The sequence below is a fragment of the Tepidibacillus infernus genome, from assembly GCF_048898065.1.
In the GTDB taxonomy this organism is placed as follows: domain Bacteria; phylum Bacillota; class Bacilli; order Tepidibacillales; family Tepidibacillaceae; genus Tepidibacillus_B; species Tepidibacillus_B infernus.
Map to the genome: position 1 here is coordinate 2,218,078 of NZ_JBLWFI010000001.1, position 57,671 is coordinate 2,275,748.

Sequence of the window (57,671 nt, forward strand, 5' to 3'; positions counted from 1 at the left end):
ATTTTTTAAAACTTTTTTTATTAAAGAAACGTTGTTAATAGTAACCTTTGTGAGCGTCTGTTGAATTAATGGTGAATTTTTTGGGAAATATACACCATGCTTAAGATCGTAAAGACGTAAGCTTGGATCGCACCAACAAAGACACTAAATCCTTGCCATATCACCAAAGGAACAACTCCAGCAAAACCCATCATGAGAATAACCCCAATTAGAACTTCACCAGCAAAAATGTTTCCAAATAGACGGAAACCTAAGGTTAGTGTTTTTGCAAACTCTTCAATGATATGAAGTGGGAAAAATAAAAAATGGGGCTCAAAATAATGTTTGATGTAATTTTTGATTCCAACAAATTTTACACTGATAATGTGAGTTAAAATAATGATAGAGAGTGACATCGCTAAGGTGACACTTGCATCCGCAGTAGGGGATTTCCACCATGCTAGTTCAACCTCGTGATGCGCTGATTCTTTGATCATCTCTTCAGTTACGATATCCATACCAAAGAGACTAAATGGTTGATCATGAATTGTAATGAAATTTAGCGGCAAACCTAGCAAGTTTCCTATAAAAATAAATAGGATTAGTGTAAGCCCTAAATAAATAAAGCCAGCACCTTTTTTCAGGTCCATCGTACTTCCAATGATGCCATGTACAAAGTCTACGATCCATTCAAGAACATTTTGTAGTCCTGAAGGCGTATCAGACGTTAAACGTCTTGTCCCTGCAATGGCAAGTACCAGAACAATAATAAAGGTCACAATGGTCATCAATGATGTCGATAGATTAAATGTTAACCAAGGTAGCGACTCAGGCGCCCACAATGGTTGTTCATGACCCATATTCTCACCCCTTTCCTGTGGATATTTTGTTTTTCTCTCTTATGCTATTTATTATTCCATCCACGATAGTGACGATTTGTATAAGGAACAAACCGATGACCGTGGAAACTAGATGCAACTGTTCAGGATATTGAAAAACTAGCATGATCGCTAAAATCGAGGTTGCAAATCTTGTAAACATCCCTACAAACATTGGTCTTTTTCTTGTTTGTGCTTTTACTTTAATTGCAATTTCGCCAATTCGATTCACTTTCCAAGCAGTATGTAACAGATTTAATAAGCCTACTGCTAATCCTAGCGCTAATCCTAAGAAAATAGCTGAATAAGGCGTAATCACACCAATCATAAATAAACTTAGTAGAATGAGAGTATAGCGAACAATTCTAATGATTCTTGCCTTAAAATCACTCATAGAAGGATGTCCCATTGCTAGTCTCCTAAAAAGGGCTTAATTAAACCAATGACAGACCAGATTCCAAATATGATCCCCACAATCATACCAATGATTAAAAAAACCGGAGATGTATGTAAATATAGGTCAACTTTTTTACCAATCCATAGTCCGACAAGAAGAAATATGGCAGCGTTAACACCAATCACACTAACAACGGCTAATGCCCGCCAAGGATTTTGATTTTTTGGATCTTGGTTCTGTGTCATTGTGCTACCACTCACAAACCTTTCAAAAAAAAAGAGATTTTTGTATGTATCCATTGTTAAAATCATTCGCCTTAAACAGTATACCAAAGACTTTTTTAAATGTTCAAGAAATTTTTACAATGAATAATAATCTCTAAATTTTGTGAAGTTTTATTTAAAGATCTAAATGGATATTAACAAGGTTATCGTACAATATGGCCCTTTCTTTGTCAATCATAACAATGATAGGGAAATCTTGGATCGATGTATATTTGTTGGAATGGGATGGGACGGTCTTTTTGTTGACCAAAATGGTATAGAATCGCTTCAGCTATCCTTTCTGAAGCTTGTCCATCACCATATGGATTTGCTGCCCTTGACATTTGCTCATATGCCTCTTTATTAGATAATAGCTGATGGGCTTGAGCATAAATCTCCTCTTCTTCTGTCCCTACTAATTTTAACGTTCCTGCTTCAATTCCTTCAGGCCGTTCTGTGGTATCACGCAAAACCAATACGGGTACACCGAAAGAGGGTGCCTCTTCTTGAACTCCCCCTGAATCTGAAAGGATGAGGTGTGCTCGCGCCTCAAAATTATGAAAGTCGATGACATCAAGTGGATCGATTAAATGAATTCGATCGTGATGCCCTAATATCTTGATTGCCAACTCTTTTACAACAGGATTAAGGTGTACAGGGTAAACAACCGCTATCTCTGGATGGGTATCAACCAAGCGACGAATTGCTCTAAAAATTCGTTCCATCGGTTCTCCAAGGTTTTCTCGACGATGCGCTGTTATGAGTACCATTTTTTTACTGCCTATTTTCTCTAAAACAGGATGTTGATATTCTTTTTGAACCGTTGTTTTAAAGGCATCAATAACGGTATTTCCTGTGATATAGATGTTATTCTCTATTTTATTTTCTCTTCGCAAATTCTCTGCAGACCAATCTGTTGGTGCAAAATGGAGATCTGCCAATACCCCTGTAAGTTGTCGATTCATTTCTTCTGGGAATGGAGAGTATTTATTCCCTGTCCTTAAACCTGCCTCCACATGGCCAACAGGTATTTGTTGGTAGAAAGCAGCCAAACTGCCAACAAAGGTCGTGCTTGTATCCCCATGTACTAAAACGAGATCTGGCTTTTCTTTCATCATCACTTCTTCCAAACCTTGTAATGCCCTTACTGTAATGCCTGTCAAGGTTTGCCTTTGTTGCATGATGTTCAAGTCGTAATCAGGAGCGATTTGGAAAACGTCTAATACCTGATCTAACATTTGTCGATGTTGGGCTGTTACAGTGACAATACATTCGAATTGCTCGTTTTTTTGTTGCAATGTTTTGACTAAAGGCGCCATTTTAATCGCCTCTGGCCTTGTCCCAAATATGGTCATTACTTTTACTTTTTTCACGATTGAAATCCCCTTTTACTTTGCAAAGCTTCTACTTTGTTCCAAAAAGTCGATCCCCTGCATCTCCTAATCCTGGAACGATATAGCCATGGTCATTTAATTTCTCATCAACGGCTGCTACATAGATATCTACATCATCATGGTCTTGTTGAACCTGATTAATTCCTTCTGGAGCAGCAATTAAGCACATCAATTTAATATTTTGTGCACCTTTTTCTTTAAGCAATTGAATGGCTGCTGATGCAGAACCACCAGTTGCCAACATGGGGTCGATCACAATAAGGTCGCGTTCAGCAATATCTGAAGGTAATTTTAAATAATATTCCACAGGCTTTAATGTTTCTGGATCACGATAAAGGCCAACATGACCTACTTTTGCAGCAGGGATAATTTTTAAGATGCCATCTACCATTCCTAATCCAGCACGCAAGATAGGTACAAGCCCAATTTTTTTCCCTGCAACTACCTTTGTTTTTGCAAGGCTTACAGGCGTTTCGATCGTAACTTCTTCTAATGGTAGATTACGGGTAATTTCGTAAGCCATCAGTGTGGCCACTTCATCTACTAACTCCCTAAATTCCTTTGTTCCAGTATTTTTATCACGTATGTAAGTCAATTTATGTTGAATTAAGGGATGATCAAAAACATATAATTTGGACATGTTACTACTCCTTTGATTTTCTTCTTTTTTATAGATCTTTGTATAGAGGGAATCGTTTCACTAATTCGACAACTTTCTCTTTTGCTTGTTGATGGACTGCTTCATCTGTTGGATTCTTTAATGTCATGCTGATAATCTCAGCGATTTCCTCCATTGCTGCTTTATCCATTCCCCTAGTCGTGACAGCAGCTGTGCCAATGCGAATTCCACTGGTAATAAATGGACTGGTAGGATCGAAAGGAATGGCATTTTTATTACATGTAATTCCAATCTCATCAAGAAGATGTTCTGCTTCTTTTCCAGTAATATCCATTTCGGTTAGATTGACAAGGATCAGATGGTTGTCAGTTCCGCCAGATACTAATTTAAATCCTCGATCAATTAAACTTTGGGCTAAATGTTTGCTGTTTTCGACTACTTTTGTTGCATACTCTTTAAATTCAGGTTGTAAAGCTTCACCTAATGCAACAGCCTTTGCCGCAATCACGTGCATCAAAGGACCACCTTGCATACCTGGGAAGACCGTTTTATCTAAAACTTTTGCATATTCTGCTTTACATAAAACCATTCCACCCCTTGGGCCTCTTAAGGTTTTATGTGTCGTTGTCGTTACAAAATCAGCATATGGTACAGGATTTGGATGCAAACCCGTTGCTACCAATCCAGCGATATGCGCCATATCTACCATCAAAAGCGCTCCTACCTCATCTGCAATCTCCCTCATTTTGGCAAAATCGATGATCCTTGGGTAGGCACTAGCACCAGCAACAATCAATTTAGGTTGATGTTCCTTAGCCAGCTTACGCACTTCTTCATAATCGATTTGTTCTGTTTCAGGATCGACACCATAGGAAACAAAATGATAAAGGATTCCAGAAAAATTAACAGGACTACCATGTGTTAAATGACCACCATGGCTTAAATTCATTCCTAAAACAGTATCTCCAGGATTTAAAACAGAAAAATAAACAGCCATATTCGCTTGAGCACCAGAATGGGGTTGGACGTTAGCATGTTCTGCTGCAAACAATTGCTTTGCTCGCTCTCTAGCTAAATCCTCAACAATATCTACATATTCACAACCGCCATAATAGCGTTTGTTAGGATATCCTTCAGCATACTTGTTAGTCATGACAGAACCTAACGCCTCTAAAACTGCCTCACTTACGAAGTTTTCCGACGCAATCAATTCTATTTTAGACCTTTGACGATTGATTTCTAATTGTATAGCTTCTGCTATTTGTGGATCTTGCACTTTTAACCTTTCCATAACTGTCTCCCCTCTTTCAATTCTCACTTCTCACATCTCATATCTATATTGTATTGTGCCCTTGCCCCACCGATTAGTTTTGGTCTTGTTTTGGCCATATTCACATGTGCTTCACCAATTTTCTTTACTTTGGAACGGACAGGGACAGCGACATGTTTTAGATGCATACCAATCAAAGTATCACCAATATCTATCCCTGCATCTGCTTTTATAAATTCTACTACAACAGGATCCTTCATTTGCTGAAAGGCATAGGTTGCCATTGCGCCTCCTGCTTTTCGCACTGGAACTACTGTAACGACTTCTAAGCCAAACTGTTCAGCTGTTTCTTTTTCAACGACTAATGCCCGATTGATATGTTCGCATCCTTGGAAAGCTAGATGAAAACCATGTTGTTCTTTTGCTTTGGCTACTTCTGTATAAATAGCCTTTGCTACTTCTTCACTACCTGCTGAACCAATATGCTGACCCAATACCTCACTTGTACTAACACCTAACACTAGAATTTGTTTGTGGTTTAAAGGGAAAGATTGGATCAAATCCTCTAAAACTGCTCTAACTTGGGATTGAAGCTCAATGGTATCCATCCAAAATCAGTCCTTTAAGCGATTCTCAATTTGCATGATCTTCTGCACTCTTCTCTCGTGGCGACCGCCTTCAAATTGTTCTTGTAACCAAATTCGTGCAATATCTTCTGCAACATTGAAACCAGTGGTTCGGCCTCCTAAACACAATATGTTTGAATCATTATGTTGCCTTGTAACTCTTGCTGAATAGCAATCATGAACTAAAGCTGCACGAATGCCTTCTACTTTGTTTGCGGCGATCGACATGCCAATCCCTGTTCCGCAAATTAAAATACCCCGATCTACTTCTCCTTTCGCCACTTTGTGGGCTACTGGCAATGCATAGTCTGGATAATCTACAGATTCAACACTGTCTGTACCCAGATCTTCATACTCAATACCCATATCATCCATGATCATTTTGATATGTTCTTTTAATTCGTACCCACCATGGTCTGATGCGATTGCCACCTTCATTTCTTTTCCCTCCATCTTCATCATTCTCCATATTATTACCCAAACAATTTTAACATATTGCAGAAGAAGACTCCATCTTCTCCATTAAAAAAAGGTTTGTATATTCCAACGGAATATACAATCCCTTAAATGAAAAGTGGAAGAAAGTTATACTTTCTTATTTTAAAAAAGAGTGGGTTTAAACCCCTCTCTTAGACACGAAACTTTTCTATTAATTCTTTTAAATGATATGCGGAATCTCTTAATTGTTGAACTGTTGCAGCGATTTCTTCCATTGCCGCCGTTTGCTCTTCGGTTGTCGCTGCCACTTGCTGTGCTCCTGCCGAAGTTTCTTCAGCAACCGCTGCCATATTTTGAGCCTCTGACAATGTTTCCTGAATATGTTGGAATTGTTTTTCGATCAGTTTAGTAATCTCTTCAATAGAGAACACTACTTGGTTCACAGATTCACCAATGCTAGCAAGAGATTGTTTTGTTTTTTCTCCCCGATTCGATTCTGAGGTTGCTAGCTCTACTTGTTCAGAGATTTTCCTTACCACGTTATGTACTTCTTGTTGCATTTGTCCAATAATAGAACTAATATTTTGAACTGCTTTTGTACTTTGGTCTGCTAGTTTCCTTACCTCATTGGCTACAACAGCAAATCCCCGTCCATGTTCACCGGCTCTTGCCGCTTCTATGGAGGCATTTAAGGCTAACAGATTGGTTTGCTCCGCTATATTTCCTACCACTTCGGTAATGGTACTAATTTCTCCAGCGTTTTTTTCTAGCCTTTTTACTAAATCAATCGATTCTTGGTTGGCGTTTGCAATATGATGTAGTCCTTCTACTAATGAATGGACGACTTCAATGCTTTCTTTGATGACTTGTTCCATGTAGTGGGAATGGTTTTTAGTTTGGTTGGCTTTTTGCTTGACTTCTTCTGATAAGCGATTGATTTGAGTCAATGATTCTACTGTCGCATTGGTTGCAATTGCTTGCCGCTCTGCTCCTTTAGCAATCTCTTCAATCGTTCGAGAAATATTTTCTGCTGAGTTGGCCGATTGTTCAGATGCAAGGATTAATTCATCTACATTATTATTGGTAAGTTCAAAATTTCCATTGATATCACGTACCATCATTCGTAGATTTGTTAACATTTGGTTAAAGGCAATTCCCAATGCTCTTAATTCATCATCAGATTTAACGACCTTCACATCTCTACTTAAATCACCTGTTGCTGCAATTCTTGCTGATTGTTCCAGTTCGATCAACGGTTTCGTTAGAATTCTAGAAGCGACATAGCCAAAAAAGATTGTCCATACTACACCTAAAATCAAAGTAAGAATAACAAAAAGTTCAAATGTTAAAAAAGGCATTCGATTAAGAATCGCGTCTTTTAAAACAATGATGAAAAATGCACTTGTCCCATATGTAATGAAAGATAGCATCGAAATGCCTGTAACAAATTTTTTGGTTAAACTAAATTTAAACTTATTTTCCCCTTTTTCCATTTCCTCACCAACCTTTTGATTAAAAGTCTTTTTTATTGCCAAATTCCACTAGCTAAGTAAGTATTCGCTAAGAAGGTGGCTACTCCTTCATATTCCCTAATTTTTTTTGTGATTATAGGATTTTTCTTCTATCCAAAAATGTTCGAATGGCTGCTTCAATCTCTTTGGCTGTTTCTCGGTAAACTTCCAAATCGTTCCCAAATGGATCGGAAATATCTCCGGATTCTTTAAGCATTTTTATTTTTTCGATAAACTCAGGGTATTGCTCTACTAATACCTGTTTATGTCCTTCTGTCATGGTAAACACAAGGTCTGCCCATTTTAATAATTTCCTTGTTACTTTTTTTGCACTGTGGTCGTCTTCTACACCATATTCCTGCATGACGGTTCTTGCATGCTCAGATGCAGGGAGATCTTCAATCGCCAAAATTCCAGCTGATTTTACAGCTAGTTCCAACCCTTCATCTGTAGCTATTTTTTTTAAAATTTTCTCTGCCATTGGGCTTCGACATGTGTTGCCTGTACATACAAATAATACATTCATGACTAAAACCATCCTTCTCTTCAATGATTTAATTGATAGACAATATACATAATGAGAATCCCGATCCCCATTCCAAATTGCCCCAATAAACGATGTAACTTCATGCTTTCTGGTCCTATATCTTTAACGACTAAATACCCCATTGCACCAGCAGCCACACTAAGTCCAATAGAAATCCAATAGGGTACCATCTCGCCGATGAGGATACTGATCCATGTACCTAAAGGAATAAATAAACCTGTTGAAAGTGGAATTAAAAAAATAGTCAATGAGCGAAGTTTACTTAACATCAGGGTTGAAGCTACTCCTAACCCTTCGGGAATATTGTGCAAAGCGATGACTAGGGCGACGCGAATGCCTAACTTTTCTTGTGTTTCAAATCCCGCCCCAATTGCTACACCTTCAGGTAAATTATGCAAAGCAATCGCAAGGGTGAAAAAAATGGCCAGCTGTCGATAATATCGTTCTTCTGCTATTTGATTTAGATGATTGGACAAGGGTAGAAATTTGGCAATAAACCAATCAACTAAAGACATAATAAGAATGCCAATCAAAAGACCAATCCAGGTATATTTTATGTTCCCATAAGTGAATGAGGCTGGAAGTAAATCAACAAAAACAACCATTCCCATCATGCCGGTAGAAATACCTAGATAAAATCCCAACACTCTTGAATCAGGACGTCCAAACCAAAGAACTATTAAACCACCTATTCCGGTGGCAAGACCTGACAATAGGCTAATCAAAATGATTTGTTCCATGGCTACACCAAAAATTTAATGCCAAAGACGAGCAGAATGATACCACCAAGTGCTTCTCCATAATCCCCGAGCCAATCGCCAATCTTATCCCCTAATGTTAAGCCTAAGGCAGTCATTGCTCCACCTATGATACCAAACAATAAAACAACAAATAAAAAATCTGCAGAAAAAAGCCCTAAGGATAGACCGACAGATAAAGCATCAATACTAACACTAAAAGCGAGTAAAAATAACCCGATTCCTACTGTTTGGTCTAAAACATGCGCTTTATTGCTTAAAAATGACGACCAAAGCATATTCGCACCAAGCATCACTAAAATGATTCCTCCAACCCAAGTAGCAATGTCCCCTATAAAGGTGGAAAGAAAGTGCCCGAACACCATTCCAATGAGTGGCATCAATATATGAAAAATACCTATGGTGATACTAATCTTGCTGATTTGAGCCCAAGATAATTTTTGCATTCCAATACCGATTCCTAAAGAAAAGGCATCCATTCCTAGAGCAATGCCTATCATAAGAAGTGCCATAATTTGCCCTAGGTTTGTCATCCATTCCATAGCAACATCCCCTCCATAACCTTGTCTATCCAACATTATGCAAGGGGTTGTCTCTTTATACGTCAATCATTTTTCCACCTGCTGCTTTTTTTATTCGATTCATAATAGCTAGACCAATTCCCGCTTCCCCCACACCCTCAACTAATATATAATCGATCTTTTGTTGATCAAATGTTCGCAACGCATCATATAGATGTACTGCTAAAGGGTGTAGATTATTTTTGGAACCATAACCTAAAACCAAGTCAGCTTTTAAAATCTCTTTTTCATGCTCGCGGAGCGTTAATACGCCTACTTTTTTCCCTTCATTAATCATTTGATTAGCCAGTTGATTGATTTTATCTATAACCGCTTGTTCCTTCCCACGAACGATCCACATCTCTCCTGTTGGAGCATAATGGGTATATTTCATTCCCGGTGATTTTGGTTTTTCTTCTTCTTTAATAAGTGCAGGGTCTAAGGACACAACACCAAGAACGGCTTCTAATTCTTCAATGGTTATACCACCAGGCCTTAAGACTGTTGGAATTTCCTCAGTTAGATCAATGACTGTAGATTCTAAGCCTACACCTGTTGCCCCACCATCGACAATTCCTTCGATTCTACCCTGTAAATCATGCCAAACATGATCTGCAGTCGTCGGACTAGGTTTTCCAGAGCGATTAGCACTAGGCGCTGCAATCGGTAGATCTGCTGCCTTAATAACTGCAAGGGCTACAGGATGATTAGGCATTCTAACCGCCACAGTGGGAAGTCCAGCTGTAACTAATGGGGATATTCCATCTTTTCGTTTGAAAATAATGGTTAAAGGTCCTGGCCAAAACTGATCCATTAGTCTTTTGCTGCGTTTATCCACATCTTCAACAAGCTGCTCTAGCTGTTTATAGCTGGCAATATGGACGATTAGTGGATTATCACTAGGACGCCCTTTTGCTGCAAAGATTTTTTTTACTGCTTCTGTATCTAAGGCATTTGCGCCAAGGCCATATACTGTTTCTGTAGGAAAAGCGATCACTTCTCCCTCCCTTAAACGCTTGGCTACTTCTATGATATCAGGATGACATTCATCCACAAATTTATCCACATTCCAAATCTTCGTTTTTGTTTCAAGCATCCTATTTGCTCCTAACCTGTTTCGTTTTAAAATGTAATTGTGACTTAGATTCTCTTCTTATTAAACAAAAAAATATTGCACCTGTCAAAATAATCTATTGACAAGTTATGCACAGTTTGTGAATAACCTGTTAATAAGTATGTTAATAACTCTTCATAATGATGATAGATGGTTTATGATTTAGTAAAAAAACTTCGAACAATTCTATTGCTCGAAGCTTGAAATAGATCTTTTAAAATATCGATTTGATAAAGGAAAAGAGTTTAAGTAGCATATCAAAGAGGAAAAATCTCACTTCTACTTCTTCAGGATCATTTAATTGGACAATAGATTGCTGTGTCTTGTCTACTGTTGTATTTTTAACCACATCAACAGCATCCCCTGTGGATATGTCAACAAAACATAGTGGAGGAAATAAAACACACCACCAATTTTGCCCCTTACCAGCACCTAGAGTAATTCGGAGTGCCTCATACTCACCAGCAGGATAAACGGTTTGACCATACATTTTTGTAGGAAATGGAACGATGCCAAGCTCAACCTTTGGTGGTTCTGAATAATTAAATCCATTGTCCTTTATCGTCTTTTCTACCAATTCTTGAAATGCTGGTAAATGCTCCTTGATAACTGCTCTTGCTTCTTCAATTGTTTTAACTTTTGTCGCATAAGGATCAAGTTGTGCAACAATTTCATCCCTGATTTTCCGTTTTAACCATTGGTCTTCAGGCGAATCACTGTTTGCTATGATCCGTAAACGAATGGCTTGATCAGGTATAGTGGCTGATTCCTGTGGTGCAGCAATCGCCATTTCTTGTTTTTGGATATCCCAACTCATCAAAAGAACAGAAAATATAAAAATAAAATATAATAGCTTTTTCATCACGTTTCCCCTCTCGTCTCTCTATTTATCCTCATTATGGACAGAATAGGGAAAGGTTAAACGTGTAAGTTTCTATATTCCAACGCGCTCCGTTGTTCGCGGTTTTCCATGATTGAAAAAGGTTTATTTTAGGTGATCTTAGCAATGATAATCCTAGGAATATCTTGAAAATCAGGGATTACCTTTATATATTCTATTTGTAGCTTCCATTTTGAGCCTTTTTGCTGAAGCAATTCAACGATTGGTTCTGATTGATCAATTCCAATTTCAAATGCAATCAAACCTGGTCGATTCAATACTTTTGCGGCTTGTTGAAGGATTTGACGATAAAATTGTAGGCCATCTTCTCCACCATCTAAGGCTAACATCGGCTCATTATTTTTCACTTCTGGCATTAAATCATCAAGATCCTTCGTAGGAATATAAGGCGGATTTGATACGATTAAATCTACCTTCATTTTCGATTCTAAGATTGGATTTAGCAAATCTCCATGATGAAAGGTTACTTGGGCTTCCAACTTTATGGCATTTTTCTTTGCCGTTTTTAAAGCGGCGTTAGAAATATCTACTGTATGAACATGCCAATTTGGCTTTTCCAGTGCTAATGTAATCGCAATTGCCCCACTGCCTGTACCTACATCTACTACGGTAATCGGCTGATCTTGCCATATTTGATCTGCTTCATGGATAAGATGTTCAAGCAACAGTTCTGTTTCAGGACGAGGAATCAGTACATTGGGATTAACCGAAAAAGGTCTACCATAAAATTCTTGCTCACCTACGATATATTGCAGTGGAATATGGTGGATTCTCTGATCAAGCCATTGCTTTAATGGTTCCCATTTCTCGATTGGGAAGGGTTGATTCCATTGGAGAAACAGTTGGCTTCGATTCCATTGAAACAAGTTTCTAATCAAAACCTCTGCTTCTAAAGGGGCTTGATCGATATGATGTTGTCTTAAAAAGGAGGAAGCCCAAGAATGGGCTTCCTTTATTGTCATGTTTCTCATTCTGATTGCTCCGTATGTTTTAATAAGTCCGCTTGCGCTTGTACGTGAAGCGCTGAGATAATTTCCTCCAAATCACCATCAAGTACGCTATCTAATTTGTGTAAAGTAAGGCCGATACGATGATCTGTTACACGACTTTGGGGGAAGTTATAGGTTCGAATCCGTTCACTTCGATCTCCTGTTCCTACTGCACTTTTTCTTGTTTCTGCTAGTTTAGCCTGTTCTTCCTCTAATTGTTTTTCATAAATTCTAGCTCTTAATACTTTCATCGCTTTTTCCTTATTTTTAATTTGGGATTTTTCATCCTGCATGGATACCACGATTCCAGTGGGGATATGGGTTAAGCGAACCGCTGATTGAGTGGTATTTACGCTTTGTCCACCAGGACCACTTGAACAGAAGACATCGACGCGAATATCTTTTTCATGAATCTCTACTTCTACATCTTCTGCCTCAGGTAATACAGCAACTGTTGCGGTAGAAGTATGGATACGTCCACCTGATTCTGTTTCAGGTACACGTTGCACACGGTGGGCACCACTTTCATATTTTAATTTACTATAAGCACCTTTTCCAGTAATCATAAAAATAACTTCTTTGAACCCACCAATCCCTGTATAATTGGCATCCATTACTTCTGTTTTCCATCCTTGTCTTTCTGCAAAGCGTGTATACATGCGGAAAAGATCACCAGCAAATAAGGCAGCCTCATCACCACCAGCAGCCCCTCTAATTTCTACAATAACGTTTTTCTCATCATTAGGATCTTTTGGAAGGAGAAGAATTCTTAGCTGTTCTTCTAGCGCTTTCTTTTTTTCCTCTAATTCATCTAATTCCATTTTGACCATTTCACGCATCTCTGCATCAAGTTTTTCTTCTAACATCGCTTTTGCATCTTGATGTTCTTTAACGACTTGTTTATATTCTTTATATGCTTGAACCGTTTCTTCTAATCCGGATTGTTCCTTTGAATATTCTCTTAGTTTTTTGGGATCATTAAGGACTTCCGGGTCCATTAACAATTCCGTCAATTGATTATAACGGTCTTCTAATTCTTGTAACCGTCCGAACATTTCACTCACCCCAATTTGGAATAAAAACTAATGTATAACGTTAAAATTATATCGGAATTGCTCGTTATAAGCAAGAAATAAAGAACACCCTTTTAGCCTAAGCTAAAAAGGTGTTCTTTGAAACGAGGCGTACTATCTTCTGTAGGTTCTAAAACGGTTGTCAAAATCACGAAAGTCTGTTTGGAAACGATCAACGGCAGTCCCACCTCTAATGCCATCGCCTATGTCACGTAGTCGCCCAAATAGATCAGCATCAGAAGTAATACGGATGTTATAACGGGGGTATAATCTCTTTAGAGCATTATACACATTTCGTTCGACACGGTTAGCTTCGGTAGATTGAATTCGATCTTCTAAATCCAATCCTACATAGGCATTCCCGCCAGCAATAACAACCGTTGCATCTTCAACTCCATTAACTCTTGCTGCCGTTTCCGCCATTCTGTCTGCATCATCGTTTGCATTGTTACGGAACTGGTTAGCACGGAAGCCGTAAGGGCCAACATTGTTAGGACCGTATGGATTGTAATTATAAGCACCATAAGTACCATCATAACGGTTATATGGAGTGACGTTTCGATAAGGTGTAATGCCATCATAAGTATATGGATTCACCTTACGACCATCATTTCCATCTAACATATTCGGCTGATTGTAACCTCTCGTTAATGGTCTATTATCATTATCTACATTACATGCCGTTAATCCTAACACTAAAAGGCTGGCTAATACCAATAGCTTGAATTTTTTTGTACGCAAATGCGTCACCTCCTCAGGAATTATATTTCCCGATATGAGGCAAAAACATTTTGCTTAATTATTCCAAAGACTCATCTTTTTCTAGCGGCGGATGGTAATAATGTCTGCGACAAACACTGCGATATGTTTCATTTCCACCAATTTCAATGGCTTCGCCGGAATAAACAGGTTGTCCATCTTTAAATTTTAGGATGTGAGTTGCTTTTTTATTACAATAAACACAAACGGTTTTAATTTCTTCAATTTTATCCGCTTCACAAAGCAATTGTTGGCTACCTTCAAATAATTCATTTTTAAAATTTTTTAACAAACCATAAACAATCACAGGTATGTTTAATTGATCCACAATATGGGTTAGTTGAGTGACGTGATAAGGTTTGAGAAATTGCCCTTCGTCTACCAATACACAGTCTGGTTTTATTTCTTCGTTATCCACCATTTTGAAGATATCGGTATCATCGTAAACAGGAACAGCCTCTCTGCTGATACCTACTCTTGAGGTAACTTTCCCCACTCCATATCGATCATCAATCGCTGGAGTAAAAACCGTTGCTTTTTTCCCAGATTGTTCGTAATTGTGAGCAACGGTTAAGAGCTGAATCGTTTTTGAAGCATTCATTGCCCCATATCTAAAAAAAAGTTGCGCCATGTTTCTCCCTCCCCCCAAGCTATTACAAATATGAAATGTATATTATTAGAGAAAAACAGGCAAGCGATCGCCTGCCTGTTTATTTTTAATATTAAGGAAAGTGTAACTTTCCTCCCCCTTATCATTAGGGGTTTGTATATTCCAAAAGCAACGACTTTTGAGAGCGAGTTTTCCCTCGTTCTTCTTTAATCATGGAAAACCGCGAACAACGGAGCGCGTTGGAATATACAAACTTAATTTATTTAATGTTGTATTTCTTCTTAAATTTATCTACACGACCACCCGCATCAACAAATTTTTGTTTTCCAGTGAAAAATGGATGGCATTCAGAACAAATCTCAACGCGTAGATTTTCTTTAACTGATCCAGTTTCAAAAGTATTACCACATGCACATGTTACTTTTGTAATTTTGTAATCTGGATGAATTCCTTGTTTCATTACGTTCACCTCTTTCTGCCCTGATTCATTTGCGAATCAGAGTTATCACACACATAGAAAAATTATAACATAAGTAAAAATAAAGATGCAAGGTTTAAGTTTGCGCAGAAATACACTCCCAAAAGTCGCTGCTTTTGGAATATACAAACTACCGGTTCATAGAGGAAAGAGGTGGGATTATAGACCTTTTTTCGGATCAATAGAAGCGATAAATTCTTGATTTGTCTTACTTTCCTTTAATTTTTTCAGGAATAACTCAACAAATTCTTGACCCTCTGTCATTGATTTTCGAATTAACCATAGCTTTTCTAACTCTTCTTTTGTCAAAAGTAAATCTTCTCTTCTTGTTCCTGAACGGGTAATGTCGATGGCAGGAAAAATTCTTCGATTGGCTAATTTGCGGTCCAAATGAAGTTCCATATTTCCAGTTCCCTTAAATTCTTCATAAATCACGTCATCCATTCTAGAACCTGTCTCCACTAATGCTGTAGCAAGGATGGTCAAACTACCGCCTTCTTCAATGTTTCTCGCTGCTCCAAAAAAACGTTTTGGCCTATGGAAAGCTGCTGGGTCTATACCTCCTGATAATGTCCGACCACTTGGTGGAATGACTAAGTTATAAGCCCTTGCTAACCTTGTAATACTGTCCATTAGAATTACGACGTCCTTTTTTGCTTCAACTAACCTCTGTGCTCGTTCTAAAACTAGTTCTGCAACCTTAATATGATTTTCTGGTAATTCATCAAATGTTGAGCTAATAATTTCCCCTTTCACTGATCTTTCCATATCAGTCACTTCTTCAGGTCTTTCATCTATGAGTAATACCATCAAATGGATATCAGGATAGTTTTCACTAATCGAATTAGCAATCTCTTTTAAAAGGACGGTTTTACCTGCCTTTGGTGGGGCTACGATCAATCCCCGTTGACCTAATCCAACTGGAGTGAATAAATCCATGATTCGAGTAGAGAGGTTGCTTGGAGCAGTTTCCAAGACAATTTTTTTCTGAGGGAAAATAGGTGTGAGAGAAGCAAAATGTAATCGTTCAGAAGCAATTTCAGGATCCATTCCGTTTACCGCTTCTACATACAATAAACCAAAATATCTTTCATTTTCCTTTGGCGGTCTAGCCTTACCAGAGACTAAATCCCCTGTTCGCAAATCAAACCTGCGAATTTGTGAAGCGGAAATATAAATATCTTCGTCACTAGGTAAATAATTGACAGGTCTTAGAAAGCCATATCCATCTGGTAAGATTTCCAATACACCTTCCATAAACATGAGTCCTGCTTTTTCTGCCTGCGCTTTTAAAATGGAAAAAATAAGTTCGTTTTTTTTCATTTTCCCATAATAAGGAATTTGAAACTCTTTTGCTAACTTATAAAGCTCTGTTAGCTTCATCGTTTCTAACATTGATATATTTAAATCCATTCCGTTGAACACCTTCTTTATCTATTGTATTAAAATGAAAACATTATATTATTTTTCTCCAATTTCAATTGTTTATACATTGCTTTATTTAATCAGTAAGTTTGGTTTTTTCTCAAGTCGATGGGTTCCATCAATAATTCTTACTGTTCCTGTCTTCGCCCGCATGACAATCGATTGGGTTGTAGCGATACTTCCATGAAAACGAACTCCCTTTAAAAGTTCACCATCCGTTACACCTGTAGCTGCAAAAATGGCGTCATCACCTTTTACTAGATCTTCCATTTTTAGGATATGATTTGGATCGATCCTCATTTCCTTACATCGCTCCCTTTCTTGCTCATTTTGCGGGAGTAACTTACCTTGAATCTCTCCTCCTAAACATTTTAGGGCCACAGCTGCTAATACCCCTTCTGGTGCTCCACCAGAACCTAATAGGATATCCACACCTGTATCTTCAAAAGCTGTATTGATTGCCGCTGCTACATCACCATCACTTATCAATTTGATCCTTGCTCCAGCAGAGCGGATTTGTTGGATTAATTCTTGGTGGCGTTCTCGATCCAACACCACGGCTGTTACTTCAGAGATATCTTTGTTTAGTTCTCTCGCTACAATTTCTAAGTTCTCTTTCACACTTGCATTTATATTGATTTTTCCCGCTACTCTAGGACCAACAGCAATCTTCTCCATATACATATCTGGTGCATGTAAAAGGTTGCCTTTATCAGCGATCGCGACTACTGCTAAAGCATTCCATAACCCTCTTGCAACAATATTGGTTCCTTCAATCGGATCAACAGCTACATCTACTTCAGGGCCATATCCTGTTCCTAATTTTTCACCAATGTAGAGCATTGGCGCCTCATCCATTTCCCCCTCACCAATCACAACGGTTCCTTGCATTGGTACGGTATCAAAGACCCTTCTCATTGCCGATGTTCCGGCATCATCCACCTCATTTTTTAACCCTTGCCCCATCCACCTTGCTGCAGCCAATGCTGCTGCTTCAGTCACCCGAACTAATTCTAATGTTAAACTCCTCTCCATATTCTTCTCCCCCTAATTGTAGCCCACAAAAGTGAAGAGTTCCTTCGCAGCATACTCCGATTACTTTTGCGGGGTTTCATTTCTTTTCTTAGAACCGTTCATCTTTTACTCTCCAAATATTTGCTCCTAAAGCATGTAACTTTTCTACTAGTTTTTCATACCCTCGATCAATATGATATACATCACTTATCTCTGTAATCCCTTCAGCCATTAGCCCTGCAATCACTAAGGAGGCCCCTGCTCTTAGATCTGTCGCTTTTACTTTTGTTCCTTGAAGATCATTGACCCCTTTTACAACTGCTGTTCTACCTTCTACCTTAATATCTGCTCCCATTCTAATTAGTTCATCGACATGACGAAATCTTGAAGTATAAATATTGTCAGTGACCACACTTGTTCCTTCTGCACGCGTTAATAAGGAGGTAAGAGGTTGTTGCAAATCAGTAGGGAATCCAGGATAGGGAAGGGTTTTTATGTCTACAGGTCGGTAATAAGATTGACCTAAAACACGAATGGAATCGTCCTTTTCTTGAACAATGGCTCCCATTTCTTTTAGCTTTGCTGTTAATGCTTCTAAATGTTTTGGAATCACATTGTCTACTGTAATATCTCCCGCTGTTGCCGCAGCGATAATCATATAGGTACCAGCTTCGATTCGATCAGGTATAATTGAATGCCTACACCCTTTTAATTCTTCAACACCTTGGATTTTTATAATATCTGTTCCTACACCGGTGATTTTTGCACCCATTGAGGTTAGAATGGTAGCAATATCGATAATCTCAGGCTCTTTTGCAGCATTCTCAATAATGGTTTGCCCTTTTGCTCTAGACGCCGCCAACATAATATTTATCGTTGCACCTACACTTACCACATCTAAAAAGATTCGATTACCAACTAATAAGTCCGCTTTCAAATATAAAGACCCAGATTCTTGAATCACCTTCGCTCCTAAACTTTCAAAGCCTTTTATATGCTGATCAATCGGTCTTGGGCCTAAATGACAGCCCCCAGGCAAACCAATCGTTGCTTCACCAAACTTTCCTAATAGGGCACCCATTAAATAATATGAGGCTCTTAGTTCCTTTATCTTACCATTTGGCATTGGTTTAGGCTTCATTTGAGTAGGGTCGATTCTCATTGTCCCATGATGATATTCTATCATTGCACCAAGTTCAGACAGGATTTGCATAAGAATATGTATATCGCGAATATCTGGTAGGTTTTCAATCGTCACTGGGGAATTTGCTAAAATGGCAGCTGGAATTAAAGCAACAGCACTATTTTTTGCGCCACTAATCGTTACTGTCCCTGATAAATGGTCTCCCCCTTTAATCATCAATGTTTCCAAAAGTTTTCTCCCCTAACGTAAAAGAAGTCGATAAGATAGCCCACAAAAGTGACGACTTCCAACGAAGCATATTCCGATTACTTTTGCGGGGTTCCACTATAATATTAAAATTAAAGCTTGTATTTTACAACAGGGTAAAATACAAGCCCATATCGATTTGCTATTTTTGAGCCTTATTCCAATCTGCGAGGAATTTTTCAATCCCGATATCTGTTAAGGGATGCTTGATCATTTGCTCTAGCACTTTATATGGAACAGTTGCGATATCAGAACCTGCTTTTGCAGATTGAGTTACATGCATAGGGTGTCGAATACTTGCAGCAATAATCTCTGTCTCAATCCCATGATAAGCAAAAATTTGATGAATATCCTCAATCAGCGAGATTCCATCATAACCAATATCATCTAATCTACCTGCAAAAGGAGAAACATAACTTGCTCCTGCTCTTGCTGCCATTAAAGCTTGGTTTGCAGAGAAAATCAACGTTACATTCGTCTTGATATTTTTTTGTTTTAAAGCGTGTACTGCTTTAAGGCCTTCAACAGTCATCGGAATTTTAATTACAATATTCTTATGTAAAGAAGCGAGCTGTTCTCCTTCTTTCACCATTTCATCAGTTTTTAGCCCAATCACTTCAGCGCTGATAGGCCCATCAACAATGGAGGTAATCTCTTTGATAACTTCAATAAAATCTCTTCCTTCTTTAGCAATTAAAGAAGGGTTTGTTGTTACACCAGATAGAATACCCCACTCACTTGCTTTACGAATCTCCTCAATATTGGCTGTATCTATAAAAAATTTCATAATGGTGCCAACCCCTTTTTATCGTTTAGGCTTTACCATTGCTTCCAAATAAACGAATCTTTCCGCGAACGACTTCCTTCATTGCTTCGCGGCCTGGTCCTAAATATTTACGTGGATCATATACCTTAGCATCTTTTGCAAAGATTTCTCTAATGGTATTAGTTAAAGCAACTTGGTTTTCTGTATTCACGTTAATTTTACCAATTCCTGCAGCAATGGCTTTCGTAATATCCTCATCAGGAATACCTGATCCTCCATGAAGTACAAGCGGTATATCAATTTGCTTGCTTACAGCTTCAATAATATCGTGGTGGATTTTAGGTACGCCTTTATACATGCCGTGAGCACTACCTACAGCAATCGCAAGCGCATCTACACCTGTCTGTTTATAAAACTCGATTGCTTCTTCAGGCTTAGCTAGTTTTGCATCTTCTTCTTCAACAGAAAGGTCGTCTTCAACCCCGCCAATGGTTCCAAGTTCACCTTCAACAGATACTCCCATTGCATGGGCTGCTTCTACTACTTTCTTTGTTAAAGTAATATTCTCTTCAAATGGATGATGGGATCCATCAAACATCACAGAGGAAAATCCAGCACGAATGAACTTCATAGCTACTTCAAAACTGCTACCATGATCTAAATGTAAAGCAATTGGAATATTCGCAGTTTCAGCAGCAGCCTTTGCCATCGCTACTGTATATTCCAACCCCATATAGCGAGCAGCCCCTTCACTCACGCCTAAGATTACAGGAGAGTTTTCTTCTACTGCTGCTTCAATAATTGCCTGAGTAAATTCCAGGTTATTCATGTTAAATTGGCCAACGGCATATTTGCCAGCCTTTGCTTTCTGTAACATTTCTGTCATTGATACTAATGGCATAACTAGTCTCCTTTCAAAAACAATAATTAGATATGTATATTCTTTAGAATACCTATTTACTACCAAGATATTCAATACAATATCATTGAATCATTATACCATAAATCAAAAAGAAATTGATGAGCTAAAAGTTTTTAAATCGTTGCATGGTTCGATTCGACCTTATCTTCAAAAAGAATCGTCCTTACCGTCTCCCTTAATTCATCAATATCAAACGGTTTGGTAAAATGAGTAATAATTCCATGTTTTTTGGCTTCCTTAATCATATCCAGTTCACCATATGCGGTCATCATAATGACGTTCATGCTTTGATCAATCTTTTTGATATGCCTGAGAATTTCTAAACCATCCATTCCAGGAATCTTCATGTCTAGCAAAACAATATCAGGAGACTCTTTTTGAACAATTTCTAGTGCCGCTTTACCATTTGCTGCTTGAAACGTTTGATAACCTTCCTTACCAAAAACCTCGTACAAAAGCACTCTGATTCCATATTGATCATCCACAATAAGAATCTTTTTGTCTCTCATATTCTCCCCCCTGTATTTCACCAGATTTTTCCGAATATTTACTAAATATCAATCTATATCTTTCTCTATAAAGGTTAATTTTTCCTTCTGCCTTCATTGTTTTTTCATCACTTATTATTTTTTTTTAAAGAAAATCCACAAAAGTGATGACATACACCGATTACTTTTGTAGGGACCCAATAAGAAAAGGTTTGTATATTCCATCGGAATATACAAACCCTTAAATGACAAGTGGAAGAAGGTTATTTGTTTTTGACTAATTTACTTTCAAGTGATGCCTTAACTAAACCTTTAAATAAAGGATGAGGACGATTCGGCCTTGATGTAAATTCAGGATGGAACTGTGAAGCCACGAACCATGGATGATTAGGAATTTCAATAATTTCTACTAATTTTTCATCAGGTGAGGTTCCAGATATTTTTAATCCTGCTTCTTGTAATTGCTCACGAAATTCATTGTTAAACTCATAGCGATGGCGATGACGTTCATAAATCAGTTCCTCTTGATAAACTTGATGAGCAATAGAGCCTTCTTCTAGCTTACATGGATATAGCCCTAATCTCATCGTTCCCCCTAAATCCTCAATATCCTTTTGTTCTGGGAGAATATCGATCACAGGATATGGAGTTTTTAAATTAAATTCTGAACTGTTGGCATTTTTTAAACCAACGACATTTCGGGCAAATTCAATAACAGCTGTTTGCATGCCGAGACAGATTCCTAAAAATGGTTTTTCCTGTTCACGAGCATATTGTATTGCTGCAATTTTACCCTCAATACCACGATCACCAAAGCCCCCGGGCACCAATATACCATCTACATCATTTAAGATTTTTGCCACATTTTCTGTATTTACATCTTCTGCATCAACCCATTTAATTTCGATATCAGAATCATAGTGAAATCCTGCATGATAAAGTGCCTCTGCCACACTTAAATAAGCATCATGTAAAGCAACATATTTCCCCACAATGGCGATACGCGTCGTGTGAGACAAGTTTTTAATTTTATTCACAAGTTGGATCCACTCTGTCATGTCAGCTGGCTTGGTATCTAGCTTTAAATGGCGAACCACATACTCATCTAGCCCTTGAGCTTGTAACATCAAAGGAACATCATATAATGTATCTGCATCTAAGGCTTCAACCACAGCTTCTTTCTCAATATCACAGAATAAAGCAATTTTGCCCTTAATATCCTCTGATAAGGTGTGTTCTGTACGACAAACAATGACATTTGGTTGAATCCCAATACTTCTTAATTCTTTTACACTATGTTGGGTTGGTTTTGTCTTCAGTTCACCAGCAGCTGCGATATATGGGATTAAAGTGACATGGATATACATCACATTTTCCCGACCTACTTCACTTTTCATTTGACGAATCGCTTCTAAAAATGGCAGACTTTCGATGTCCCCTACTGTGCCACCAATTTCTGTGATAACAATATCTGCATTCGTTTCTTTTGCCGCCCGAACAAGGCGTTCTTTAATCTCATTCGTTATGTGAGGAATAACCTGAACGGTTCCACCTAAATAGTCACCACGTCTTTCTTTGGTAATCACGGTAGAATAAATTTTCCCAGTCGTTACATTATTATTTTTGCTTAAATTGATATCAATGAAACGTTCGTAATGGCCTAAATCTAAGTCTGTTTCAGCCCCATCTTCTGTAACAAACACTTCTCCATGCTGATATGGACTCATCGTACCAGGATCAACATTGATATATGGATCAAACTTTTGAATGGTTACTTTTAAACCACGGTTTTTCAGTAATCTTCCAAGAGAAGCGGCAGTAATCCCTTTACCTAAAGATGAGACTACTCCACCCGTTACAAAAATAAACTTTGCCATCTCATATTCCTCCTCTTAACTCTGGTATAGTTTAACCATCTTTTACCGTAAGGAAACAAAAAAACAAAAGTGACAGCTTCCCTAAGATAGGGGCACTTTTGTTTTTATCCCATAAAATATTTTGTTGTTTATTTCGTTCGTTATGGAAAATCTTAAGCCCAAAAAGTAGTTTACTCGTTGTCGTCTACAATGTCAAGAAATTTAATCATCTTCTTCTAGATCATCGTCTTCTTCTGAATCATCATTTTCATCTAAATCAACATAATCGTTTTGATCGTCTAATTCCTCATCAGTATCATCTTCAAAAAGATCTCCATCCTCTGTATCTTCTTCTAAATCAATGTCTTCGCTATCTTCTTCATCTTCATCATCTGCATATAATTCATCTTCTTCAATTAAGCCCTCTTCATCTTCATCAAGAAGACCTTCTTCATCTAGTTCCTCGTCATCATAAACGGTATAATCGTCTTCTTCATCGTCGTCGTGACTATAGTGTAAAGCATCTGCTTGATCAACAGGATACCATTGCTTTAATCCCCATTCATTTTGGCCGACATGAGCAAATCTGCCATCAATATTGATTTCTGTATACAACTGTGCGATGTTTTCAATGATTTCCTCTTCAGTCATTCCTTTTAATTGAGCGATTTCTTTAACTAAATCCTGATAAAAATATGTTTTCTTTGTTTGCTTTAAAATTTCATAAGCTATATCTACCATGGGTAGTTCTTTTAAACGTCTTTCTTCAATTTTTAAAACGATATCACTCAAGTCCCGGCACACTCCTTCTTTAGTTACCATTTACTTTATGAAAACCATTTTTGTTTACCATGATCTCAAATCTAACGAATGCAAACAATATTTTATCCAATTTTCCTCAGATGTCAAATATTTTATACTCCATTATGATTTCATAGGACATATTTTCTCAAACATGATTCGCGCAATTTCTTCAGGACTTCTTTCTTTATTTACTAATTGATCTAATTCCTTATTAAAAAATTGGGTGTAGATGGCAACATCTATCTTTTGTTGAAATAAGTGGTGCAAAAGCTCGACTACTTCTCTCTTTAAAAAGGAGGTTCTTTGCTTTTGAAGTACTCCTCGTTCGATTAAATATTGTTGGTGGTTTTGTAATGCCGCCCATAGTTCTTCCAATCCTACTTGATTTGTACTAATGGTTTTGATGATAGGTGGCTTCCAATTCGCATTTATTTTTGTCATCTCGATTAACATTTCAATCTCATGGATTAATTTCTCTACACCCGGTAAATCGCTTTTATTGATTACAAATAAATCGGCTATTTCCATCAGTCCTGCCTTGAACGCTTGGATCGTATCTCCCCCACCTGGATGGAGGACTACCATTATAGTGTCTGCAACGTTTATGATTTCTAATTCCGATTGCCCTACACCTACGGTTTCAATCAGAATATAATCATTCCCCATCGAATCTAATACTCTAACGACTTCCCTCGTCGTCTTTGCAAGACCTCCTAATGTTCCTCTACTTCCCATACTTCGAATAAAAACATTTGGATCTAAGGCATGTTTTTGCATTCTTATCCGATCCCCTAAAATGGCACCACCTGTAAATGGACTTGTTGGGTCTACCGCTATCACCCCAACCTTTGCTCCAGTTTGGCGAATGACTTGAATGATGGCATCTACCAATGTACTTTTTCCAGCACCGGGAGGTCCTGTTATTCCAATCACTTTGGCATGGCCTGTATAAGGATATAATTGATTAAGAAGTTCCACTTTCTCTGGTAAATCATTTTCAATGATCGAGATGGCTTTCCCAACACTACGTTTATTCCCCTCTAGGATCTGTTTTAACAGGTTCTCCATGATTTATCCCCTCAACCTAAACTGAATATTCAGATATTTATTGGTAAAAAATAAGGATTGAATCTTTCACTTCAATCCTATGTCATCGAATGATTCTTATGCCTGCTCGCCTTCAGTCTTAACCTCTGTTTCCTTATGAACCGTTTCTGTCTCCGTTTGTTTTTTTATCTCCTGTAGCTCTTGTTTTAATTGGCTGTTTTCCTTTTCTAACGTTTTCATTTTTCTTGTCGTTTGAATTTGTTTCATCGATGAAAGGATAAACATAAACAGTGCTCCAATCAGAATCGAAAAAATAATCATCAATATCAATGGGACATCTGCTTGTGTAAAATAAAAGTCGATGACTACAGGTTGTATATTCATAACAGCAAAAACGACGACAATAAGGGTAAAGAATAATAAAATAATTAATCTTGCCTGCATACGATCACCATCCTGGTTATCCTATTCGCTATCAAATGGTCTTTTCCTGCTAAGATAGCCCACAAAAGTGAAATAGAGATGTATATTACAACGTGCAAAGTCATCCATGCCTCTTTGAAGAAATAACTAGAATAACCAATCAAATAGTTTGAATCCCAAAAATATCCCTATAATCCCCATAATTCCAGGTAATGCGGGTGGTGCGGGAATAGGTAGTTTGAAGAACGCAAAAAGGAATCCAACCACCCCACCGGTTAGCAATGATAATAAAATTTCCTTCAATGTAAGATCCCTCTTTCCTCTTGATATTCTATTTCAACTTGATAATGTCCAATTTTTTGTTGGTCAATGTATACATCATAACTTAAATAAATTTTTCCTTTTAGCCATTCCTTCTCGATTTTGACCTGATGTGTTATCATCTCTAATTCTAATCTGCCATAAGGACTTAAATAGGCGTTTGACCATGTTTTCCCTTTTTCAAAAACTTGTTTCATACTCACATCGCCTTGACGAATAATCGTTACAACCGGTGAATCCTTTTCAGCCTCTTTCCACTGAACAATCGTCGCTGTTTTTCCTAAGTCCTCTAACTGTTCTTCATAGCGCAAATAAACTGACTCATCTTTAAGATATAATTTGCCCTTCCCCTGAAACGTCATTCTATCCTCTTCACCATAAGGATGACGAATATAAGTGATGACTTGTAATGTTACATCTTGTTCCATTTTTCTCACCTTGTTTTATGTACAGATATTTCCAACGGTAGAAAAGCTTCTATCCTAGCTTTCCGATGCATTGGATAGAAGCTTTATCTAATAAATCCCAAAAGGATTTCTCTTACTAATTTAGAAGCAAGGATTGATGTCTGATCAGAAGAATCAAGAACAGGTGCAACTTCTACTATGTCAGTTCCTACGATTTGAAGTCTTGAGCGAGCCATTTCATGAATCGCTGAAAGCAATTCTTTTGGGGAAGTACCTCCAGAATCAAGAGTTCCTGTTCCAGGAGCAGCACTTGGATCGATCACATCAATATCAATCGTAAGGTAGACAGGGCGATCCTTTATCGTGGGTATCACCTTTTTCAATGGTTCAAGTACTTCAAAGGGATAAAAGTTCAAATTTTGTCTTGCAAATGCAAATTCTTCTTTGGTTCCAGAACGGATACCAAATTGATAAACGTTCCCTCCCCCGATCAATTCTACTGCTTTACGAATAGGGGTTGCATGGGAATAGAGTTCACCCTCATAATCTGTTCTTAGATCTGCATGGGCATCAATATGAATTAAAACCATATTAGGATATTTTTTATAAACCTCGCGAATGACTGGCCATGTGACTAAGTGTTCTCCACCTAAGCCTAAAGGAAATTTATCATCCTTTAGAATTTTTGCAACATATTCCCCGATCATATTAACACTTTTTTCTGGATTACCAAAAGGAAGGGGAATATCACCAGCATCAAAATACTTTACTTCCGTTAATTCCCGATCTAAATAAGGACTGTATTCTTCTAAAAGTATCGATACTTCTCTTATTCTTTTCGGGCCAAACCTTGAACCGGGACGAAAACTAACGGTAAAATCCATTGGCATGCCATAAATAACGACTTGAGCATCCTCATAAGTAGGATGGGCTGCAATAAAGACATTTCCAGAATAGGCCTCATCAAATCTCATTAAACCTTACTCCTTTACTAAGTCTTCAACAAATTTAGGTAATTGAAAAACAGACTTGTGAATACTTGGTGAATAGTACTTGGTATCTAAATCTTTTAACTCTGATTCATTCACTTTTAATGGATCATATTTTTTCGAACCCATCGTAAAGCTCCATAATCCGCTTGGGTATGTCGGAATACTAACGGTATAGAGTCTGGTAATAGGGAATATGGAACGGATATCCTTAAACACTCGACGAATTAAATCTCGGTTAAACCATGGAGATTCAGTTTGAGCAACAAGAATTCCATCTTCTTTTAAGCAATCATAAATTCCTTGATAAAAGCCTTTTTCAAATAATCCGACTGCAGGACCCACTGGTTCTGTCGAATCGACCATAATCACATCAAATTCATTTTTATGATCGTGAATATATTGAATTCCATCTACGACCTGAACATCTACACGTGGGTCATCAAGTGCCCCCGCAATTTCAGGTAAGTATTGTTTTGAAGTTTCAATCACTCTACCATCAATTTCAGCTAATACTGCTTTTTCTACACTAGGATGTTTAATGATCTCACGAATGGCTCCACCATCTCCTCCACCGACAACTAAAACTTTTTTAGGATTTGGATGTGTATTTAAGGCCACATGGGTGATCATCTCATGATAAACAAATTCGTCTTTAATTGTGGTCATTACCATACCATCTAAAACAAGCATCCGACCAAATTGATTCGTATCAATAATATCTAGTTGTTGGAAGTCTGTTTTTTCACTATGTATGGTTTTAGAAATCTTCGTCGTTATCCCATGATTAGGGGTTTGTTTTTCTGTGTACCATAATTCCATTAATCCCATCAATGCTTCATTATTCATCTTTCCAGCCTTCTTTCTATCTTCATTTTCTTTTCATCTTTTCTATTCACTTTTCTTCCTTAGATTTACCCTTTTTGCTTATTTTCATCACGATGTACAACAAATTGTATTATATTAAAAACGAACAAAAATGCAAGAAAAAATTGACTTTGCCTTCTGCCTCAAGTATAAGCTTTTCTATTTTTACCCATAATGGTAAATAAAGATTTTGCTTGGAGAGGAGGCAAATGTGTTGAGTAAATATGATCCATTAAATGAAATGATGTTATACCGAGTTTTAAAAAAGATTAAAAAAATTTTGCTTGTATTACTCTCATTGTTTTTTATTTTTAGTAGTTTATTGTTATTTTTTATTCTCTATTTACAAGCAAAACCTCTTCCTAAGACAACGATTGAGCAAACTTCTTTTATTTACTCGATGGATGGAGAAGTGATTGATGACCTTTATTCTGGAGTGAATCGTGAATATATTCCTCTTTCTAAGATTCCAAAGTCATTGATTGAAGCAACAATAGCAATTGAAGACCGAAAATTTTATAGCCATTTTGGCCTTGACTTGATTCGGATTGGTGGGGCGGTAATTGAAGACATCAAACAGATGGCTAAAGTACAAGGGGCTAGCACAATTACTCAACAGCTTGCAAGAAATCTCTATTTAACACTAGATAAAACATGGAAAAGAAAAGTGAATGAGGCTTTATTAGCCGTTCAATTAGAGTTTCAATATTCGAAGGATGAAATCCTTGAAATGTATTTAAACCAAATCTACTATGGCCATTCTGCAAATGGGATTCAAATGGCTGCAAAAACTTATTTTAATAAAGATGCTGCTGACTTAGATTTAGCAGAAAGTGCAATGTTGGCTGGAATCCCAAAAGGTCCATCTGTTTATTCTCCATTTAAAAATCTGGAGAAAGCAAAAAGAAGACAAAAACAAGTTTTAACTTCTATGGTTGCAGTAGGTTATATTACACAGGAAGAAGCAAACAAGGCATATCAAGAAAAACTTATTTTTAAAAATCCAAATGAAAAAGTAAATTTAGCAAGTGCACCTTATTTTCGCGATTACATTGTTTCCCTCGTTAAAAATGAATATGGAATTGAAGAGGAACAGCTTTATCAAGGTGGCTTAAAAATCTATACCACGTTAGATTCAAAGATGCAAAAGGCCGCAGAGGAGACATTGGCCAACCGACTTCCTAAGGATCGACTTTTGCAGGGTGCTTTAATTAGTATCGATCCAACTAATGGTTTTATTAAAGCAATGGTGGGTGGAAGAGATTACCAAAAGAGTCAATATAACCGAGTATTTGCAGAAAGGCAACCAGGGTCTTCCTTTAAACCTATTTTATATTTAGCAGCCTTAGAAAATGGGTTTACACCTGTTAGCAAGTTTAAGAGCGAGCCTACTGTTTTTACATTCGGACAAAATCAAACCTATCAGCCTACCAATTTTGGAAACCGTTATCCAAACCGAGAAATCGACTTGAGATATGCTTTAACCCATTCTGATAATATTTATGCGGTAAAAACCCATATGGAAATTGGAATGGAGAAGTTAGTAGAAATGAGTATGAAGCTTGGAATCGATAAGGATCTAAAACCCTACCCATCCTTAGCATTGGGTAGTCAAGAGGTAACTCCGTTTGAAATGGCCAAGGCATACGCAACCATTGCTAATCAGGGGAAAAGAATTGAACCTACAGCGATTCTAAAAATTGAAGATGTGAATGGTAACGTCCTCTATGAGAAAAAGGAAATCATAGAAACTGAAGTAGTTTCTGCTGATTCAAGTTTTATTTTAACCTATCTGATGGAAGGGGTCTTTGAACAAGGGGGCACAGGTTATTCTGTTTCTGATCGCTTAAATCGCCCGATTGCTGGAAAGACGGGTACAACGGATTATGATGCCTGGTTGATTGGCTACACTCCCCAGTTGGTTACTGCGCTTTGGGCAGGTTATGATCAAAATGAGAAATTGGTAGAAGGAGACTCAATGATCAGTAAGGAAATCTGGGCAGATTATATGAAAAAGGCTCATCAATCATTACCCTTACAGTTATTTACTGTACCTGAGGGTGTCATTAGCCTCTATATTGATCCTGAATCGGGAAAAATTGCAACAGAAGATTGTCCCAATCCTCGATTAGAAGCTTTTGTAAAAGGAACTGAACCGACTGAATATTGTGACCTGCATCAAAATGAAGATAAGGAACCTAAGCCAATTGAACCACCCAAAAATGAATCTTTCTGGAGTAGATTAAAGTATTGGTGGAAACAATGACCAATCGATACTATAATAGAAATGTATACAACTAATAGGACAAGGGGATGAGTTGATGCCATTTGTTACAATTGAATTGATTGAAGGACGTTCACCTGAACAAAAAAGAGAACTCGTAGAAAAAATTACAAAGGTTGTTACTGAAACAGTCAATGTTCCTGCAGAAAGTGTTTATGTTTTTATTGAAGATTTAAAGAAAGACCATTTTGCCCGTAATGGGAAATTAGTGATCGATGAGCAAAAATAATAAATCGCGCCTAAGGCGCGTTTTATTATTTTAATATTCCTCTACCCTTTGTTTTGGCAGTGAAATCGTAAAAGTTGTTCCTACTCCTATCTCACTAGTGACCTGAATTTCCCCTTGATTTTCTTTCACAATCCGATAACAGATAGGAAGCCCCAATCCTGTTCCCTCTTCTTTTGTGGTATAGAAAGGTTCAAAAATCTGTTTCAGCTTATCCTTTGGAATCCCCTGGCCATTATCTTCGATACAAATATGGATATGATCCAGATCATCCCTGCAATAAATCTTTACCGTTCCCCCTTCTTTAGGTAACGCGTCTAGGGCATTTTGAATTATATTAATAAATACTTGTTGAAATTGCTGTTTGTCAACATAAATTGGATACTTACAATCAAGAGTTTCTACCTGAATCTCATGCCCAAGTAAAAGAGCTTTTGTTTGTAATAATATGATCACATCCTCCAAAACTTGCTGTACCAACCACTCCTTTTTAGCTACAGGACGGTTTTGAGCAAGATGTAAAAAATCGTTTACCAATTGATTCACTCGATCTAATTCAGCGACAATGATATTCTCCCACTGTTTTAAACTTTCGCTTTCCTTGGCAGATAACTGTATAAATCCTCGTACAGCAGTTAACGGATTGCGAATCTCATGAGCCAATCCAGCAGCCAATTGACCAATCACTGATAGGCCTTCCATCCTTTTTTTCATATCTTCTTGTTGGTTTTTATATTGTTGTTTATCAAGAGCCAATTTTTTTTGTGCAACCCAGACCAATTTTTCGGGTTCTGTTGCCTCCTCAGGATAAGAAGCCGTTGCAATCGAATATTTTAGCGGCATCGCTTCTGTATGACTAAATGAAATCTCCTGTAAAATCATTTCAATTTGTTGATATATGTCTTTTAGATCTCCATCAAAGCCTATAACGAAACAATCGCCCTCATAACGGGAAAGTAAGGTCTGCTTAGGAAGGAGATTCCGCAATTCATTGGCTAATAACTTCAGAAATTGATCTCCCTCTTCCTCGCCATGCAAAAGATTGATTCTTTTAAAATCATTAAAATCGATAAAAATAATATGATAAGCGGTCGGTTTATTCTGCCAAACATGATGTAATTGATGTTGAAACCCCTTAAAATTATAGAGCCCTGTTAAATAATCCTGGTGAGATTGACTTTCGCTTTGTCGGTAAATCCGAACAAAATAATAGGCAAAATAGGAAATGAAAAAAATGACAGTTACATCATAAAGCGTAATCATCAAATCTTTTAAGGTTAAGTTCGTAAATAGAATTTCGATAAAAGCGTGAATAAGCGAATAGAATAAGGTGGTAAGTAATAAGACTTTTCGAGAGTTAATTTGGGTTGCTAAATAAATGACCACAGAATAATACAAGACATGAACAAATTGGGATACATCCAAAAAATGAATCATTCCGATATCTAAGACTAGAAAAGCAAGGATATAGTTGTTTGAAAGGTGATGGCGAAAAATTTTTAGGTTAAAAGTAAAAAGATTAAGTAATCCAAGAAGAATAAGAAGCCATAACAATTGTAATTGGAAACCAAGAAGGAGGGCGTTAATCATTCCGGTCATGATTGAAAACATGACAATAAACCAGCGAAAATTCCCCATGGATTACCCCCCTATTCTCTCCAGACTATCGTTTCTCTCTAGACTATCGTTCAATATATTTATTCGACAAAATTTACTAATTTCCTTCACAACTTTTACAACTATTTAATATAACCTACAAAAAACCTACTAGAATTTTTTCTAGTAGGAAACTTTAATTCTCTTTTTCTTTCTGATTATGAAGAAGAACATGCATTTTATTACTTAATCTTAATTTTTGAATTTGTCGAATTTCACAATTGATATCTGTGTCGATTGAAGGTGATTTAGACATCGAAAGAATTTGACTTGGATATACACTACGATGGCCAACCACAAGATAGCTTATAACACTTACGATCGAAGCATAGGTGGCAACTTTTACGCCAAATAATTCCATGGCCATTATAATCGCCGCTAATGGTGTATTGGCACTTGCAGCTAAAAATGAAACCATCCCTATCGCTGAATACATAGCTAAATCACCATGGATAAGCTGCGCCCATGCATTTCCTAAAGTAGACCCTATATAGAAAACAGGAGTTAATATTCCTCCACTTCCACCTGAGCCTAACGTTACAGATGTTGTGAAAATCTTAATAAAAAAAGAAAGTGAATCTACCTTATGCCCTGCTAAGGCCTGATCAATCACATAGGTTCCTAGTCCAATATAGTCCTTGCTATGGGTTAATAAGACGATAAATATCAAAATAAAGCCACCAATGAATCCTTTTAGAGGTTTATAGATTTTAAGGGAATACTGAAAATATGCCTCAATGATGTGTAAAGCTTTGATTAACAATAAAGAGATTAATCCAATTAGAATACCGAACAAAATAAGATAGAAAAACATTGATATTTCGCTTTTCGCTGGAACTTGTATGGCATATTTAAAATGCTTTACTCCCAAGTATTCATTGATATGAAAGCTGACATAAGCAGAAATTAAAGAGGGTAATAGAACACGATAAGAAAATTTACCTATAAATAAAACCTCTGCTGCAAAAATAGCCCCTGCAATCGGAGTGCCAAAAACCCCTGCAAATCCAGCACTAATTCCACATATTACAAATCTTCTCCGATCATCTTCGTTAAAGCGAAAAAGGTCAGAAAAGGCTGAAGCAATTCCTGCCCCAATTTGGGCACTTGGGCCTTCTTTCCCAGCAGACCCACCAGATATAAGGGTGACTAATGTTGCAAAAACCTTAATCGGTACAACTTTTACATCGATCTTACCATTTTTTTTATGAATGGATTCAATTACTTTTTCTGTTCCATGACCTGCTGCATCTGGTGCAAATCGTAATACCATCCAACTACTTAAAAAGAATGCGATCGGCATAAAAAGATAATAATAAGGCCATTCAGCTGCCTTTTCCGTACCATAAGCAAGCGTATTTAAAAATAAAGCAGTCACTCCTCCTACCACGGTTCCTACAAAGATAGATAAAAAAATCCATTTGATTGTGCTCAATAGTAGGATGGATTCCTCCAGAACCTCCTGATTGATCTCTTTTTTCATCAAAAACCGCCTCCAAACTTTAATTTTAGCACTGTAGTTAATTGAAGACAATAGAATAGAGACGGCCTTTTAGAATCTAGTTTAGATTTTTCACGCCAGCTGCTTCAGCTAAAAGATCTGCAATATGAACAGCTCTTACTTTACCTTCTAACCCTGCTCTTTGAATACCGATCCTCATTTGCAATAAACAGCCCGGATTAGCGGTGACAACTATAGAAGCATTTGTATCGATTACATTTACCATTTTTGCATCTAAAATCTGCATTGAATGGTCGTGGTGAACTATATTGTAGGTTCCGGCAGAACCGCAACAAGTTCCAGCACCCTTCATTTCCACATATTCAATACCAGGAATCGCTTGAATCAGTTTTCTTGGTTGTAAAGTAACCCCTTGAACATTGGCTAAATGACATGAATCCTGATAAGTCACACGGACATTCATCGGTTTTAGCGGTGGTAGTTCATCAATTTCAGCCAGTATCTCGTTAATATCCTTCACTTTTTTGACAAATAATTTCGCTCGATCACTCCATACAGGATCATCCGCGAGAAGCTTATCATATTCTTTTAACATTGCCCCACAACCACCTTGGTTATTGACCAAATAGGTTGCCCCAATTTCTTCCATCATTTTAATATTCTTTTTCGCCAATTCTTTGGCTAGATCTATTTCACCTGTATGAGCATGAACGGCTCCACAACAAGTTTGACTTTCTGGATGAATGACAGGGAAACCACTTTCTTTTAATAATGCCATTGTAGATTGGTTTATTTCGTGAAAAATAGCGTCTTGAATACAACCACTAAAAAAAGCAACTGTTGGTTTATTTGTTTTTCTTTCAGGTTCAACTCGTTTTGGCAGCATCGATTTTAAAGAAGATACTTCTGGAAGGACCCTTTCAAACGTTTCCATATGCCAAGGAAGTACTTTAAGTACACCGCTTTTTCTGACGACTTTTTGAAGACCTGATTTTTGATAGATTCGAATTCCACCTCTTACCCATTTCATTCTCTTAGGATAGGGTAATAGTTTTCTTAAAAATAACCATCGAACCGCCTTCACCGTCGGTGAAAAGTTGATTTGTTTTGTAATGACCTCTTTTGCATGCTCTAGCATTTGGCCATATTGTACCCCTGAAGGACAGGCAATTTCACAAGCTCGACAACCCAAACATAAATCTAGTGAATCCATAATATCATTGGTGACAAGAGCACCATCCTGTACCGATTTCATTAAGGCAATTCTGCCCCTTGGAGTCGCAGTTTCTTTTGGTATGATTTTGTATGTCGGACATACAGAAAGGCAAAAACCACACTGCATACAATTTAATAGATCATCCTCTGAAATTCCTAAAGCTAATGAAAGATTACCGCTCATGCTGGATCACAACTCGCTTTCTTGCTTGTTCTACGAATAGTTTCCCAGGGTTTAAAATCCCTTTTGGATCAAAAGCTTTCTTTATGCCCTTCATTACTTCAACCCCAGATTCACCAATTTTCCACTCCAAATAACTTGCTTTTGCAATCCCTACTCCATGTTCCCCTGTAATGGTTCCTCCTAAATCAATCGTTTTTTCGTAGATTTCATCAAACGCTTTTTCCACACGCTCAATTTCATCTGTGTTGCGTACATCCGTTAAACAGGTTGGGTGAAGGTTTCCATCCCCTGCATGGCCAAATGTACAAATGTGCAAATCATATTTTTGAGCGACTTCCTTTATCTTATCTACTAATGGTGCAATTTCTGAACGAGGAACCGTCGCATCTTCAAGAATCGTAGTAGGTTTAAGCCTTGCTAGAGCAGAAAGTGCCATTCTTCTAGCTGTCATTAACTGATTCGCTTCCTCTGTAGTTTGAGCCACTTCAACAGAAACGGCTCTTTCCCCTTTGCAAATCTCTGCCATCCGGGTAATATCTCGATCTACTTGGTCTTTACTCCCATCTTGTTCCATTAACAGGATCGCTTCAACATCGCGAGGTAATCCTATTTTCACATAATCCTCAACTACATTAATCGTTGCATTATCCATAAATTCTAGGGTAACAGGAATGATTTTATTGGCAATAATCTTAGATACAGCTTTTGCTGCATCTGTTAAATCCTTAAACATGGCTAACATCGTTCTTTTCGTTTCAGGCAATGGTAAAAGCTTTAAAGTAGCTTCTGTAATCACAGCTAAGGTTCCTTCAGATCCGATCAATAGCTTTGTTAAATCATACCCTGCAACATCCTTTGCTAGTTTTCCGCCTGTTTTTAGGATATCCCCGTTTGGCAAAACAGCTGTTAACGCGATGACATAATCCTTTGTTACACCATATTTTAAACCACGTAATCCCCCAGCATTTTCAGCAATATTGCCGCCAATTGTTGAGATGCGTAAACTTCCTGGATCGGGTGGATAGAATAATCCTCTTGCCTCTACCGCTTGGTGGATTTCGGCGGTAATCACACCAGGTTGAACGGTACAGGTTAAGTTTTCTTCATCGATCTCTAAAATTTGATTCATTCGATTTAACCCTAAAACAAGCCCACCTTTAAGTGGAACCGTTCCTCCACTTAAATTAGTTGCAGATCCTCTTGGTATAACTGGGAACGCAAAGTGATTGGCAATCTTTAGAATTGCAGAAACTTCTTCGGTTGTTTTTGGTAAAACAACGACATCAGGCAGTTGTTGATACATCGGCGTTGAATCATAGGAGTAGGCAACCAATTCTTCAGGTTGATCCATTACCCAATCTTTCCCCACCACATCAATCAATTGCTTTTTTATCGCTGGATCTAACATCTTAAATCCTCTCCCCCAATAAACATAGTTCTATTTTTTTGATTATCTGATGACCTTATCATACCATAAATGAAAGCGGTATTTTTTATAAATTTTTATTTTTTAGAATTTGTTTTGGTTAAATTTTGTTTGGTTATTTACACAGTTTCATTTAAAATATAAGTTGTACGATATTACGGATAGTGTGAATATCCCTTGAGGTGATTCATTTTATGGAATTTCAACAAATAAAACCGCAAAAAATCTATGAACGTGTAGCAGAACAGTTAAAAGAAATGATTATAAATGGTGACTTAAAACCAGGAGAGCGTTTATTATCTGTTCGCGAATTGGCTGAACAGTTACAAGTAGGACGAAGTGCCGTACGTGAGGCATTAACTGCCTTAAATGCAATGGGGTTAGTGGAAATTCGCCAGGGCGAAGGGACTTTTGTAAAAAAATATACAGAATCAGATCTGGTTTCCTTCGATATCTTTACCCTCCTCCTCGATTTTGAGCAAATTCAATCTTTGTTAGAGATTCGGAAAATTTTGGAGGTATCTGCTGCAGAATTAGCTGCGGAGCGTCGAACAAATGAAGACCTATTTCATTTAGAACAAGCGTTAAAGAAGATGGAAGTGGATTTAAGCAACCTAGACGCAAATGAAGAGGCAGATTGGATGTTTCATTATGCTTTGTCTAAAGCGACTAAAAATAATATGCTTGTTTATATTATTGAAAATATCTCAGATGCCATTAAAAAGAGCTTGAGAACAAGTCGAAAGGTTCTTTTTTCGATGCCAAAAACTCCTGAGCGTTTACTCACGGAACACCAAAATATTTATCAAGCGGTTGAACAAAAGGATGCTGAATTAGCAGCTTCACTGATGTTTCAGCATTTAAAACAAGTAGAAAATACGTTAACTAAAGTTTCAAAAGAAAAAGGACAAAAATGAAACCTTTTGCTTCTCATCGTCGTATATATCTTATACCCCCAAAAGTGACAGTTTCCTTCGAAACGTATTCCGATTACTTTTGGAGTCTCTATGAATAGGGTATAATAAAATTATGATCTTATCATGTTGGAGGGATGTTTTTCGATGTTCTTCTTTAGTGGTTATCCATTGCTTGATCTCTCAATTTTGGCTGCTTTTGGTTTATCCATTTGGGCCCAATTTAAAGTACAAGGGAACTATAGCAAATGGTCAAAAGTTGCTGCTTCTTCGGGAATCACTGGTGCTCAAGCAGCACGTCATTTGTTAGATCGAAATGGGCTATATGATGTTCCAGTAGAACCTGTTAGAGGTACTCTGTCAGACCATTATGATCCAATTCACCGTGTCGTTCGTTTATCTGAAAATGTTTATTACGGAAATTCCATTGCTTCGATTTCTGTTGCATCTCATGAAGTAGGACATGCGATCCAACATAAAGAACAATATAGCATGTTAGTCTTACGCCATCGTATATTCCCTATTCTCAACTTTACTTCTGGTTTAGCTCCATTATTACTGATTGGCGGTTTTCTATTCCGCTGGGCTGAACTAATTGGTTTAGGGATTGTCTTTTTCGCAACCGTAGTTGCATTTCAATTGATTACATTACCAGTAGAATTTAATGCTTCCAGCCGGGCAAAAGATTTGATGGTTGCTGAAGGGTTTATTCGCAACACAGAGGAACACGGTGTGAATAAAGTATTAGGGGCAGCAGCACTTACCTATGTTGCAGCCGCATTGATGGCCGCTTTGGAATTATTACGTTATGTATTCATTTTTATTGGGATGAGAGATGACGATTAAAAATGAAAGAACTGTCTCAGAATGTGAGACAGTTCTTTTTGTGCTTTTTACTTCATACCAATGATTTGATTTTCTGTTGTTGATGCTTTTCTTTTTTTGCCCCAGTCTTTTACAATAGGGAAAACGATTGAGATAATGGTTAAAACAATTAAGACTAATGATACCGTTGATTGGTAAAAAATATGAAAATCTCCGTTAGAAATCGTTAATGCTTGTCTAAAAGATTGTTCCATACTATTACCAACGATGACTGCTAAAATAAGGGGTGCTGTTGGTATATCTGCCTTATTCATTAAATAACCTATCAAACCAAAAATAACCAATAAATAAAAGTCTACAATACTATTGCTTATAGCATACGTTCCTACAAAAGCGAGACCTAAAACTATAGGATATAAAATCTTTGGTGGAATCGCAAGTACACGAACGAGTAATCCAGCTAATGGAATATTCACGATTGCCAAGATGACATTTCCAATAAACATACTAGCTATAAGTCCCCAAGCGATGTCAGGATGTTGCTGAAATAATAATGGACCAGGTTGAAGGCCAAGCATGAGCAAGGCTCCCATCATGACAGCCGTCGTACCTGAACCTGGAATTCCCAGTGTTAACATGGGGATAAGCGCACCAACAGATGCTGCATTATTTGCCGCCTCCGGTGCTGCAAGACCTTCTATCGCACCTTTCCCGAATTGCTCTGGATGTTTAGAAAGCTGTTTTTCATTATTATAAGCCATCAGTGATGCCATCGTTCCACCAGCACCAGGTAAAGCACCGATAAAAAAGCCAATTGGAGTACTTCTTAAGATCGGCCATTTACTACGTTTCCAATCCTCCTTTGTAATCCAAATCTTCTTAAATTTGGTCTGCATTTTTTTCTTGCCTTCTTTTATGCTTTGGAAAGTTTTAAAAACTTCTCCCAATGCATACATGGCGATAATCACGACAAGAAAATCAATTCCTGTTTGCAGTTCTAGAACGCCAAAGGTAAAACGCTGTTGTCCTGATTGTGCATCAATACCTACTGTAGAAATCATTAAACCTAAGATCATGGAAATAAAGCCCTTGATTAAATTCTCCTTGGCTAATGAAGCAGTTGCTGCTAATGCAAAAACCATTAGCATAAAATATTCTGGCGGACCAAATTTTAGGGCAAATTTTGCAACTGGACTAGCAACACCTGTCATAATGATCGTTGCTATAATTCCACCAATAAATGAGGCGATTGCTGACATGGCTAATGCTGCTTCTGCTCTTCCGTTTTGTGCCATAGGATAGCCATCAAAGGTTGAAGCAATGGCTGCCCCATCTCCAGGTGTATTGATTAAAATTGAGCTACGTGAACCGCCAAACATTGCTCCATAATAAACTCCTGCCATCGTAATTAAAGAGGCAACAGGTCCCATCGTAAAGGTTAAAGGAAGTAATACGGCTACACCTGTCGCTGGTCCAAGTCCTGGTAGCATACCAATAATCGTTCCCAAAACTCCACCTAACGTTACCCAAAAAATATTCTCTGGGGTAATCGCAACTGCAAATCCTTGTAATAGATGTGTAAGTACGTCCATTTTCGTCACCTCCTAGCCTAAAATCCAATGAAGGGCATTTTGGGTAAAATGATACCTAAAAACTTTGAGAAGACAATATAGATTCCAAGGGCAAATGAAATGGATACGATCATATTCGTTTTCCATTGTTTCACTCCATTTACGACAAATAAAATGGCTCCCAAAAAGAAAATCGTTGATAAAACATAGCCAATTCTGTCAAAAAGTAAAGCATAAATAATACTAACTACACTCGTAAAGGCAATTAACTTCGCGGTGTAGGTCATTTTCATCTTTCCTTGCTTTTGTTCACCATTGTTGGCCTTTCCCTTTGCCAATCCTTGAACTAACATCACTACCCCAAATATTGCCATCAAAACTCCTAAACCCAGTGGAAAATAAATGGGTGCCCAAGCATTTCCCACGGTGGCTTTAGGTAATTGATAAGATTGAATACTATAAACGATACCAATTAAGATTGAAACAATTCCTGTTAGCGCTGTTGTGTTCAATTTCCCTCACCTCACTCTGTTGAGAAAACCTTCTATCTGCTATAAAGAGCCATAGAGTGATCTATGGCCCATTTTTCTCTAAGACTACTTTAACATCCCAATTTCTTGAAGAATTACCTTGTAATCCTCATTGGTTTTATCTAAGAATTTTATAAAATCTTCACTATTTGCAAAGGCTAAATCCCAGCCATTGTTTTCAGCAGCCTTTTTCCATTCTGGCGTTTCTACCATTTTTGCGAGGATATCCTGCCAATACTTCACAGCGTATTCAGGCATTCCAGGAGGTCCAAAGAGTCCTCTCCAGTTTTCAAAGGTTGCATCGATTCCTTGTTCTTTTGCTGTTGGAATTTCAGCAATCACTCCTGTTCCAACACGACGATCTGCCGTTGTTGCAAGAACCTTTAATTCACCAGCTTCTGCTAAGGCTCTTACCTCACCTAGTCCAGTGGTAAGTAAATCTAAGTGTCCTCCCATCACTTGAGCTGCCCCTGAGTTATCTTGGAAACTAATGTAGTCAATATCTTTAATATTTTCTACCCCTGCAGCTTTTGCAATAATGAGGAATTGAATGTGATCCATACTTCCAGCTGAAGAGTTACCTCCGATCTTTACGCTTTTTGGATCCTTCTTGAGTGCTTCCATCACATCATTTAGTGAATTATATGGAGAATCCTTAGAAACAGCAAAGGCACCATAATCTGTAATAAGTTTAGCAATCGGTGTTGTATCTTTATAACTGAATTCTGTTGAACCATTCAAGTTGATCAATAATAATGGTGGTGAGTAGACAGAGATAATATTGTCGCTTCCTTTTTTCTCTTGTAGATAAGCTAGGGCAACACCCCCACCACCACCTGGCTTGTTGGTCACAGGCATTGCGACAGAAGTTAACTTCGTATCTTCAAGTGTTTTGGCCACCGTACGAATGGTTAGATCCCAGCCACCGCCAGCACCAGCCGGTGCAATGAATTCCATTGCTTTTGTTGGATATTTCACTTCTTCTTTTTGACCAGCATCCTTTGTCGTCGTTGTGGTGTTACTACAACCTGTAAAGACGACTAATAGAGCTAGAATAACAATCAAAATAAAAGAAAACCGCCTCAATTCTCCCAACCCCTTTTCTTAAAAATTAGAATAATTTTCTGTAAATTAAGAATAGCATGGGTAATCTGAATTGGAAACGGTTTCATCCATACTGTTTATTAATTGAATAAAGTCTATTTTGTTCATTTTGTTCACAAGAAATCATAAATGTCCATAGATTCTTTCTGGCCTTCCTACAGTTCCATATCTTAAATCGACCATAATTTCCCCTTTATTTACAAGAAATTCTAAATAACGTCTTGCAGTACTACGACCAATTCCAAGTTCTTTTCCTATTTCTTCAGCTGTAAATACACTCCCTTCTTTATTTAAAAACCTTCTTACCCTTTCTAAAGTTAAGGGGTCTATACCCTTAGGGTAATGTTCCGATTGGTGTTCTAGATGTATGGAACGCCCCATAATCGCATCGATCTCAGTTTGATCTAATTCGGTCTCTTTTGCTAACTTTTGTTTATACCAGTGATATTTATTTAAAGATTTATGTAGACGTTCAATGCGAACTGGTTTTACCAAATAATCGAAGATTCCATGCCTTAAAAAGACTTCAAGTGTTTTTACTTCTTTTGCAGCCGTAATCATAATCACATCGATTTGGGGATAAGCATCTTTTATATGCAAGAATAATTCCTCTCCCGATATATCAGGAATATACACGTCTAGAAGGACGAGATCTGGTTGGTGTTGTTGCAATAATTGCAAAGCTGTTTTCCCATTTAAAGCAATGTCAACAATCTCAAAACCTTCTACCTGGCTGACAAAAGATTTATTGATTTCAGCGATACGAAAATCATCCTCAATGATCAAAACTTTATACACCATACCTGCCTCCTTCCTTAATCATTCATCGGTTTTGTTAATTCAACTTCAAATACGACTCCTTGATGATCTGGTTGATAAAAAAAGATCTTCCCATGATATTTCTTTACTAAGGTATCAACTAATGCTAAGCCAATTCCCCTTTTTCTTGAATCCCCTTTGGTTGTAAAACCATCTTTAAAGATCTTTTCCTTGATCTCATCAGGAATTCCCGTACCCCAATCTTCGATTCTAAAGAAAATCTTTTGCTCCCTATTTTGTAATAAGACAATGATTCTTTTATTTTCTTTGTCTTGATTACGAACTGAGTCTAAGGCATTTTCTATCAGGTTTCCATAAATCGTAATTAAATCTTCTATATCAACTTCATGTAATTCTTCTTGTAAATGAGTATTGGAATCAATCACAAACTGCACCTTTTGTTCTTCTGCTCTTGTCAGCTTCCCTATAAAGAAAGCTGAGAGCTTTGGATCATAAATATGCTCCATCAAGAAGGCAATCATATCATCTTGTTGAACCGTTTCATCGGTGATAAAAGAAATCGCTTCTTGAATTTTACCTAGTTGCAACAAACCAGAAATGGTATAAAGCTTATTGGTAAATTCATGATTTTGCGCTCTTAATGTATCTAAATAAACCTTATGATCGGATAATTCTTGTAAAAGACGATCAATTTCCATCTTTCTACGAAAACTAGCCACTGCCCCGATTACTTTTCCTTTTACAATCATCGGAACACGATTGGTAATGACCCATTCATCTCCAATTAACATTTCTTCATCGTATTGCGCTTTTCCTGTATTTAATACCTCAATAATTTTCGTATTGGCAAGAACCTCTTGTATTGGCTTTCCTATGAATTTAATTTTTTGATTTTTGTGATCTAGTATCTTTTTTGCTGTTTCGTTGATCACTGTAATTTTACCTTGCTTGTCAACTGCAATAATTCCTTCTTTTACGCTTTCTAAAAGCGCCTCCCGTTCTAAAAATAATTGCGAAATTTCTTCTGGCTCTAAGCCAAAAATATCCTTTTTAATGTTCCAAGATAAAAAGAACGAACCTGCTATCCCTATCAATATTACTAATAAAATTGGGACGATCATTTTTATAACAAGGGCTTTTTCTCGATCTTTGATATCCTCCATTAAGAAACCAACAGAAACCACACCAATCACCTGTTTGGTTTCATCAAAAATAGGCGCTTTTCCTCTCAGAGATAGTCCTAGTGTTCCTACTGCACTTGAAATAATTGCCCTTCCTTCTTTTAATACAGGGTCATTGTCTCCCCCTACCATTTTCTTCCCCAAACGGTCAAGATAGGGATGGGAATAACGAATCCCCTCTTTGTTCCCAATAACAACAAATTCAGCTCCTACTTCTTTACGAATTTTTTCAGCTAAAGGTTGGATCACTTTGCTAGGATCATCCATCTTAAAGGCTTGGTGGATCGCTGGCATTATTGCCGTTGTTTTTGCTATATTTAAAGCATTTTCACCAATCTTTCTTTCAAGATTAGAGGTGATCATCATGGAAGATACAATTCCTAAGATCAGAATAACGATTAAGATAAAAGCCATGGATAAGATAATGATCTTGGTTTGCAGTCGCAAATGGATCTTTTTCATGAAAATCCCCCTTTTGTCCATCTATTAACATCATACAAAATATTCACTCTTTTTAGGAGAAAAAATAAAAATACCCACATAAGTAACGAATTGTTTAATAAGCGATTCTAATTACTTTTGTGGGAATCCACTCTTTCTTATTTATTTTTTTCTTCAAAATATTTGCCTTGCCATGTATCCCTTCTAGCTAATTCTTTATCAATCCCATTTAAAACTTCCCATTTCTTCAAAGTCCATAATGGTTCTACTAAAAGATCTGGTGGGCCATCTCCTGTTAAACGATGAACAACCATCTCAGGAGGCAAAATTTCAATCATATCTACGACCAACTTGGTGTATTCCTCACGATTCATAAAAGTTAATTTGCCTTCCCGATATAATTTCATCATCGGTGTTTTTCTCAAGAGATGAAGCATATGGATTTTTATACCTTGAACAGGCATCTGGGCTACAGCTTTTGCCGTTTCCATCATTTCTTCTTCACTTTCTCCAGGCAAATTCACAATAATATGAACCACTACATTAATATTCCGTTCTCTTAATTTTGAAACGCCATCTAAAAAAACTTCATAACTATGGGCTCTGTTTATCAATTGTTGGGTATGCTCATGAATGGTTTGTAGTCCCAATTCGACCCAGAGGTTTGTTTTATGATTCATTTTCTCTAGTAAATCAAGGACATCATCTGGCAAACAATCTGGGCGAGTAGCAATAGATAAGCCAACAACTCCTTCTTCCTCTAAGATTGCTTCATACATCTCTCTTAATTCGTTTACAGGAGCATACGTATTAGAGAAGGCCTGAAAGTAGCCAATATATTTTGCCTTTGGCCACTTTTCATGCATTTTATCTCGTACTTCTCTAAATTGCTGTTTTAATTCTATTCTTCTATCTCCAGCAAAATCGCCGGATCCACGAGCACTACAAAAAATACAACCTCCTGTAGCCACTGATCCATCACGGTTTGGGCAAGTAAATCCACCATCTAACATCACTTTAAATACTTTTTCTCCAAATTTCTGGCGATAATCATAATTTAATGTATGATAACGTTTGTTCCCCCATAAGCGAGGAAGTTGCTCTTGAACACTTGTTGTTGATTTGATCATTACGTAATCTTCCATTCTTGTTTTCAAAATGATATCTACTATTTTAACATACTTCCTATAATAATTTCTGTGCTAACTCAAACAAATCATTTACCACAATTTGCGGCTGAAATGAAGAAAGGTTAAGATCATCTGCTTTGGTTATCCCTGTCAGTACTAATGCAGTTGGTAATCCGGCTTTGATCCCTGCTTGGATATCTGTGTGCTGATTATCACCGACCACCCAGATATTTTCTCTAGATAAAGAAGGAGCTTGATTCATTAGCTTAGTAATGGCGTATTCCATGATGATTGGTGAGGGTTTACCAATCACCACCGGTTCTTTTTTGCTCGCGGCCTGAATCGCTGCTGCAATTGAACCCGCACCTGGTTGAGGCCTTTTGTCAGAAGGAAGAAGATGATCAGGATTTGTTATAATAAACCTTGCCCCTTGGTGGATCAATTGAACAGCTTTCGTTAATTTTTGATAATTGAACGCTCGATCGATTCCTTGAATAACCGCATCAATCTGTTCCCTTTTTCCATTCATTCCCTCACTAATTTGGATTCCTACCTCTTCTAGTGCTGCTTCTAATCCAGATTCACCAATCATATATACATTTTTACCTAGTTTGTAGTCGATGATATATTGTGCTGTGGCTTGAGCCGATGTATAAATCTCATGCTCATGTGCAGGAATTCCTAATTTGTTAAGATGATCGGCCACCATCTTAGGTGTCCTTGAAGAGTTGTTGGTTACAAATAGGAATGGAATCCCTCTTTCTCTTAAATGTTGAATGAATGTTGAGGCATGAGGAATTGCTATTCCTCCATGATACATCGTTCCATCTAAATCAATTAAAAATCCTATCAATCTGATTAAAACCTCCTTGGCTTTGCAAAAAGAACCATCAACAAGATCAAGCCAATCGAAACAATCATCCCAATCGCTTGAGGGGTTAAAATACCAAACCCTTTTCCACCCGTAGTATAATTTAGTACTAAAGTAATCCCTATCCCAAGTCCACTAGCCAGAAAGGCAGATAATGTATTGGCTCCTTTTGAATAAATGCCAAATAATAATGGTGCAGTAATCGCAACAGACATTAAAGAATAGAAAATAGACAAACTAGCAATGATATTAGGTAAATATAAGGCTAACACCACACCAGCTACGCCACTAACAATAGTAATCATCCGGCTTACTTTCAGCAATTCTTGATTGGAAACCTTTTTATTGATATAGGTTGCATAAATATCCTTTGCTAATGAGGATGTAATCATAAATAAAACCGCATCAGCAGTGCTTGCCTCGGCAGCAAAAATAGCAGCTAGCGCTAACACGCTGATCCCAACTGGCAGCATTTCTTTCATTACCATAGGTAAAGCCATCTCTCGACTTGCTAGTTCAGGGAAAGCGGCAAAAGCCGTCATTCCTATGATGACTGGGATAAAAGCAAAAAATAATTGAATCAATCCATTATATGCCGTTCCTTTTTTAACTACCTGCTCATCTTTTGCACCAAAAATCTTCTGAATCAGTCCAGGCGAGATAATAAAAGAAGGTGTTAATAAAAAAATATAGCCAATAATCGCCTTGATGCCAATTCCGCTAAAGGAGAAATATTGTCGACTTTTCTCTACATCATCTAGATGTTGACTAATTAATTGTACCAATGAATCCCAACCGCCAATTGAATTGAGGGCAAAGGGCAAAGAGATGATAAAGCCAAACAAAATCATAGATAATTGAAATACATTAACAATCGCTGAGGATAAAAGACCACCGATCACAAAATAAAGGCTAACCACAATTGCCCCAATGAGTACGCCGACTGTTTTTGAAGTTCCGACAACCACCGTTAAAATCCATGAAATCCCAATCAATTGTCCAGCGAATAATGCCAGTGTGCCAATGGTCATCATGGCAGCAATCATTAAACGGAAAGAAGTATGATATCGATGTTCAAGATAATCCCCTAATGTGATAAGATTATATTGTTTTGATAGTTCCCAGATTTTAGGCCCTACTGTATAAGCTAACAGAAAGGAACCAATGGCTGAAGCACCAATCCACCACCATGCAGAGACCCCATTGATATAGCCCAAACCCGCTACTCCTACTGTTGACCCAGCCCCAATATTAGCTGAAAGCAAAGTGGTAAATAATAGCCCAGTGTTTAGTCTACGTCCTCCAACCAAGAAATCTGAGGAATCTTTAATATATCTTTTTGTAAAGATGCCAATGCCAAAAATAATAAGTAGATAAAGAATAAAACCAAAGACATAAATAGACATTACGCCATCCCTCTTATCTATAAATTACAAGCTAAAGATGAAAAGAAATAAATTCTCCAATGAATTAAAAATGATTGGTTGGATGGTATCAAAGATTGAGCCAAACACAAAATCCCCAACAGGTGTGATAAATAAAATGAGGAAAATAAACAAACTATAATGTTCATATTGAATAAGTTTTGATCTGACTTGACTTGGTGCTAAATCCTCGATCACTCGGTAACCATCAAGTGGAGGAAGTGGGATTAAATTAAATATAAATAACACCACATTTAAATTGATCAAAATTGTAAATAATGGAATTAGAACATCTATTGCCCTAGTACTTAATTGAGCAAGTATTCCAATAGCATCAAGTGCAAACCATAATCCCATCGCGATGGTAGCCACCAATAAGTTACTGATCGGGCCAGCAATGGATACTAAAACACCCGCAAGTCGTTTATTCTTAAAAAAGAAGTAATTCACAGGAACTGGTTTTGCCCAACCAAATCCAGCAATAAATATTAAAATCGTTCCAATCGGGTCTAAATGAACCGCGGGATTTAATGTCAATCGGCCTTGATTTTTAGCAGTAGGATCGCCAAATTTATACGCAACAAAGGCATGGCTAAATTCATGTACAGTAAAAGCGACAATTAGGGCAAAAATAACATAAGGTACTTGGTTGATAGGATAATATAAAAAACGTTGTAATGTTTCCATTTTCTTCACCACCTTCAACCTATTATAGCTAAAATGAATTGAGAAGTAAAAAATTTTAGTAAAGGAGTAATAGAAATGGAAAAACTTTATGAAATTTTAGCGTTTAATAAAACGTTTGTCGAAAATAAGGAATTTGAGAGATATCAGACAAGCAAGTTTCCCAACAAAAAAATAGTGGTCTTAACCTGTATGGATACCCGCTTGGTGGAACTACTTCCCCAAGCCATGAACATAAAAAATGGAGATATTAAAATGATAAAAAATGCAGGAGCGATTGTTTCTCATCCATTTGGAAGTGCGATGAAAAGTATTCTTGTTGCGCTATATGAGCTTCAGGCAGAGGAGGTAATGGTGATCGGCCATTATGACTGTGGTATGAGCCAAATTGATAGTAAGCAAATGATTAAACATATGAAGGAAAGAAGTATATCTGAAGAAGTGATCAATACACTGGAACATTCAGGTATTCCTCTTGTTGAATGGTTATCTGGATTTGAAAGTGTGGAGGAGAATGTAAAACATAGTGTTCAAGTCATTAAAAACCATCCCTTATTACCAAAGGGGACTCCTGTTCATGGACTAATTATCGATCCACATACAGGCAGATTAGATTTGATTGTAGATGGGTATAAATAAGGGGATTAGGCTACACCTAGTCCCCTTTTTTTCTTAAGTTAATTCCCTAATAGTTTCCGATGATTTTTAAATTAATGATATTCTCTTGTAATTCCTCAATTGCTCGTTGTATTTGTTTATCTAATAAATTCCCTTCAACATCCACATAAAAATGATATTTCCATGGTTGGTTAGGAATTGGCCTTGATTCTAATTTAACAAGGTTAATACCGTGTTTTGTAAAAATTCCTAAACTATCATACAGTGATCCAACATTATGTCGTAAAGAATAGATCAAACTTATTTTTTTACTTTCTTCACTCAATTCCACTTTTCTCCCTACGATGATAAAACGAGTCCAATTTTCTTGATTGGTTTGAATATTGTTCTTTAATACCTTTAAGCCATATAATTCGGCTGCTTCCTTACTTGCAATCGCCGCTTTACTTGTCTCGTTCAATTCTTTAATGAGTTTCGCACTTGCTGCTGTATTATCATAAGTGATCAATTTCCAATCAGGATGCTGATCTAAAAAGGATTTACATTGACGGAATCCCTGGATATGGGAATATACCTCAACAATTGATTCTTCAGTCGCCCCTTCAACACTAAGAAGATGATGTTCAATCGGTAAGATTTCTTCACCTACAATATATAAATCGTATTTTAGCAGAAGGTCATAAACTTCATGAATACCCCCTGTTGATGAATTTTCAATCGGTAATACCCCATAGTCGGCATTCCCCTCTACTAATGCCTTAAACACATCCTCAAATTTTTCAAAATGAAGAACGGTTTCTTTATTACCAAAATATTTTTTTAAGGCTTGATGGCCAAATGCACCTGGTTCACCCTGAAAAGCGATTGTTTTTTTGCTTAATGGTTCCCCAATTGGAAGTAAAATCGATTCTCCTATCAAAAGCAGATCTGACAGATTCCACTTTTTAGCCTGAATCTGTCTACTTAATTTCATGATAATTCGATATAATTCCTGAATTTCTTGAGTTAGTTCTTTATCTTGTAGATGTCGAACCACTTTATCCAAAACGAGTTGTTCTCGATCTTGTTGCAGGATAGGAAGCCCAAGCTCTTGTTTGATTTCTAAGGCTTCTAATGCTTTTTTTATTCTTTTTTCAAAGTATTCAACGATTTGTTGATCATATTGATCAATTTCAGCTCTTATTTGGTCTAACCGTTCCATGTTTCGTACCTCTTTTTCAAAGAAATTAGATTTTACGACCCATTACATCTGCCATTTTCTTCAGATCATTGATTAAGTCATCAAACATCGGTAAAGTTAGTTGCTGGGCTGCATCGCTTAAAGCAATTTCTGGTTGTTGATGGACCTCAACAATAATTCCATCGGCTCCTACAGCCATTGCTGCTCTTGCAAGTGGAATCACCCAATCCCTTTTTCCTGCAGCATGACTTGGATCAACAATCACTGGCAAATGACTTAATTTTTTTACAACCGGGATAGAACTTAAGTCTAACGTATTTCTTGTATATTTCTCAAAGGTACGAATACCTCTTTCACATAAAATGACGTTCTCGTTTCCTTCAGACAAAATATATTCAGCCGCTAATAACCACTCTTCAATCGTAGCAGAAGCACCTCTTTTTAACAAAACAGGCTTATTGGTTTTACCGATTTCTTTTAATAGTTGGAAGTTCTGCATATTCCTTGCACCAACCTGTAAGACGTCAGAATACTCACTCACAACCCCAACTAAATCAGGAGAGATAACCTCTGTTACAATGGGTAAAGAAGTATGCTCTTTAGCCATTTTTAATAATTGTAGTCCTTCTTCCTGTAACCCCTGAAAACCATATGGCGAGGTTCTCGGTTTATATGCCCCACCTCGAAGCATATGGGCACCTGATTCCTTAACACCTTGAGCCACAGTCATAATCTGCTCTTCACTTTCAACAGAACATGGGCCGGCAATGATTGTAAAAGAGTCGCCACCTACTTGTTGGTGCTCAATCTTTACTATTGAGTTCTCAGGATGGAATAAACGATTGGCCAATTTGAAAGGTTGTTGTACTCTAATTACTTTTTCAACAATATCAATGGATTCTAACTTACTGGTATCTAATCTTTGTGTATCACCAATTAACCCCAGTATTGTTAAATCCTGTCCACGACTCACATGAACTAATACACCCATTTTCTCAATCTTTTCACTTACCTTACTTACCTGCTCTTCATTTACTCCGCTTTTTAATACAACGATCATAATAACGCCTCCTTTTTATTTTTTGGTAAAAAAATAGAGGCTCTAATGAGCCTCTTATGAATAAATTAAAGATTAAGCTTTTATTCAATACTCATTAAAAAAGGTAGTTTTCGTTTTTTATAACCCAAAAAACCAGCGCTAAAATAAAAGCCCCAGCTAAAAAAGTAGTTATAAAATCGATTCCCTTTTTTAATATTCGTAAGCATGGTTTAACTCCAACGCCTTTCTTGAACAGTTGTGAAAATTTAAACTAATTTTAACCCTTTAAAGTGTGTGTGTCAACCCTTATTTAAAAACAAGATATTCATGTTTTTGTAAAACTTGATAAGCAGAGACTTGATCTAAACGATTTTCAAGAATAATTTTTAGGCAACCATTTTCAAATTCCCGATTATGAATGATTCCGATATTTTTAATATTGATCTGATGTTCGTAAAGTAAGGTTGAGATCTTGGCAATCATGCCAGGCCGATCTTCGATATCTACAATTAAAGCATATTGCTTGGGGATATCTGTGTTTACCGTATCTACGATTTGGTCTCTCATCTCTTTTGCCTTTGAAAAATAGGTAAACAGATAATCGTTGTTCTCTTCACGTAATCGTTGTTTATATTCATCAATGGTTGTAAGAAGCTGTTTTAATACTAGATCGATTTTTTCTTTATTACTCAAACTAATATGTTGCCATAAATGAGGACTTGATGAAGCAATACGTGTAATATCTTTAAATCCTCCAGCTGCTAATTTGATTAACACCTCTTTATGATCAAACTCTTTTATCATATGCACCAATGCAGAAGCTATAATATGCGGAACATGACTAATAACAGCTGTAAATAAGTCATGCTGTTCTGCATCCATGGTAATTGGCATCGCCCCAATCGCATCGATCATTTCATATAAAAGGGTGATTTTTTCTTCTTTGGATTGCTCTAATGGTGTGAGAATAAAATAGGCATTTTCAAACAAATGGCCTTTTGAATGGATATAACCGGATTTTTCCGAGCCAACCATTGGATGCCCACCTATAAAATCATAGTTTACCTTTGCTGCTAGCTGCATAACTTGCCCTTTGGTACTACCAATATCGATGACAGTAGCCGTATCCTTTACTTTGCCATCAATTCTTTCCATCCATTGTAAGGTGATTTCAATCGGTGTACAAAAGATAATCAGATCAAAAACTTCCCAAGATAAGGTTTCTAAATGATTTAATCCATATTGGATTGTTCGTTCGGCCATAGCAGTTTCTATAGTTGTTTGATCTTGGTCCACTCCCGTAATGGTTACATCCCACTTACTTTGTAATGCCTTTGCTAAAGATCCCCCCATAAGACCTAGACCAATGATTGCAATTTGTTTTCCCAATCTCCTTCTCCCTTTCTCATTTAGTAACATAGTTATATTATAATTTACAGCTTTTATGTTTAAAAGCATTAAATTGCTATTTTTCTTTTTAAATTTTTGATTTTGCTTATTTTTCTGATTATTGCTAAATGTATGTAATATCTTTTTTGAATATTTGTCACACCTTTTTCTTTGTTTTTGATTTATAATGTCAATTGAGGATGTGAAATGATTAACAAATAAATATATCCTTTTAAAGCGTGGATAGGAGAAAATATGATCATCGGGGGAATTCATTATGAGTATTTTTGAGATTGTCATGTTACTTTGTTTTGGTGCAGCATGGCCATTTTCTATTTACAAATCCTATGAATCTAGATCTATAGAAGGTAAAAGCTTTTTATTCTTAACTATTTTACTAATAGGTTATATTGCTGGGATTTTAAATAAACTTTTCAATAGCTATGATGGGGTTATCTATTTATATATCATCAACTTTGCCATGGTTGCAACAGATATGGCATTATATATCCGTAATCGCCGTTTTCAAAACCAACATGTGCAAAAACGCCAATTACGTTCTTCACACTCGCATTAAAGTGTATCGTATTTTGCATACGCTCCGTCATTCATGTCTTTTCGTGAAATAAAACAATAATAATTTAAAACACCTCGATTGAGGTGTTTTTGTTTTACATAAACCATTCATTTAAAAAGAACATGACTAATAAGCCATTGACAAAAGCAATCGTTGCTGATACTTCATAACCATGGCCATGGCTTTCTGGAATCAGCTCCTTGTATACGATATAAATCATAGACCCAGCTGCAAAAGCTAACCCATATGGGACAATAAAATCCACAATACTTATGGCAAAATACCCAGCAATTGCAGCTACCACCTCAATCATTCCTGTAAAGAGGGCAATGAGAAAGGAACTTCCTTTGCTTATTTTTTGTTGGACTAGGAAAAGCCCAACCAATAGCCCTTCTGGCGCATTCTGCAAACCGATGGCTATAGCTATAAGTGGCCCCAGTTGACTATGTTCTGAGGCATAGGATACCCCAACAGACAAACCCTCTGGAATATTATGTAGAGTAATGGCCACAACAATTAACCATGTTTTATGATCAATTCCTTTTAAATTTTGGTTAAAGTTCTCGATTTCAATGTGCGGTATGACTCTTTCCATTAAAAGCAAAATGTTGGTTCCTAAAAACACTCCTATAAAAACTGGAAGAATTCCTCCCTCTTTTGCCTGAGGGATTAAACTAAATGTACTTGCAGACACCATGACCCCTGCTGTAAAAGCTAAAAGGGTATCTCTCATTCTATGATTTAATTCTTTTAAAAAAAACAGGGGTAAAGCCCCAATGCCGGTGGAAATCCCCGCTAATAGACTACCGATTAACATGCTTATCATACTTTACACCACTCTTTCAAGCAAAGCACTCCTAATATAGTTTAATTTAATATCTTCTTATATTTTACGTGAGAAAAAGAAAAGAAAAAAGTTTTATTCTAAAATGCTAATCTCCAAATGTAGAGTCCCTGTCCATGCACTTGTTAAAAGAAACCAGAAATAATGGTTATCGAAAAAGGCACACTTACGTAATGTAAATGTACCTTTTTCCTGTTTAAGCTTGGAATGTATTGTTTTTATTTTGATCGACCTGTTTCATTTTCCTCATTTTTCTCTCACCACAGGTAATCATTTGATCGTACTTCACTTTATCAAACCATAATTTGTGATGATGTTCTGCATATTCTGCCTCCATCCATCCTGTTGTCATCGCATTGAAAGATGCTCTTTCTCTGGCATGGAAAACGGTTAAATGCAAATGGATCCCGAAGAAAATCGTGATGATTAACGCAGAAACATCATGTATGACTAGCATCCATACACCCAAAGAACCATTAAACCAATCAAACCATAATGCAAAACCTGACATGGCTAGTAGCAAACCAAAGACAATGACAACTAGAAAATACAATTTTTGTCCTGTATTATACTTATCCTGTGGCGGCATCCCTTCACCACCGATAAAATAGTGTTTAGGAGCGGCCTTTAACCAACCAAAGTCATATTTTCCCCATTTAAAAGCAACTAAAAACCCCCAACGTTTACTAGAAAAAAGAAAATAAATCAGTGGTGCACCAATGAAGAGAATCGCCCCAATGCGATGTCCTTGGCGAAAAGCCATACCTGCTTCTGTTGTGAGCAGTGAAGCTGGTCCTTTAAAGAAAATCATAAACCCCGTTACAAGTAAAAGTACAAAACCAAGGGCAACCATCCAATGCATTATTTGATCGGGAACACAATATCTTTTTACATATTTCGTTCGTTTATAGGCTTTACTCATGTTTCTTCTCCTCCTTCAAAAAATCTTCAGGCTCATCTTTTCCATTAAAGTTAAAGGCGGTGGAAGAAACAATAAAGTTGGCTAGGAATCCAATTCCCGCGACACCCATTAATACCTCGGTAACAGGTTTAATGACCCCGGACCGGAATTCGACTAGTTCATTCGTTTTTGGATTGGTTGGTAAACCATACTCCTCCGGTTTCTCAGTTAAAACGTAAATATAGTGGGTTCCACCCATTAATTTGTCACCGTAAACATTCGCATTTGGAAAACGATTTTTAATTTGTTTAACTCGTTTATAGGCTTGTTTTATTGCCTCATCCCATGACATGAATTCTAATGCTTTGGTCGGACAAGTTTGTACACATGCAGGTGCTTCTCCATTGGTAATCTTATCCTGACAAAAATTACATTTATTCATCTTATCCTTACCTGTAAAAGCATCATGCTGGTATCTTGGGATATCAAATGGACAAGCCTTCTCACAGTAGCCACAACCAATACAGCTTTCCTGATCAAAAGCAACAAAACCTTCCTTATGCTGATATAGCGCCCCTGTTGAACAGATCGCAACACAAGGAGCATCAGAACAATGCATACATTGATCTTTGCGAATTAACCACTCAAAAGTATTGGTCTTCGGATCATATTTTTCATCAAATCGCATCAAGGTTAAGGTATTAAACGAGCGATCAGCAGGGTTTTGGTAAGTACCTGGAACCTTATCAAACTCCGTAGCTGGAAGATTATGCCATTCTTTACAAGCCAATTGACATGCTTTACAACCTGTACAAAGTGAGGTGTCCACTAATATCGCTTTATCTGTTTTTTGTGCCATAATTACTTATCCCCCTTCGTCACATTGCATAAGCATGCCTTATATTCTGGTGTACCTGTATTTGGATCGGTTACCGAGTTGGTCACAAGATTAATTGAATCTCCGCTTACAAGACCTTTGAATCCCCAGCCCCAAGGAACACCAACGACTTCCACTTGTTTCCCATTAATTGTTAAGGTTTGGATACGATCAGTCACCATTGCCGGAATGGTTACTTTTCCACGTGCTGTGGAAATCGTGACTTTATCTCCAGACTGAACACCGATTTTCTTTGCAAGATTTTTACTCATCTCGACAAAGTTGGAAGGCATTAATTCGTTCAATTGCGGTGTATTCCTAGTAACCCCACCTGATAAAAATTGCTCTGTCAACATATAAGTTGTTAAAACATAAGGATAGTCTTTTGCTTCACCCAGTTTTTGAATTTCGGGAACTCTGAACCCACGCAAAATCGGGTTATTTTTTTGTTTTGGATAAAAAGCATTTTCTACCGGTGACTCTTTCGGCTCATAATGAGCAGGTAATGGGCCATCTGCAATTCCTGCTTCCTTAAATATTGGAGCCACTTTGAATATGTTAGGGTCATACCCTTCTTTCAATTCTACAGATACTTTCTCTTTTTGTGGTTTTGCATAAACGGTACGGAATAAAGCACCTTTTGTATCCGCAATCGGGAATACTTGTGAACCTTCAGGTGTATTTGGTTCTTTATCTTTGGCAGCAACGTCTAAAATATCTGGACCTATCCACTTGGTTCCATCCCACCATACAAGGGCACGATCTTTATCTCTAGGCTTCCCATTAATGTCAGCAGATCCACGATTATAAAGAATACGAATATTGCCTGGCCATGCAAACGTCCAATTTGGATAAAGCCCCAAGCCGCTTGGATCACTATTATCATGACGTAACGAGTGGTTTCCTTCCTCTGTAATCACGCCTGTATAAAGGCCTCCTAAGCCAGAAGAAACTGTGCCTGGTTCTGCTTTTTGGATCTGTGCTGCACTATTTAATAGTTTCCCAGTTGTTAAATCATAGCCGTTTATCTCTTTTAAGACTTTCTCAAGATCGATTTCTTCTTTGCCTTCTACATGATAATCCCATGTTAAATCAAGAATTGAGCGATCTTTTTCATCAGTGCTATTTTTATATAATTCTTTTAACTTTAATAGAATCATTGAGATAATATCGGCATCTGGTTTTGCTTCTCCAGGTGGACGAACCGCCGCCGGTTTCCCTTGAATCCACCTTGCAGAGTTGGTCATTGTACCTGCTTTCTCAAAAGACATCGCTGCAGGTAAAAGAACAACCTCTGTTTTGATCTCTTTTGGATTAGCACCAGGATGTTGCCAGAATGCTGCCGTTTCCGTTTCAAATACTTCAGAAACGACCAACATTTCTAATTTCGATAAGCCTTTCCAGACTAACTCTAAGTTCGGCGTACTAACCGCAGGGTTTTGTGCAAAAATAAGCCCTAATGTAAACTTCCCTTTGTTCATATTTTCAAAAATGGAAATATGACCTTGGGATGCTTCCTTTGAATCCCGTTTTGGTAAGTAATGATAACCAAACTCATTTTCTGGAGTTGCTTTATCCCCATACCAGGCTTTTAATAATGCAATCGTCTGCTTCGTTCTTGTCATGCCAAATGCCATCGCATAATCATTTAATGTCGCATGTTTATCGATTGGCACTGGCATATAACCAGGTAAAATATGTGGTAAACAAGCTATATCGGTTGATCCTTGAACGTTAGGTTCTCCGCGGTTTGCATTGATACCGCCACCAGCCATTCCCATGTTCCCAAGAAGCAATTGAAGGATCGCATACATGCGAATTCCTTGTACTCCTGTTGTTTTTTGGGTCATTCCTAAAGCATAAAGAATGGTTCCTGGTCGATTTTCTACAAGAGTATCGGCAATTAATTTAATTTTTTCCGCTGGAATTCCCGTAACCTGGGAAGCCTTTTCAAATGTATAGTCTTTAAAATGTTCTTTTAATTTCATCAAGACGGTATCGGGATCATCAAAAGAATCTGCTACAAAAGGTTTCCCATCTGATCCTAACTGATAGGTCCAAGTATCTTTGTTATATGTTTTCTTTGCTTCGTCAAAACCAGAGAATAAACCTTCATGAAAAGAGAAATCTGGATTTACTTTGTAAAGTGCTGTGGTGTAATATTTGACATACTCTTCATCGTATAATTTATTCTCAATAATATATTTCACAATCGCACCTAGATAAGCGATATCTGTCCCTGGTCGAATTTGAGCATAAATATCTGCTACTTTTGCTGTCCGATTAAAGCGTGGATCGACGACAATAATCTTGGCACCATTTTTTTGCGCTTTTAATACCCAGCGCATTGCCATTGGATGGTTTTCTGCGGTATTATTTCCTCCAATTAGAAGCACTTTTGCATTTTTCATGTCAGTAAAGCTGTTAGTCATCGCACCACGACCAAATGAAGGGG

The 57,671-nt window shown here is 37.3% G+C and carries 59 protein-coding genes (1 of these 59 running past the window's edge); 6 read left to right on the forward strand and 53 right to left on the reverse strand.

Annotated features, from left to right (window positions below; all coding sequences use genetic code 11):
* Positions 1-65: 65 nt before the first annotated feature.
* From atpB to speE, 33 genes are all read right to left on the reverse strand, one after another.
* On the reverse strand, positions 66-839 hold the full coding sequence (gene atpB, locus TEPIDINF_RS11085; protein WP_069798329.1) for a F0F1 ATP synthase subunit A: 774 nt from the start codon (positions 837-839) through the stop codon (positions 66-68).
* A gap of 4 nt (positions 840-843) precedes the next feature.
* Complete coding sequence (locus TEPIDINF_RS11090) at positions 844-1,266, reverse strand: ATP synthase subunit I (protein WP_068726641.1); 423 nt, start codon at positions 1,264-1,266, stop codon at positions 844-846.
* Between the two features lie 2 nt (positions 1,267-1,268).
* Positions 1,269-1,499 (reverse strand): AtpZ/AtpI family protein, encoded by a 231-nt coding sequence (locus TEPIDINF_RS11095; protein WP_069798327.1) that lies wholly within the window; start codon positions 1,497-1,499, stop codon positions 1,269-1,271.
* Between the two features lie 209 nt (positions 1,500-1,708).
* Positions 1,709-2,890 (reverse strand): non-hydrolyzing UDP-N-acetylglucosamine 2-epimerase, encoded by a 1,182-nt coding sequence (gene wecB / locus TEPIDINF_RS11100; protein WP_421692003.1) that lies wholly within the window; start codon positions 2,888-2,890, stop codon positions 1,709-1,711.
* Positions 2,891-2,921: 31 nt separating this feature from the next.
* Positions 2,922-3,551 (reverse strand): uracil phosphoribosyltransferase, encoded by a 630-nt coding sequence (upp, locus tag TEPIDINF_RS11105; RefSeq protein WP_069798318.1) that lies wholly within the window; start codon positions 3,549-3,551, stop codon positions 2,922-2,924.
* Between the two features lie 28 nt (positions 3,552-3,579).
* Positions 3,580-4,821, reverse strand: a complete 1,242-nt coding sequence (locus TEPIDINF_RS11110; RefSeq protein WP_421692004.1) for a serine hydroxymethyltransferase — start codon at positions 4,819-4,821, stop codon at positions 3,580-3,582.
* Positions 4,822-4,844: 23 nt separating this feature from the next.
* Positions 4,845-5,408 carry a TIGR01440 family protein gene (locus TEPIDINF_RS11115; RefSeq protein WP_068726653.1) on the reverse strand — a complete coding sequence of 188 codons (564 nt, stop codon included), beginning with the start codon at positions 5,406-5,408 and terminating at the stop codon, positions 4,845-4,847.
* A gap of 6 nt (positions 5,409-5,414) precedes the next feature.
* Complete coding sequence (gene rpiB, locus TEPIDINF_RS11120; RefSeq protein ID WP_068727672.1) at positions 5,415-5,864, reverse strand: ribose 5-phosphate isomerase B; 450 nt, start codon at positions 5,862-5,864, stop codon at positions 5,415-5,417.
* A gap of 191 nt (positions 5,865-6,055) precedes the next feature.
* A complete protein-coding gene (locus TEPIDINF_RS11125) occupies positions 6,056-7,357 on the reverse strand; it encodes a methyl-accepting chemotaxis protein (RefSeq protein WP_069798312.1) in 1,302 nt (433 codons plus the stop codon).
* Between the two features lie 112 nt (positions 7,358-7,469).
* Positions 7,470-7,901: a low molecular weight protein arginine phosphatase gene (locus tag TEPIDINF_RS11130; protein WP_068726657.1), complete on the reverse strand. Its 432-nt coding sequence runs from the start codon at positions 7,899-7,901 to the stop codon at positions 7,470-7,472.
* 20 nt (positions 7,902-7,921) lie between these two features.
* Complete coding sequence (locus TEPIDINF_RS11135) at positions 7,922-8,662, reverse strand: ZIP family metal transporter (protein WP_421692005.1); 741 nt, start codon at positions 8,660-8,662, stop codon at positions 7,922-7,924.
* Positions 8,663-8,664: 2 nt separating this feature from the next.
* A complete protein-coding gene (locus TEPIDINF_RS11140; protein ID WP_068727673.1) occupies positions 8,665-9,222 on the reverse strand; it encodes a manganese efflux pump MntP in 558 nt (185 codons plus the stop codon).
* Between the two features lie 55 nt (positions 9,223-9,277).
* Positions 9,278-10,336 (reverse strand): L-threonylcarbamoyladenylate synthase, encoded by a 1,059-nt coding sequence (locus tag TEPIDINF_RS11145; protein WP_421692006.1) that lies wholly within the window; start codon positions 10,334-10,336, stop codon positions 9,278-9,280.
* Between the two features lie 232 nt (positions 10,337-10,568).
* A complete protein-coding gene (gene spoIIR / locus TEPIDINF_RS11150) occupies positions 10,569-11,216 on the reverse strand; it encodes a stage II sporulation protein R (RefSeq protein WP_069798888.1) in 648 nt (215 codons plus the stop codon).
* Between the two features lie 128 nt (positions 11,217-11,344).
* Positions 11,345-12,226, reverse strand: coding sequence for a peptide chain release factor N(5)-glutamine methyltransferase (prmC, locus tag TEPIDINF_RS11155; RefSeq protein WP_421692007.1), 882 nt, complete (start codon positions 12,224-12,226; stop codon positions 11,345-11,347).
* Entirely contained in the window at positions 12,223-13,299 is a 1,077-nt protein-coding gene (prfA, locus tag TEPIDINF_RS11160; protein ID WP_068726664.1) for a peptide chain release factor 1, read from the reverse strand. Before prfA ends, prmC begins: the two co-directional genes overlap by 4 nt.
* A 132-nt stretch (positions 13,300-13,431) precedes the next feature.
* A complete protein-coding gene (locus TEPIDINF_RS11165; RefSeq protein WP_068726666.1) occupies positions 13,432-14,058 on the reverse strand; it encodes a YhcN/YlaJ family sporulation lipoprotein in 627 nt (208 codons plus the stop codon).
* Between the two features lie 58 nt (positions 14,059-14,116).
* A complete protein-coding gene (locus TEPIDINF_RS11170) occupies positions 14,117-14,707 on the reverse strand; it encodes a thymidine kinase (protein ID WP_421692008.1) in 591 nt (196 codons plus the stop codon).
* A gap of 238 nt (positions 14,708-14,945) precedes the next feature.
* A complete protein-coding gene (gene rpmE, locus TEPIDINF_RS11175) occupies positions 14,946-15,146 on the reverse strand; it encodes a 50S ribosomal protein L31 (RefSeq protein ID WP_068726671.1) in 201 nt (66 codons plus the stop codon).
* Between the two features lie 177 nt (positions 15,147-15,323).
* Complete coding sequence (gene rho, locus TEPIDINF_RS11180; protein ID WP_069798882.1) at positions 15,324-16,577, reverse strand: transcription termination factor Rho; 1,254 nt, start codon at positions 16,575-16,577, stop codon at positions 15,324-15,326.
* A gap of 84 nt (positions 16,578-16,661) precedes the next feature.
* The gene (gene glpX / locus TEPIDINF_RS11185) at positions 16,662-17,624 is read right to left on the reverse strand and encodes a class II fructose-bisphosphatase (protein ID WP_068726675.1); all 963 of its coding nucleotides are present in this window, start codon (positions 17,622-17,624) and stop codon (positions 16,662-16,664) included.
* A gap of 88 nt (positions 17,625-17,712) precedes the next feature.
* Positions 17,713-18,975 (reverse strand): UDP-N-acetylglucosamine 1-carboxyvinyltransferase, encoded by a 1,263-nt coding sequence (locus tag TEPIDINF_RS11190; protein WP_421692009.1) that lies wholly within the window; start codon positions 18,973-18,975, stop codon positions 17,713-17,715.
* 160 nt (positions 18,976-19,135) lie between these two features.
* Entirely contained in the window at positions 19,136-19,780 is a 645-nt protein-coding gene (fsa, locus tag TEPIDINF_RS11195; protein WP_068726680.1) for a fructose-6-phosphate aldolase, read from the reverse strand.
* Between the two features lie 25 nt (positions 19,781-19,805).
* Positions 19,806-20,660, reverse strand: a complete 855-nt coding sequence (gene fba, locus TEPIDINF_RS11200) for a class II fructose-1,6-bisphosphate aldolase (RefSeq protein ID WP_068726683.1) — start codon at positions 20,658-20,660, stop codon at positions 19,806-19,808.
* A 134-nt stretch (positions 20,661-20,794) separates the two neighbouring features.
* Positions 20,795-21,190, reverse strand: coding sequence for a response regulator (locus tag TEPIDINF_RS11205; RefSeq protein WP_068726685.1), 396 nt, complete (start codon positions 21,188-21,190; stop codon positions 20,795-20,797).
* A 242-nt stretch (positions 21,191-21,432) separates the two neighbouring features.
* Entirely contained in the window at positions 21,433-23,046 is a 1,614-nt protein-coding gene (locus tag TEPIDINF_RS11210) for a CTP synthase (RefSeq protein ID WP_069798873.1), read from the reverse strand.
* Between the two features lie 201 nt (positions 23,047-23,247).
* The gene (rpoE, locus tag TEPIDINF_RS11215) at positions 23,248-23,817 is read right to left on the reverse strand and encodes a DNA-directed RNA polymerase subunit delta (protein ID WP_235589116.1); all 570 of its coding nucleotides are present in this window, start codon (positions 23,815-23,817) and stop codon (positions 23,248-23,250) included.
* A 132-nt stretch (positions 23,818-23,949) separates the two neighbouring features.
* On the reverse strand, positions 23,950-24,897 hold the full coding sequence (gene meaB, locus TEPIDINF_RS11220) for a methylmalonyl Co-A mutase-associated GTPase MeaB (protein WP_068726691.1): 948 nt from the start codon (positions 24,895-24,897) through the stop codon (positions 23,950-23,952).
* A 96-nt stretch (positions 24,898-24,993) separates the two neighbouring features.
* A complete protein-coding gene (locus TEPIDINF_RS11225; RefSeq protein WP_068726694.1) occupies positions 24,994-25,320 on the reverse strand; it encodes a LapA family protein in 327 nt (108 codons plus the stop codon).
* Positions 25,321-25,446: 126 nt separating this feature from the next.
* The gene (locus TEPIDINF_RS11230) at positions 25,447-25,602 is read right to left on the reverse strand and encodes a XapX domain-containing protein (protein WP_068726696.1); all 156 of its coding nucleotides are present in this window, start codon (positions 25,600-25,602) and stop codon (positions 25,447-25,449) included.
* The gene (locus tag TEPIDINF_RS11235; RefSeq protein ID WP_068726698.1) at positions 25,599-26,048 is read right to left on the reverse strand and encodes a YwiB family protein; all 450 of its coding nucleotides are present in this window, start codon (positions 26,046-26,048) and stop codon (positions 25,599-25,601) included. Before TEPIDINF_RS11235 ends, TEPIDINF_RS11230 begins: the two co-directional genes overlap by 4 nt.
* An 83-nt stretch (positions 26,049-26,131) precedes the next feature.
* On the reverse strand, positions 26,132-27,001 hold the full coding sequence (speB, locus tag TEPIDINF_RS11240; protein ID WP_421692010.1) for an agmatinase: 870 nt from the start codon (positions 26,999-27,001) through the stop codon (positions 26,132-26,134).
* 6 nt (positions 27,002-27,007) lie between these two features.
* A complete protein-coding gene (gene speE, locus TEPIDINF_RS11245; RefSeq protein ID WP_069798306.1) occupies positions 27,008-27,838 on the reverse strand; it encodes a polyamine aminopropyltransferase in 831 nt (276 codons plus the stop codon).
* Between the two features lie 259 nt (positions 27,839-28,097).
* Between speE and TEPIDINF_RS11250 the strand changes: the two genes are divergently transcribed.
* Together TEPIDINF_RS11250 and TEPIDINF_RS11255 are read left to right on the forward strand one after the other, a co-directional pair.
* Positions 28,098-30,149: a transglycosylase domain-containing protein gene (locus tag TEPIDINF_RS11250; protein WP_321164170.1), complete on the forward strand. Its 2,052-nt coding sequence runs from the start codon at positions 28,098-28,100 to the stop codon at positions 30,147-30,149.
* Between the two features lie 55 nt (positions 30,150-30,204).
* On the forward strand, positions 30,205-30,396 hold the full coding sequence (locus TEPIDINF_RS11255) for a 2-hydroxymuconate tautomerase (protein WP_068726702.1): 192 nt from the start codon (positions 30,205-30,207) through the stop codon (positions 30,394-30,396).
* 30 nt (positions 30,397-30,426) lie between these two features.
* Here the strand turns inward: TEPIDINF_RS11255 and TEPIDINF_RS11260 are convergent, their stop codons facing one another.
* The 4 genes from TEPIDINF_RS11260 to glcD all read right to left on the reverse strand — a co-directional run bounded on the left by TEPIDINF_RS11260 (position 30,427) and on the right by glcD (position 36,318).
* Positions 30,427-32,031, reverse strand: a complete 1,605-nt coding sequence (locus tag TEPIDINF_RS11260; RefSeq protein WP_421692011.1) for an ATP-binding protein — start codon at positions 32,029-32,031, stop codon at positions 30,427-30,429.
* Between the two features lie 154 nt (positions 32,032-32,185).
* On the reverse strand, positions 32,186-33,532 hold the full coding sequence (locus tag TEPIDINF_RS11265) for a chloride channel protein (RefSeq protein WP_069798297.1): 1,347 nt from the start codon (positions 33,530-33,532) through the stop codon (positions 32,186-32,188).
* A gap of 76 nt (positions 33,533-33,608) precedes the next feature.
* Positions 33,609-34,910, reverse strand: coding sequence for a (Fe-S)-binding protein (locus tag TEPIDINF_RS11270; RefSeq protein WP_421692012.1), 1,302 nt, complete (start codon positions 34,908-34,910; stop codon positions 33,609-33,611).
* Positions 34,900-36,318 carry a glycolate oxidase subunit GlcD gene (glcD, locus tag TEPIDINF_RS11275; protein ID WP_069798294.1) on the reverse strand — a complete coding sequence of 473 codons (1,419 nt, stop codon included), beginning with the start codon at positions 36,316-36,318 and terminating at the stop codon, positions 34,900-34,902. Before glcD ends, TEPIDINF_RS11270 begins: the two co-directional genes overlap by 11 nt.
* Before the next feature lie 212 nt (positions 36,319-36,530).
* Here glcD and TEPIDINF_RS11280 point away from each other — a divergent pair, with 212 nt between their 5' ends.
* Both TEPIDINF_RS11280 and TEPIDINF_RS11285 read left to right on the forward strand, forming a co-directional pair.
* Complete coding sequence (locus tag TEPIDINF_RS11280) at positions 36,531-37,253, forward strand: FadR/GntR family transcriptional regulator (RefSeq protein ID WP_069798293.1); 723 nt, start codon at positions 36,531-36,533, stop codon at positions 37,251-37,253.
* Between the two features lie 144 nt (positions 37,254-37,397).
* Positions 37,398-38,096, forward strand: coding sequence for a zinc metallopeptidase (locus TEPIDINF_RS11285; RefSeq protein WP_069798291.1), 699 nt, complete (start codon positions 37,398-37,400; stop codon positions 38,094-38,096).
* Between the two features lie 47 nt (positions 38,097-38,143).
* On the opposite strand, the gene TEPIDINF_RS11290 is transcribed toward TEPIDINF_RS11285, so the two are convergent.
* From TEPIDINF_RS11290 to TEPIDINF_RS11330, 9 genes are all read right to left on the reverse strand, one after another.
* The gene (locus TEPIDINF_RS11290) at positions 38,144-39,667 is read right to left on the reverse strand and encodes a tripartite tricarboxylate transporter permease (RefSeq protein ID WP_069798289.1); all 1,524 of its coding nucleotides are present in this window, start codon (positions 39,665-39,667) and stop codon (positions 38,144-38,146) included.
* 17 nt (positions 39,668-39,684) lie between these two features.
* Entirely contained in the window at positions 39,685-40,158 is a 474-nt protein-coding gene (locus tag TEPIDINF_RS11295; protein ID WP_069798287.1) for a tripartite tricarboxylate transporter TctB family protein, read from the reverse strand.
* A gap of 84 nt (positions 40,159-40,242) precedes the next feature.
* A complete protein-coding gene (locus TEPIDINF_RS11300) occupies positions 40,243-41,262 on the reverse strand; it encodes a tripartite tricarboxylate transporter substrate binding protein (RefSeq protein WP_220126439.1) in 1,020 nt (339 codons plus the stop codon).
* 141 nt (positions 41,263-41,403) lie between these two features.
* A complete protein-coding gene (locus TEPIDINF_RS11305; RefSeq protein ID WP_421692013.1) occupies positions 41,404-42,081 on the reverse strand; it encodes a response regulator in 678 nt (225 codons plus the stop codon).
* A 14-nt stretch (positions 42,082-42,095) separates the two neighbouring features.
* The gene (locus TEPIDINF_RS11310; protein WP_421692014.1) at positions 42,096-43,703 is read right to left on the reverse strand and encodes an ATP-binding protein; all 1,608 of its coding nucleotides are present in this window, start codon (positions 43,701-43,703) and stop codon (positions 42,096-42,098) included.
* Positions 43,704-43,840: 137 nt separating this feature from the next.
* On the reverse strand, positions 43,841-44,812 hold the full coding sequence (gene mnmL, locus TEPIDINF_RS11315; RefSeq protein ID WP_421692015.1) for a tRNA modification radical SAM protein MnmL/YtqA: 972 nt from the start codon (positions 44,810-44,812) through the stop codon (positions 43,841-43,843).
* Between the two features lie 55 nt (positions 44,813-44,867).
* Positions 44,868-45,665 (reverse strand): TIGR01457 family HAD-type hydrolase, encoded by a 798-nt coding sequence (locus tag TEPIDINF_RS11320; RefSeq protein WP_421692016.1) that lies wholly within the window; start codon positions 45,663-45,665, stop codon positions 44,868-44,870.
* 5 nt (positions 45,666-45,670) lie between these two features.
* On the reverse strand, positions 45,671-47,089 hold the full coding sequence (locus TEPIDINF_RS11325; RefSeq protein WP_069798277.1) for a sodium:solute symporter family protein: 1,419 nt from the start codon (positions 47,087-47,089) through the stop codon (positions 45,671-45,673).
* A gap of 24 nt (positions 47,090-47,113) precedes the next feature.
* Positions 47,114-47,794 carry a site-2 protease family protein gene (locus TEPIDINF_RS11330; RefSeq protein WP_421692017.1) on the reverse strand — a complete coding sequence of 227 codons (681 nt, stop codon included), beginning with the start codon at positions 47,792-47,794 and terminating at the stop codon, positions 47,114-47,116.
* A gap of 75 nt (positions 47,795-47,869) precedes the next feature.
* On the opposite strand from TEPIDINF_RS11330, the gene TEPIDINF_RS11335 reads away from it, so the two are divergent.
* Positions 47,870-48,430, forward strand: coding sequence for a beta-class carbonic anhydrase (locus TEPIDINF_RS11335; protein WP_421692018.1), 561 nt, complete (start codon positions 47,870-47,872; stop codon positions 48,428-48,430).
* Positions 48,431-48,476: 46 nt separating this feature from the next.
* Here TEPIDINF_RS11335 and pheA read toward each other — a convergent pair whose 3' ends face one another.
* The 3 genes from pheA to TEPIDINF_RS11350 all read right to left on the reverse strand — a co-directional run bounded on the left by pheA (position 48,477) and on the right by TEPIDINF_RS11350 (position 52,017).
* Positions 48,477-49,610 carry a prephenate dehydratase gene (gene pheA, locus TEPIDINF_RS11340; protein WP_068726736.1) on the reverse strand — a complete coding sequence of 378 codons (1,134 nt, stop codon included), beginning with the start codon at positions 49,608-49,610 and terminating at the stop codon, positions 48,477-48,479.
* Between the two features lie 25 nt (positions 49,611-49,635).
* Positions 49,636-50,649 carry a 3-deoxy-7-phosphoheptulonate synthase gene (gene aroF / locus TEPIDINF_RS11345; RefSeq protein WP_421692019.1) on the reverse strand — a complete coding sequence of 338 codons (1,014 nt, stop codon included), beginning with the start codon at positions 50,647-50,649 and terminating at the stop codon, positions 49,636-49,638.
* Between the two features lie 285 nt (positions 50,650-50,934).
* Positions 50,935-52,017, reverse strand: a complete 1,083-nt coding sequence (locus tag TEPIDINF_RS11350) for a prephenate dehydrogenase (RefSeq protein ID WP_161937333.1) — start codon at positions 52,015-52,017, stop codon at positions 50,935-50,937.
* A gap of 277 nt (positions 52,018-52,294) precedes the next feature.
* On the opposite strand from TEPIDINF_RS11350, the gene TEPIDINF_RS11355 reads away from it, so the two are divergent.
* Complete coding sequence (locus TEPIDINF_RS11355) at positions 52,295-52,594, forward strand: hypothetical protein (protein ID WP_421692020.1); 300 nt, start codon at positions 52,295-52,297, stop codon at positions 52,592-52,594.
* A gap of 94 nt (positions 52,595-52,688) precedes the next feature.
* Here TEPIDINF_RS11355 and TEPIDINF_RS11360 read toward each other — a convergent pair whose 3' ends face one another.
* From TEPIDINF_RS11360 to fdnG, 4 genes are all read right to left on the reverse strand, one after another.
* Positions 52,689-53,420, reverse strand: a complete 732-nt coding sequence (locus TEPIDINF_RS11360; protein WP_421692021.1) for a ZIP family metal transporter — start codon at positions 53,418-53,420, stop codon at positions 52,689-52,691.
* Positions 53,421-53,634: 214 nt separating this feature from the next.
* Positions 53,635-54,360 carry a formate dehydrogenase subunit gamma gene (locus TEPIDINF_RS11365; RefSeq protein ID WP_069798661.1) on the reverse strand — a complete coding sequence of 242 codons (726 nt, stop codon included), beginning with the start codon at positions 54,358-54,360 and terminating at the stop codon, positions 53,635-53,637.
* On the reverse strand, positions 54,353-55,198 hold the full coding sequence (locus tag TEPIDINF_RS11370) for a 4Fe-4S dicluster domain-containing protein (RefSeq protein WP_068727683.1): 846 nt from the start codon (positions 55,196-55,198) through the stop codon (positions 54,353-54,355). The genes TEPIDINF_RS11365 and TEPIDINF_RS11370 overlap by 8 nt, the downstream gene beginning before the upstream one ends.
* 2 nt (positions 55,199-55,200) lie before the next feature.
* Positions 55,201-57,671 carry the 3' portion of a formate dehydrogenase-N subunit alpha gene (fdnG, locus tag TEPIDINF_RS11375; protein ID WP_476471651.1) on the reverse strand. It continues 13 nt past the right edge of the window, so the window shows 2,471 of its 2,484 coding nt (coding positions 14-2,484); the start codon falls outside the window, past its right edge — the gene reads right to left on this strand; its stop codon occupies positions 55,201-55,203.

What these genes read in the sequence shown, in the direction of transcription:
- speE (WP_069798306.1), bottom strand. Translation starts at nt 27,838, where the DNA reads ATGGAATTATGGTACACAGAAAAACAAACCCCTAATCATGGGATAACG.
- TEPIDINF_RS11225 (WP_068726694.1), bottom strand. Translation starts at nt 25,320, where the DNA reads ATGCAGGCAAGATTAATTATTTTATTATTCTTTACCCTTATTGTCGTC.
- atpB (WP_069798329.1), bottom strand. Translation starts at nt 839, where the DNA reads ATGGGTCATGAACAACCATTGTGGGCGCCTGAGTCGCTACCTTGGTTA.
- TEPIDINF_RS11260 (WP_421692011.1), bottom strand. Translation starts at nt 32,031, where the DNA reads ATGGGGAATTTTCGCTGGTTTATTGTCATGTTTTCAATCATGACCGGA.
- TEPIDINF_RS11135 (WP_421692005.1), bottom strand. Translation starts at nt 8,662, where the DNA reads ATGGAACAAATCATTTTGATTAGCCTATTGTCAGGTCTTGCCACCGGA.
- TEPIDINF_RS11270 (WP_421692012.1), bottom strand. Translation starts at nt 34,910, where the DNA reads ATGAGCGGTAATCTTTCATTAGCTTTAGGAATTTCAGAGGATGATCTA.
- TEPIDINF_RS11335 (WP_421692018.1), top strand. Translation starts at nt 47,870, where the DNA reads ATGGAAAAACTTTATGAAATTTTAGCGTTTAATAAAACGTTTGTCGAA.
- glcD (WP_069798294.1), bottom strand. Translation starts at nt 36,318, where the DNA reads ATGTTAGATCCAGCGATAAAAAAGCAATTGATTGATGTGGTGGGGAAA.
- TEPIDINF_RS11170 (WP_421692008.1), bottom strand. Translation starts at nt 14,707, where the DNA reads ATGGCGCAACTTTTTTTTAGATATGGGGCAATGAATGCTTCAAAAACG.
- TEPIDINF_RS11280 (WP_069798293.1), top strand. Translation starts at nt 36,531, where the DNA reads ATGGAATTTCAACAAATAAAACCGCAAAAAATCTATGAACGTGTAGCA.
- spoIIR (WP_069798888.1), bottom strand. Translation starts at nt 11,216, where the DNA reads ATGAAAAAGCTATTATATTTTATTTTTATATTTTCTGTTCTTTTGATG.
- TEPIDINF_RS11210 (WP_069798873.1), bottom strand. Translation starts at nt 23,046, where the DNA reads ATGGCAAAGTTTATTTTTGTAACGGGTGGAGTAGTCTCATCTTTAGGT.
- TEPIDINF_RS11370 (WP_068727683.1), bottom strand. Translation starts at nt 55,198, where the DNA reads ATGGCACAAAAAACAGATAAAGCGATATTAGTGGACACCTCACTTTGT.
- aroF (WP_421692019.1), bottom strand. Translation starts at nt 50,649, where the DNA reads ATGATCGTTGTATTAAAAAGCGGAGTAAATGAAGAGCAGGTAAGTAAG.
- fsa (WP_068726680.1), bottom strand. Translation starts at nt 19,780, where the DNA reads ATGAAATTTTTTATAGATACAGCCAATATTGAGGAGATTCGTAAAGCA.
- TEPIDINF_RS11355 (WP_421692020.1), top strand. Translation starts at nt 52,295, where the DNA reads ATGAGTATTTTTGAGATTGTCATGTTACTTTGTTTTGGTGCAGCATGG.
- TEPIDINF_RS11130 (WP_068726657.1), bottom strand. Translation starts at nt 7,901, where the DNA reads ATGAATGTATTATTTGTATGTACAGGCAACACATGTCGAAGCCCAATG.
- TEPIDINF_RS11125 (WP_069798312.1), bottom strand. Translation starts at nt 7,357, where the DNA reads ATGGAAAAAGGGGAAAATAAGTTTAAATTTAGTTTAACCAAAAAATTT.
- TEPIDINF_RS11115 (WP_068726653.1), bottom strand. Translation starts at nt 5,408, where the DNA reads ATGGATACCATTGAGCTTCAATCCCAAGTTAGAGCAGTTTTAGAGGAT.
- TEPIDINF_RS11255 (WP_068726702.1), top strand. Translation starts at nt 30,205, where the DNA reads ATGCCATTTGTTACAATTGAATTGATTGAAGGACGTTCACCTGAACAA.
- TEPIDINF_RS11235 (WP_068726698.1), bottom strand. Translation starts at nt 26,048, where the DNA reads ATGGAACAAGATGTAACATTACAAGTCATCACTTATATTCGTCATCCT.
- TEPIDINF_RS11325 (WP_069798277.1), bottom strand. Translation starts at nt 47,089, where the DNA reads ATGTCTATTTATGTCTTTGGTTTTATTCTTTATCTACTTATTATTTTT.
- TEPIDINF_RS11145 (WP_421692006.1), bottom strand. Translation starts at nt 10,336, where the DNA reads ATGCTTGAAACAAAAACGAAGATTTGGAATGTGGATAAATTTGTGGAT.
- TEPIDINF_RS11265 (WP_069798297.1), bottom strand. Translation starts at nt 33,532, where the DNA reads ATGAAAAAAGAGATCAATCAGGAGGTTCTGGAGGAATCCATCCTACTA.
- TEPIDINF_RS11090 (WP_068726641.1), bottom strand. Translation starts at nt 1,266, where the DNA reads ATGGGACATCCTTCTATGAGTGATTTTAAGGCAAGAATCATTAGAATT.
- mnmL (WP_421692015.1), bottom strand. Translation starts at nt 44,812, where the DNA reads ATGATCAAATCAACAACAAGTGTTCAAGAGCAACTTCCTCGCTTATGG.
- TEPIDINF_RS11285 (WP_069798291.1), top strand. Translation starts at nt 37,398, where the DNA reads ATGTTCTTCTTTAGTGGTTATCCATTGCTTGATCTCTCAATTTTGGCT.
- TEPIDINF_RS11310 (WP_421692014.1), bottom strand. Translation starts at nt 43,703, where the DNA reads ATGAAAAAGATCCATTTGCGACTGCAAACCAAGATCATTATCTTATCC.
- prmC (WP_421692007.1), bottom strand. Translation starts at nt 12,226, where the DNA reads ATGAGAAACATGACAATAAAGGAAGCCCATTCTTGGGCTTCCTCCTTT.
- TEPIDINF_RS11360 (WP_421692021.1), bottom strand. Translation starts at nt 53,420, where the DNA reads ATGATAAGCATGTTAATCGGTAGTCTATTAGCGGGGATTTCCACCGGC.
- rpmE (WP_068726671.1), bottom strand. Translation starts at nt 15,146, where the DNA reads ATGAAACAAGGAATTCATCCAGATTACAAAATTACAAAAGTAACATGT.
- TEPIDINF_RS11095 (WP_069798327.1), bottom strand. Translation starts at nt 1,499, where the DNA reads ATGACACAGAACCAAGATCCAAAAAATCAAAATCCTTGGCGGGCATTA.
- TEPIDINF_RS11140 (WP_068727673.1), bottom strand. Translation starts at nt 9,222, where the DNA reads ATGGAATGGATGACAAACCTAGGGCAAATTATGGCACTTCTTATGATA.
- fba (WP_068726683.1), bottom strand. Translation starts at nt 20,660, where the DNA reads ATGCCATTAGTATCAATGACAGAAATGTTACAGAAAGCAAAGGCTGGC.
- TEPIDINF_RS11365 (WP_069798661.1), bottom strand. Translation starts at nt 54,360, where the DNA reads ATGAGTAAAGCCTATAAACGAACGAAATATGTAAAAAGATATTGTGTT.
- TEPIDINF_RS11290 (WP_069798289.1), bottom strand. Translation starts at nt 39,667, where the DNA reads ATGGACGTACTTACACATCTATTACAAGGATTTGCAGTTGCGATTACC.
- glpX (WP_068726675.1), bottom strand. Translation starts at nt 17,624, where the DNA reads ATGGAGAGGAGTTTAACATTAGAATTAGTTCGGGTGACTGAAGCAGCA.
- rpiB (WP_068727672.1), bottom strand. Translation starts at nt 5,864, where the DNA reads ATGAAGGTGGCAATCGCATCAGACCATGGTGGGTACGAATTAAAAGAA.
- speB (WP_421692010.1), bottom strand. Translation starts at nt 27,001, where the DNA reads ATGAGATTTGATGAGGCCTATTCTGGAAATGTCTTTATTGCAGCCCAT.
- meaB (WP_068726691.1), bottom strand. Translation starts at nt 24,897, where the DNA reads ATGGAGAACCTGTTAAAACAGATCCTAGAGGGGAATAAACGTAGTGTT.
- upp (WP_069798318.1), bottom strand. Translation starts at nt 3,551, where the DNA reads ATGTCCAAATTATATGTTTTTGATCATCCCTTAATTCAACATAAATTG.
- TEPIDINF_RS11305 (WP_421692013.1), bottom strand. Translation starts at nt 42,081, where the DNA reads ATGGTGTATAAAGTTTTGATCATTGAGGATGATTTTCGTATCGCTGAA.
- rho (WP_069798882.1), bottom strand. Translation starts at nt 16,577, where the DNA reads ATGGATTTAAATATATCAATGTTAGAAACGATGAAGCTAACAGAGCTT.
- TEPIDINF_RS11205 (WP_068726685.1), bottom strand. Translation starts at nt 21,190, where the DNA reads ATGAGAGACAAAAAGATTCTTATTGTGGATGATCAATATGGAATCAGA.
- TEPIDINF_RS11330 (WP_421692017.1), bottom strand. Translation starts at nt 47,794, where the DNA reads ATGGAAACATTACAACGTTTTTTATATTATCCTATCAACCAAGTACCT.
- TEPIDINF_RS11110 (WP_421692004.1), bottom strand. Translation starts at nt 4,821, where the DNA reads ATGGAAAGGTTAAAAGTGCAAGATCCACAAATAGCAGAAGCTATACAA.
- pheA (WP_068726736.1), bottom strand. Translation starts at nt 49,610, where the DNA reads ATGGAACGGTTAGACCAAATAAGAGCTGAAATTGATCAATATGATCAA.
- prfA (WP_068726664.1), bottom strand. Translation starts at nt 13,299, where the DNA reads ATGTTCGGACGGTTACAAGAATTAGAAGACCGTTATAATCAATTGACG.